Origin of the sequence: Staphylococcus sp. SB1-57 (genome assembly GCF_017086425.1) — a bacterium.
GTDB lineage: Bacteria > Bacillota > Bacilli > Staphylococcales > Staphylococcaceae > Staphylococcus > Staphylococcus warneri_A.
In genome coordinates this window covers 230,686-288,356 of sequence record NZ_CP070964.1, presented here as the reverse complement: position 1 = coordinate 288,356, position 57,671 = coordinate 230,686, and the positions used below count along the sequence as shown (strand labels likewise).

47 protein-coding genes and 2 pseudogenes (1 of these 49 running past the window's edge) are annotated in these 57,671 nt (G+C 34.0%); 9 read left to right on the top strand and 40 right to left on the bottom strand.

Translation table 11 applies throughout. The features are described from left to right. The 3 genes in view from panD to panB are tightly spaced (at most 1 nt apart) and all read right to left on the bottom strand, a layout consistent with a single transcriptional unit that may run on beyond the window. Positions 1-288, bottom strand: the 5' portion of a protein-coding gene (gene panD, locus JX000_RS01305) for an aspartate 1-decarboxylase (RefSeq protein ID WP_206140793.1). Its footprint begins 96 nt before the window's first position; only the first 288 of its 384 coding nucleotides appear in the window; its start codon is at positions 286-288; the stop codon falls past the left edge of the window. A 1-nt stretch (position 289) separates the two neighbouring features. After that, positions 290-1,141 (bottom strand): pantoate--beta-alanine ligase, encoded by an 852-nt coding sequence (panC, locus tag JX000_RS01300; protein WP_124228143.1) that lies wholly within the window; start codon positions 1,139-1,141, stop codon positions 290-292. Then, on the bottom strand, positions 1,134-1,952 hold the full coding sequence (gene panB / locus JX000_RS01295) for a 3-methyl-2-oxobutanoate hydroxymethyltransferase (protein WP_124228142.1): 819 nt from the start codon (positions 1,950-1,952) through the stop codon (positions 1,134-1,136). The genes panC and panB overlap by 8 nt, the downstream gene beginning before the upstream one ends. 76 nt (positions 1,953-2,028) lie before the next feature. Here panB and JX000_RS01290 point away from each other — a divergent pair, with 76 nt between their 5' ends. Further along, positions 2,029-2,886: an oxidoreductase gene (locus JX000_RS01290; protein WP_124228141.1), complete on the top strand. Its 858-nt coding sequence runs from the start codon at positions 2,029-2,031 to the stop codon at positions 2,884-2,886. 65 nt (positions 2,887-2,951) lie between these two features. Here JX000_RS01290 and budA read toward each other — a convergent pair whose 3' ends face one another. From budA to JX000_RS01265, 5 genes are all read right to left on the bottom strand, one after another. Then, entirely contained in the window at positions 2,952-3,656 is a 705-nt protein-coding gene (gene budA / locus JX000_RS01285) for an acetolactate decarboxylase (RefSeq protein WP_021335310.1), read from the bottom strand. Positions 3,657-3,688: 32 nt separating this feature from the next. Beyond that, on the bottom strand, positions 3,689-5,353 hold the full coding sequence (gene alsS / locus JX000_RS01280) for an acetolactate synthase AlsS (RefSeq protein ID WP_124228139.1): 1,665 nt from the start codon (positions 5,351-5,353) through the stop codon (positions 3,689-3,691). Between the two features lie 110 nt (positions 5,354-5,463). After that, complete coding sequence (locus JX000_RS01275) at positions 5,464-6,420, bottom strand: L-lactate dehydrogenase (protein WP_049423292.1); 957 nt, start codon at positions 6,418-6,420, stop codon at positions 5,464-5,466. Between the two features lie 356 nt (positions 6,421-6,776). Continuing rightward, complete coding sequence (gene cidR, locus JX000_RS01270) at positions 6,777-7,658, bottom strand: cidABC operon transcriptional activator CidR (protein WP_002450462.1); 882 nt, start codon at positions 7,656-7,658, stop codon at positions 6,777-6,779. Positions 7,659-7,689: 31 nt separating this feature from the next. After that, positions 7,690-8,376, bottom strand: coding sequence for a YoaK family protein (locus JX000_RS01265; protein WP_002450461.1), 687 nt, complete (start codon positions 8,374-8,376; stop codon positions 7,690-7,692). Between the two features lie 447 nt (positions 8,377-8,823). Here JX000_RS01265 and JX000_RS01260 point away from each other — a divergent pair, with 447 nt between their 5' ends. Further along, a complete protein-coding gene (locus tag JX000_RS01260; RefSeq protein ID WP_124228138.1) occupies positions 8,824-10,278 on the top strand; it encodes an APC family permease in 1,455 nt (484 codons plus the stop codon). Between the two features lie 76 nt (positions 10,279-10,354). Here the strand turns inward: JX000_RS01260 and JX000_RS01255 are convergent, their stop codons facing one another. Then, positions 10,355-11,692 (bottom strand): aspartate aminotransferase family protein, encoded by a 1,338-nt coding sequence (locus JX000_RS01255; RefSeq protein WP_049423295.1) that lies wholly within the window; start codon positions 11,690-11,692, stop codon positions 10,355-10,357. 238 nt (positions 11,693-11,930) lie between these two features. Here JX000_RS01255 and JX000_RS12265 point away from each other — a divergent pair, with 238 nt between their 5' ends. Then, complete coding sequence (locus tag JX000_RS12265; protein WP_242244656.1) at positions 11,931-12,359, top strand: hypothetical protein; 429 nt, start codon at positions 11,931-11,933, stop codon at positions 12,357-12,359. A 237-nt stretch (positions 12,360-12,596) separates the two neighbouring features. Here JX000_RS12265 and JX000_RS01250 read toward each other — a convergent pair whose 3' ends face one another. Further along, on the bottom strand, positions 12,597-13,505 hold the full coding sequence (locus tag JX000_RS01250; RefSeq protein WP_124228135.1) for a hypothetical protein: 909 nt from the start codon (positions 13,503-13,505) through the stop codon (positions 12,597-12,599). A 306-nt stretch (positions 13,506-13,811) separates the two neighbouring features. Here JX000_RS01250 and JX000_RS01245 point away from each other — a divergent pair, with 306 nt between their 5' ends. The 3 genes from JX000_RS01245 (at position 13,812) to JX000_RS01235 (ending at position 16,184) form a co-directional block, all read left to right on the top strand. Next, positions 13,812-14,369, top strand: a complete 558-nt coding sequence (locus JX000_RS01245) for a hypothetical protein (RefSeq protein ID WP_002451242.1) — start codon at positions 13,812-13,814, stop codon at positions 14,367-14,369. Between the two features lie 21 nt (positions 14,370-14,390). Beyond that, a complete protein-coding gene (locus tag JX000_RS01240; protein ID WP_158256386.1) occupies positions 14,391-14,558 on the top strand; it encodes a hypothetical protein in 168 nt (55 codons plus the stop codon). A gap of 264 nt (positions 14,559-14,822) precedes the next feature. Further along, entirely contained in the window at positions 14,823-16,184 is a 1,362-nt protein-coding gene (locus JX000_RS01235) for an FAD-dependent oxidoreductase (RefSeq protein WP_145506324.1), read from the top strand. Between the two features lie 59 nt (positions 16,185-16,243). On the opposite strand, the gene JX000_RS01230 is transcribed toward JX000_RS01235, so the two are convergent. Continuing rightward, entirely contained in the window at positions 16,244-17,302 is a 1,059-nt protein-coding gene (locus tag JX000_RS01230) for a putative glycoside hydrolase (protein WP_408023126.1), read from the bottom strand. Positions 17,303-17,596: 294 nt separating this feature from the next. Next, positions 17,597-18,055: a P-loop NTPase family protein gene (locus tag JX000_RS01225; RefSeq protein WP_145506327.1), complete on the bottom strand. Its 459-nt coding sequence runs from the start codon at positions 18,053-18,055 to the stop codon at positions 17,597-17,599. A 154-nt stretch (positions 18,056-18,209) separates the two neighbouring features. Here JX000_RS01225 and JX000_RS01220 point away from each other — a divergent pair, with 154 nt between their 5' ends. Beyond that, positions 18,210-19,100 (top strand): fructose bisphosphate aldolase, encoded by an 891-nt coding sequence (locus JX000_RS01220; RefSeq protein ID WP_002451238.1) that lies wholly within the window; start codon positions 18,210-18,212, stop codon positions 19,098-19,100. Positions 19,101-19,165: 65 nt separating this feature from the next. On the opposite strand, the gene JX000_RS01215 is transcribed toward JX000_RS01220, so the two are convergent. The 5 genes and pseudogenes from JX000_RS01215 to JX000_RS01195 all read right to left on the bottom strand — a co-directional run bounded on the left by JX000_RS01215 (position 19,166) and on the right by JX000_RS01195 (position 24,744). After that, positions 19,166-20,302: an FAD-dependent oxidoreductase gene (locus JX000_RS01215; protein ID WP_145506330.1), complete on the bottom strand. Its 1,137-nt coding sequence runs from the start codon at positions 20,300-20,302 to the stop codon at positions 19,166-19,168. Between the two features lie 31 nt (positions 20,303-20,333). Further along, the gene (locus JX000_RS01210; protein WP_145506333.1) at positions 20,334-20,912 is read right to left on the bottom strand and encodes a PadR family transcriptional regulator; all 579 of its coding nucleotides are present in this window, start codon (positions 20,910-20,912) and stop codon (positions 20,334-20,336) included. 134 nt (positions 20,913-21,046) lie between these two features. Further along, the gene (locus JX000_RS01205) at positions 21,047-21,367 is read right to left on the bottom strand and encodes a YciI family protein (RefSeq protein WP_047211194.1); all 321 of its coding nucleotides are present in this window, start codon (positions 21,365-21,367) and stop codon (positions 21,047-21,049) included. A gap of 36 nt (positions 21,368-21,403) precedes the next feature. Then, a complete protein-coding gene (locus JX000_RS01200; protein WP_075778339.1) occupies positions 21,404-22,843 on the bottom strand; it encodes a 6-phospho-beta-glucosidase in 1,440 nt (479 codons plus the stop codon). A gap of 14 nt (positions 22,844-22,857) precedes the next feature. Next, positions 22,858-24,744, bottom strand: a pseudogene (locus JX000_RS01195) (beta-glucoside-specific PTS transporter subunit IIABC). Between the two features lie 154 nt (positions 24,745-24,898). On the opposite strand from JX000_RS01195, the gene JX000_RS01190 reads away from it, so the two are divergent. Continuing rightward, a complete protein-coding gene (locus JX000_RS01190) occupies positions 24,899-25,600 on the top strand; it encodes a GntR family transcriptional regulator (RefSeq protein ID WP_002451230.1) in 702 nt (233 codons plus the stop codon). Positions 25,601-25,654: 54 nt separating this feature from the next. Here JX000_RS01190 and lqo read toward each other — a convergent pair whose 3' ends face one another. From lqo to betB, 10 genes and pseudogenes are all read right to left on the bottom strand, one after another. Next, on the bottom strand, positions 25,655-27,154 hold the full coding sequence (lqo, locus tag JX000_RS01185) for an L-lactate dehydrogenase (quinone) (protein ID WP_015364658.1): 1,500 nt from the start codon (positions 27,152-27,154) through the stop codon (positions 25,655-25,657). A gap of 271 nt (positions 27,155-27,425) precedes the next feature. Continuing rightward, positions 27,426-28,250 carry a pyruvate, water dikinase regulatory protein gene (locus JX000_RS01180; RefSeq protein WP_145506343.1) on the bottom strand — a complete coding sequence of 275 codons (825 nt, stop codon included), beginning with the start codon at positions 28,248-28,250 and terminating at the stop codon, positions 27,426-27,428. A 1-nt stretch (position 28,251) separates the two neighbouring features. Then, a complete protein-coding gene (gene ppdK / locus JX000_RS01175) occupies positions 28,252-30,882 on the bottom strand; it encodes a pyruvate, phosphate dikinase (protein WP_145506346.1) in 2,631 nt (876 codons plus the stop codon). A 242-nt stretch (positions 30,883-31,124) separates the two neighbouring features. After that, positions 31,125-32,714: an acyl-CoA synthetase MbcS gene (gene mbcS, locus JX000_RS01170; RefSeq protein WP_145506349.1), complete on the bottom strand. Its 1,590-nt coding sequence runs from the start codon at positions 32,712-32,714 to the stop codon at positions 31,125-31,127. 160 nt (positions 32,715-32,874) lie between these two features. Further along, positions 32,875-33,348, bottom strand: coding sequence for an antibiotic biosynthesis monooxygenase family protein (locus tag JX000_RS01165; RefSeq protein ID WP_206140792.1), 474 nt, complete (start codon positions 33,346-33,348; stop codon positions 32,875-32,877). 35 nt (positions 33,349-33,383) lie between these two features. Next, the gene (locus JX000_RS01160; protein ID WP_049423144.1) at positions 33,384-33,593 is read right to left on the bottom strand and encodes a sterile alpha motif-like domain-containing protein; all 210 of its coding nucleotides are present in this window, start codon (positions 33,591-33,593) and stop codon (positions 33,384-33,386) included. 140 nt (positions 33,594-33,733) lie between these two features. Next, positions 33,734-35,122 carry an MFS transporter gene (locus tag JX000_RS01155; RefSeq protein WP_206140791.1) on the bottom strand — a complete coding sequence of 463 codons (1,389 nt, stop codon included), beginning with the start codon at positions 35,120-35,122 and terminating at the stop codon, positions 33,734-33,736. A gap of 17 nt (positions 35,123-35,139) precedes the next feature. Continuing rightward, positions 35,140-36,311: pseudogene (locus JX000_RS01150) on the bottom strand (M20 family metallopeptidase). Positions 36,312-36,457: 146 nt separating this feature from the next. Then, positions 36,458-38,167, bottom strand: coding sequence for a choline dehydrogenase (gene betA, locus JX000_RS01145; protein WP_002452084.1), 1,710 nt, complete (start codon positions 38,165-38,167; stop codon positions 36,458-36,460). A gap of 135 nt (positions 38,168-38,302) precedes the next feature. Next, on the bottom strand, positions 38,303-39,793 hold the full coding sequence (gene betB, locus JX000_RS01140; protein ID WP_145506358.1) for a betaine-aldehyde dehydrogenase: 1,491 nt from the start codon (positions 39,791-39,793) through the stop codon (positions 38,303-38,305). 462 nt (positions 39,794-40,255) lie between these two features. Here betB and cudC point away from each other — a divergent pair, with 462 nt between their 5' ends. After that, positions 40,256-40,810, top strand: a complete 555-nt coding sequence (gene cudC, locus JX000_RS01135; protein WP_206140790.1) for a choline uptake/conversion transcriptional regulator CudC — start codon at positions 40,256-40,258, stop codon at positions 40,808-40,810. Positions 40,811-40,849: 39 nt separating this feature from the next. On the opposite strand, the gene JX000_RS01130 is transcribed toward cudC, so the two are convergent. The 13 genes from JX000_RS01130 to JX000_RS01070 form a co-directional block, all read right to left on the bottom strand. After that, entirely contained in the window at positions 40,850-42,472 is a 1,623-nt protein-coding gene (locus JX000_RS01130; protein WP_206140789.1) for a BCCT family transporter, read from the bottom strand. A 370-nt stretch (positions 42,473-42,842) separates the two neighbouring features. Next, entirely contained in the window at positions 42,843-44,135 is a 1,293-nt protein-coding gene (locus JX000_RS01125) for an anaerobic C4-dicarboxylate transporter family protein (RefSeq protein ID WP_186364170.1), read from the bottom strand. A 450-nt stretch (positions 44,136-44,585) separates the two neighbouring features. Further along, positions 44,586-45,149 (bottom strand): anaerobic ribonucleoside-triphosphate reductase activating protein, encoded by a 564-nt coding sequence (gene nrdG, locus JX000_RS01120; RefSeq protein WP_002452079.1) that lies wholly within the window; start codon positions 45,147-45,149, stop codon positions 44,586-44,588. Positions 45,150-45,151: 2 nt separating this feature from the next. Next, entirely contained in the window at positions 45,152-46,996 is a 1,845-nt protein-coding gene (gene nrdD / locus JX000_RS01115) for an anaerobic ribonucleoside-triphosphate reductase (protein WP_206140788.1), read from the bottom strand. 317 nt (positions 46,997-47,313) lie between these two features. Then, positions 47,314-48,063, bottom strand: a complete 750-nt coding sequence (locus tag JX000_RS01110) for a CHAP domain-containing protein (protein ID WP_145506367.1) — start codon at positions 48,061-48,063, stop codon at positions 47,314-47,316. Positions 48,064-48,423: 360 nt separating this feature from the next. After that, positions 48,424-49,644, bottom strand: coding sequence for an ArgE/DapE family deacylase (locus tag JX000_RS01105; protein WP_206140787.1), 1,221 nt, complete (start codon positions 49,642-49,644; stop codon positions 48,424-48,426). A 176-nt stretch (positions 49,645-49,820) separates the two neighbouring features. Next, positions 49,821-50,420: an adenylyl-sulfate kinase gene (cysC, locus tag JX000_RS01100; RefSeq protein ID WP_002452075.1), complete on the bottom strand. Its 600-nt coding sequence runs from the start codon at positions 50,418-50,420 to the stop codon at positions 49,821-49,823. Positions 50,421-50,436: 16 nt separating this feature from the next. Beyond that, a complete protein-coding gene (gene sat, locus JX000_RS01095; RefSeq protein ID WP_206140786.1) occupies positions 50,437-51,615 on the bottom strand; it encodes a sulfate adenylyltransferase in 1,179 nt (392 codons plus the stop codon). 20 nt (positions 51,616-51,635) lie between these two features. Then, positions 51,636-52,535: a sulfite exporter TauE/SafE family protein gene (locus tag JX000_RS01090; RefSeq protein WP_206140785.1), complete on the bottom strand. Its 900-nt coding sequence runs from the start codon at positions 52,533-52,535 to the stop codon at positions 51,636-51,638. A gap of 15 nt (positions 52,536-52,550) precedes the next feature. Then, entirely contained in the window at positions 52,551-53,168 is a 618-nt protein-coding gene (locus JX000_RS01085) for an NAD(P)-binding protein (RefSeq protein WP_145506376.1), read from the bottom strand. A gap of 59 nt (positions 53,169-53,227) precedes the next feature. After that, on the bottom strand, positions 53,228-53,995 hold the full coding sequence (cobA, locus tag JX000_RS01080) for a uroporphyrinogen-III C-methyltransferase (protein WP_002452071.1): 768 nt from the start codon (positions 53,993-53,995) through the stop codon (positions 53,228-53,230). Between the two features lie 31 nt (positions 53,996-54,026). Next, complete coding sequence (locus JX000_RS01075) at positions 54,027-55,745, bottom strand: NADPH-dependent assimilatory sulfite reductase hemoprotein subunit (RefSeq protein WP_145506382.1); 1,719 nt, start codon at positions 55,743-55,745, stop codon at positions 54,027-54,029. A gap of 18 nt (positions 55,746-55,763) precedes the next feature. Then, positions 55,764-57,614: an assimilatory sulfite reductase (NADPH) flavoprotein subunit gene (locus tag JX000_RS01070; RefSeq protein ID WP_145506385.1), complete on the bottom strand. Its 1,851-nt coding sequence runs from the start codon at positions 57,612-57,614 to the stop codon at positions 55,764-55,766. Positions 57,615-57,671 lie beyond the last annotated feature (57 nt).

The following is a 57,671-nucleotide window of genomic DNA, read 5'->3' as shown; positions in this document are numbered from 1 at the left end:
ATCTTCATTTAATTGTGCATAAGTCATAATTATAACTATATCTTCTACTTCAACTAATCTTGCAGCGGCACCATTTAAACAAATTTTGCCACTACCTCTTTCACCAGCGATGACATATGTTTCAAAACGTGCACCATTATTATTGTTGACGATGGCTACTTTCTCATTTGGCAGTATATCAACGGCATCTAAAATGTCAGAATCAATCGTGATACTTCCAACATAATTCAAGTTGGATTCTGTCACTCTTGCTCTATGAATTTTAGAATTCATCATTGTTCTAATCAACTTATTCAGCTCCAATTATTATATTATCTATCAAACGTGCTTTAGAAAATTTAACAGCTAATGAAATAAAGATTTGGCCTTGAATTTTAGATTGCTCTTCTAATTCTGGGTAACTATAAATGGCAACTTCATCAACTTGACCACTTGTATAATCTAATAAGTACTGTGTAATTTCATCTATAATAACAGAACTATTGCGTTCACCATTATTATATAAATCACGTGCTAATTTCAAACTTTTACTTAAATGAACGGCTTCCTGACGTTCTTCTTCTGTTAAATATACATTTCGTGAGCTTTTAGCTAATCCATCTTTTTCACGAACGATGTCAACGCCAATGATTTCAATTGGGTGATTGAAGTCTTTAACCATTTTTTCAACGATGGCCAATTGTTGTGCATCCTTTTTACCAAAGTAAGCATAGTCTGGACTAATAATATTAAATAATTTATTTACTACTGTTACGACACCTTCAAAATGTCCTGATCGTTGTGCACCTTCTAATACATGAGCTAATTTACCCACCTTCAATGTTACACCTAGTTCATCAGGGTACATTTCTTCTACACTTGGATAAAATACATAATCTACATCAATTTCTTCCATCATTTCAACATCTTTATTAATTTGACGTGGATATGCATCGAAGTCTTCATTTGGACCGAATTGTAAAGGATTAACAAATATACTAACTACAGTGATATCGTTAAATTCTGATGATAATTCCATCATTTTTAAATGCCCTTCATGTAATGCACCCATCGTTGGTACAAAACCAATCGTTTGACCATGTCTCTTGTATTCTTTAGCAATACTTTGCATTTCACTTACCGTTGTAATCACTTTAGTCATTTTTATTTACCTCGCTCATAATTTTTTTCTTATACGTGTGTGCTTCGGATGGAAATGCGCCTGATTTTACTTCTTCATTATATTGTTTTAAACCATTAATACCTATTGAAAAATCACTATATTGCTTAACAAATTTGGCATGTCGATCGACACCATAATTTAACATATCATGATAAACCAATACTTGTCCGTCAGTATCTTTACCTGCACCAATGCCTATAACTGGAATTGATAATTGTTGGCTAATTTCTTGTGCCAGATCACTAGGAATTGCTTCGAGCACAAGCGCAATTGCACCAGCTTCTTCTACATGATGCGCGTCCTCAATTAATTGTAATGCCGCTTCTTTGGTACTACCTTGCAATTTGTATCCCATAACACCAACACTTTGCGGTGTTAATCCTAAATGTGCCACAACAGGAATACCTATTTGAGTAGCTTTTCGAATAAATGCAGTTAAATGTGCACCTTCTGCTTTAATCGCGTTTGCTTCTGTTTGTTGATATAACGTTAATGCATTTTTCAAATCTAATTCATCACTAATCCCCACCGCACCAATAGGCATATCTACGACTACAAATGTATCAGATGCACCACGTCGAACCGCTTTACCATGATGAATCATATCGTCTATTGTAACTTGAACTGTACTTTCATAACCTAACACAGTCATTCCTAAGGAATCTCCTACTAAAATCATATCTATATCTGCTTGTTGTGCTTGCTTTGCACTAGGAAAATCATAAGCAGTAACCATTGAAATTTTATTGCTTTGTTCTTTCATTTCTACTAACTGAGCTATAGTTTTCAATTCAATTCATCCTCAATTTCCTATATTATTAAGCAATAGTATAATGAATCTATCCCAGAAAGGAAAGAATAATATTATGACAATTGGTGTTATTGGCCCAGGTGCCGTTGGAACAACGATTGCTATTGAATTACAGCAAGCATATCCTGACACTTTACTTATTGGAAAGCAAAAAAACACATTAAATTATTTCCCAGAAAATGGACATCAATCTAAAACAATCTCTGTAACGCCTTATCAAGATATAACACAACCACTTGATATTGTATTTATTGTGGTTAAAACATATCAATTAGAAACAGTCATTACTCAATTATCACCTATTATCCATGAAGAGACGATCATCATTCTCGCTCAAAATGGCTATGGACAATTAGAGCGCATACCTTTTCCAAATTCATATCAGGCCGTTGTGTATATCAGTGGTCAAAAAAATAACAATGACGTCACTCATTTTAGAGACTATCGCCTTCACTTGAAAGATACACCAAGGACTCGAAAATTACAAAAGTTAACCAACCAAACGAATATTGAAATCATACTCGAAGAGAATATAGAAGAAAAGATATGGTATAAACTATTAGTTAATTTGGGGATCAATTCAATTACTGCATTGGGCCGAGATACTGCTAAATTATTACGATCATCACATATTCGGAATATTTGTCGTGGCATCATTTCAGAGGGGATTTCCGTAGCTCGTGCTGAGGGACTCAATTTTGATGTAAACACACTCGACTCTATTATGACAATATATGAGGGGTATCCTGATCAGATGGGAACAAGTATGTACTATGATATCACATCTGGAAGACCTTTAGAAATGGAGTCTATACAAGGATACATTTATAAGAAGGCTCAAGAATATCATATAACGACACCTTACCTTGATACGGTATATGCATTTTTATCGGCTTATCAATCTCAATTTTAATGATATTTCTAATAACGTAACAAAGCCTGAGGCAAGACATGACTTACCTCAGGCTTCATTTATAGTTATTCGGCTTCTCTTATTTCTTCAGCAATATCTTTATAATCAATATCCGTCTTATTAAAGATTTCATCATTAATTGGGAAATGTTGTTCGAATGTTTCGAAGTTCTGAATTTCAACCTTAGCATCTTCTATTTCAAAGTCTAGCACATGGCCGCCGAAGTTACGATCATCATTCGCAAAGTGCACATGGAATCCTGCTGAACCTACACCATGGAAAAGTTCCGGTGTGAAGAAACCAACAACAGTTCCTTTAACATACGTCTCAGTTTGTTCAGGTTGTCTGCGTGCCGAATCAATTAATCGTGTGTATGGCGGCTCTTGTCCAGGCATCATGCGAACGTGCATTTTTTTGAATACTCCAGAAATTTTAACAGCTGAAAATAAGTTTTCACTCAACATGTTTTCTTTAACTTCGTCAAAAACGTCTTCAGATGATTTATCTTTAGTTTGGTATGTTGTATCTGCCTTGAATTTCGTCACTGTCGCATAAGGTGTTAATTCATCACCTTTTAATTCAATAAAATCTTTATGTTCATTAGCATGGTAAGCCTTACCATCCACAAATATCACTTCTCCATTCGATCCCGTTAAAGTCGCAATACCTAAATCTCCATGTTTTAATATTTCATTAATTGAGGCGGTACCCTTTAATAGTCCTGCCATCAATGTTCCTAATGTACCGTGTTGATATAAGATATTAGTCATAAAAGCTTCACTCCTCAATTACTATTTGATTATTAATTAAATGCATCAGGCAACATATTGGTTGAAAGTTTTACATTATCTTTATAATTTACAGGTATATCAATGACTACAGGTCCTTGAATTTCATAACCTTTTTTAATCGCATTTTCTAATTCTTCTTGATTTGTTACACGCATTCCTTTCGCACCAAAAGCTTCTGCATATTTCACGTAATCAACTGAACCAAAATCTACACCTGATGAACGTTCGTATTTCATTTCTTCTTGGAACTCAACCATATTATACTTACCATCATTCCAAATTAATTGTATGATATTTAAATTTTTTCGAACAGCTGTTTCTAAATCTTGTGCTGAAAATAGAAATCCACCATCACCAGCTACTGAGACAACTTGTGTATTTGGACGTACTAGTGCTGCTGAAATCGCCCAAGGTAATGCAACACCTAACGTTTGCATACCATTACTAAATAACAAATGTCTCGGATTATAACTTCTGAATTTACGTGCCATCCAAATATAATGACTTCCGACATCAACGGTAACCGTAGTATCATCCGTTAACATTTTTTGCATAGATTCGATAATTTCGATTGGATGTAATACACCATCTTTATGAGTTGCTTTAATACCCGTTTCTTCAACAATATGTGCTCTTAACTGCTCTAATTCATCTAAATGTTGTTGGTTAATAAATGGTTCATCTACTTTGTCAGATATCATTTCTATAGTTCCTGCAATATTACCAATTAATTCTTTAGTAGGTTGCATATAATTTGTAATTTCTGCTGGAACTTCATCAATATTGATCACTTTTGTGTCTAATTCCTTATTCCAATTACTTGCTTCGTACTCAATCGGATCATAACCAATTGTGACAACTAAATCACTTTTACGAAGCAATTCATCTCCTACTTGGTTACGGAATAATCCTACACGACCAAAGAAGTGATTTTCTAAATCGCGACTAATGACACCAGCACCTTGGAATGTTTCAACTACTGGTAAATTTGTCTTTTCAACTAATTTACGGATAGCATTTGTTTCATTCGCACTTGAACTTCTCATACCGGCGAGTAAAACAGGAAATGCTGCATTTTTAATTGCATCAATCACGTCATTTATATCTTGCTCACTAGGAACACCTAAATTAGGCTTTTGACATAGTGCTATAGCTTTTGATTCTACTGGTGCTGAAATAACATCTTGTGGAATACTAATAAAACTCGCACCATTTTTACCTGATGTTGCTGTTCTCATAGCATTAGTCATGACTTCTGATAAAGATTCAGGATCTTGTACTTCTTCACTATACTTTGTTGAATATTTTAATAATGCCGCATTATCTATACTTTGATGTGTTAAACGTAATAAATCATTACGTTTAACTTGTCCTCCTAAAGCTAATACGGGATCTCCTTCAGATGTTGCTGTTAATAGTCCGGTCGTTAAGTTACTGACACCTGGACCACTCGTTACAAGTGCGACACCTGGTTTACCAGTTAGTCGTCCTATACCTTGGGCCATCATTGCTGCGTTTTGCTCGTGACGCGTAACAATAAGTTCAGGTCCATCGTCTTCAAGTGCGTTAAATAAATAGTCAATTTTTGCACCTGGAATACCAAATACGTATTCTACTCCATTATTTTTTAATGTGTCTATGACCATATCAGCTGCAGTATATTTTTTGTCTGCCATTATATTCATTTCCTTCCAATGCTCACATTTTATTTTATCTTTACGATAACATCAGTGTGAAATCAATTCCCCGTTGCTCATTTATACATTAAAGATGGATCATTCATGTTTTATTGTTCTAAAAGATGTTTCACTGAATCATATGAAGCTTCTAATGCCTCAACAGATTGTTTAAACAATTCTTTTTCGTGATCGCTTAATGGTGTTTCATAAATTTTACTTGCACCATTTTCGTTAATTAATGTTGGTACACCAATGTATACATCTTTAAATCCATACTCTCCATTTAATTGTGAAGAAACTGTTAAAATAGTGTTTTCGTTGTTTAATAAGGCTTTTGAAATTCTTAATAAGGCTAAAGCAATACCGTAGTATGTTGAACCTTTAGCTTGAATAATTTCATATGCAGCGTCTCTAGTTTTTTCATAAATTTCTTGTGCTTTAGCTTCACTACCAGTTTGTTCTTTAAGCGTATCGAATACTGAAATACCAGCAATATTCGCTTTAGACCATACCGCTAATTCAGAGTCACCGTGTTCACCTATAATAGCAGCATGAACGCTTGCAGGCGCTACATTTAACTCGTTACTGATTAAATATCTAAGTCTTGCAGAGTCTAATACTGTACCTGAACCGATAACACGTTCCGCTGGTAAGCCAGTTAATTCTTTGACATAGCGTGTTAGAATATCCACAGGATTTGCCGCAATTAAGAAGTAACCATCAAAGCCACTATCCATAATGCTTGTCACAATGCTGTGCATAATTTTTGTGTTTTTCTCTACTAATTGTAAACGTGTTTCACCTGGTTTTTGTGGTGCTCCAGCAGTAATAACAACTAAATCAGCATCTTTACAATCGCTATATTCTCCAGCTTTAACAATAACTGGTGAATCACTGTGAAGTGCCCCGTGGTTTAAGTCTTGAACGTCCGCATTCACTTTGTCTTTAGCAATATCAATAATTACAAATTCATCTGCAATACCTTGTGTGACCATTGCAAAAGCATAACTAGAGCCTACTGAGCCATCCCCAACTAAAACAACTTTTTTACCAAATTTTTTCATAATGAAAAACTCCTTCACTTTGAAGAGATAAAGATTAAAGTTTACCTTTTTATCTCATTCATTTATAATAAATTACAATTAAATCCGACTTCATTTTAAATATACTTTGTTAAATTTTATGTGTAAACATTCAAGGGGGTGAATGATGTTAACGTCACCAATTTGTTGGTTTTATGTGCCTTACATCATTCATTATAGTCCCTCTTGAAGTATTAATAAAATACATATTTTCGATTAATAACATTCCTAAAAGGAATACATTATATATAGAAAAAAGTAATAAAAAATACTTTGATGTACAATGACTGACACCAAAGTATTTTTCAATTCACGTATTTATTTGTATTAAAGAATTACTACTTCTCTCTTAAGTCCCTTATAAATTGTATCCATTCGCGTGTCACAAAATTAAGATATGCATCTCTCCTCCAGATTAAACCTAAATGCCATGATAACTCTGCATTTTCGAGTTTCAATGCTTTCACATTATCTCCCATTAAATGTACTAAACTTTCTGGTACGACACTAATACCAATACCTTGACTAATCATATTCGCTATAAAACTAATTTGGGAGATATTAGCTACAGTTTTCGGATAAAAGCCTAATCGTTTACAGTTCTCGATAATTTGATCTTTTAAGTAATAATCATCATGAAATAGCACAAACTCTTCTTCTTTAAGTTCGGCTAAATCCACTTTTTCTTGTTGTGCCAATGCATGGTCTTTACTCACAACGAGTAGTAACTCTTCATTATATAATGGAACCGAATGAAATAAAGTTGCATCAACAGGTAAAGTCGTAATACCTATATCCACTTCATCTGTTTCTGTGAGGTTTTCTACTATTTTACCTCCACCTTCCATTACTTCATAGGTAACTTTCGGATATAGTTGGTGAAATTGATTTAAACTATCTGTAAATAATTGAACATTCATCATCGGTGATAGCGCTATTCTAATATGGCCTTTTTGAACATTCATCACATCATTCATTTCTAATGATAGTTTCTCAAACAATGCTAAAAACTCTAAGCTATTGTCGTAAAATGTCTGACCGATGTCTGTCAGTTTAATTTGCTTTTGTGAACGATCAAATAATGTAATATCATATTCATTTTCTATACTTTTGATTGCTTTACTAATTGTTGACTGTGCAATATATAAATGTTCAGATGCTTGCGTCATACCACCGCGTCGAACAGTTTCAACAAAATATTTTATCTGTTTTATTTCCATAGCACTAACCTCTTAATTTGATTTTTGAAAGTTATTCCACTGTATGCTCTCTTCTATAAATTAATATACTATAAAAGATAAATATTAATACTAGAATCATTGCTGCAACTAATATGGCATAGGTGCCTATATATTTTTGAACTTCTGCTGAAATAATAGCTCCAATAATAAAACTTAATACTATTCTAATGTAAAGTTTAGCCTTTCTCAATTGGGCGGTATCACCATTTAATATATATTCACTCAACGCTATCACACCATTTTTAAGGTTCCCAGTTGAAAAGGTATTATTATAACCTTCACCTTCTATTTTACTAAATGAAGTTGTTAGCATTGCCATACCGAATGCTAATGGTGGTAAAATATACAAATTAGGTATACTCATTGGCAAAAATCCTACAACGAGGCAACTTAATGTAATAGGTATTAATGAGACTAATCTCCAATACCGTGTTGCCAATTGATGATGAATTAAAGATACAAACATTACGCCAATCATAAAGGAGACAACCGAAGCAACCTTCAACATACCGCCTCTTAAATCTCTATGTGACAACTCTGAAGCAAGAAAAATAATGTTTCCTGTTTGACCTGCTGCTAGTGTACCTCCACGACTTAAAAAGGTGTAAGCATCAATATATCCACCAACAAAGGTTAAGAGTATAGCCATTTCTTTACTCTGATATATATTTCTTCTCATAAATTTTTCTAAAGCCATCGTTATCGCCTCAACGTTTTTATAATAGTAATATGACACATATCGTTCATTGATAAGTTTCATATACCTTTATTCTATAGAATATGTTGTAAAAAGCTAAAATATCGTTCACATTTATAAAAAAATACTTCTTATCCCGTTATTTTCTGTTATAATCAAGTTTATCCTTTTAAATTTGAGCGTGAAACAGAAATAACTAATCACTTTATTTCATTGTGTCACCTCGGCAAGGATAGCTCTAATTGTAATACATTAATATACAATTTAGATAGCTACTGCCATTTTGTAGACATATAACATAATGCGAATTGATGTCACGTATAATAGAAGTGAACAAGAAAGTTTTGATTTTTCAGAATTTTTAGACAAAATATATGTTTTTTATGCTATGATATAAATTATTAAAATGACAGTTAAATATAACTCATTGATATACGGAGGTTTATTATGTCTAGTTTTTTTAAACGATTAACACAAAAAGAAGATCCATCCATCTATCAAAGCAAAGATGGTCATTTAAAAAGAACATTACGTGTTCGTGATTTTCTTGCATTAGGTGTAGGTACTATTGTTTCTACGTCTATATTTACTTTACCTGGTGTTGTAGCAGCTGAGCATGCTGGACCAGCGGTTGCATTATCATTCTTACTTGCAGCCATTGTAGCAGGATTAGTTGCCTTTACATATGCTGAAATGGCTTCTACTATGCCATTTGCAGGTTCTGCTTATTCTTGGATTAACGTACTATTTGGTGAATTTTTTGGTTGGGTTGCCGGTTGGGCGCTCCTAGCCGAATACTTCATTGCTGTCGCCTTTGTGGCTTCTGGCTTTTCTGCTAACTTACGAGGTTTAGTCAAACCCTTAGGTATTGAATTACCAAAAGCATTATCCAATCCATTTGGTAGTGATGGTGGCGTGATTGATATTGTTGCAGCCATAGTTATTATCTTAACTGCTTTACTATTATCACGTGGTATGAGTGAAGCTGCACGTATGGAAAATATTTTAGTTATTTTAAAGGTGTTAGCAATTATCTTATTCGTCATTGTAGGACTAACTGCTATCAACTTTAGCAACTATGTACCATTTATTCCAGAACACAAGGTTACTGATGCAGGTGATTTTGGTGGCTGGCAAGGTATTTATGCTGGTGTATCTATGATTTTCTTAGCATATATTGGATTTGACTCTATCGCTGCCAACTCTGCTGAAGCGATTAACCCTCAAAAAACAATGCCAAGAGGAATTTTAGGATCATTATTAGTCGCTATTATACTATTTGTTGCAGTTGCTTTAATATTAGTAGGTATGTTCCATTACAGTCAATATGCGGACAACGCTGAACCAGTAGGTTGGGCATTACGTGAAAGTGGTCACGGTATTGTTGCCGCAGTTGTGCAAGCTATCTCAGTCATTGGTATGTTTACTGCTTTAATTGGTATGATACTTGCTGGATCAAGACTATTATACTCATTTGGTCGTGACGGTTTATTACCTTCTTGGCTAGGTAAATTAAATAACAAACATTTACCAAATAGAGCATTAGTTATTTTAACAGTAATTGGAGTCTTAATCGGATCAATGTTCCCATTTGCTTTCTTAGCTCAATTAATTTCAGCAGGAACATTAGTTGCATTTATGTTTGTTTCATTAGCAATGTATCAACTTAGAAAGCGTGAAGGTAAAGACTTACCAATACCATCTTTCAAATTGCCTTTATACCCAGTATTACCCGCAATCACTTTCATACTAGTTCTATTAGTATTCTGGGGGTTAAGTTTTGAAGCAAAATTATATACACTGATTTGGTTTATTATAGGTATATTTATCTATTTACTTTATGGCATGAGACATTCTAAAAAAGATCGTGATGATGCCTACAAATCTCCTAAAAAATCTTAATCAAAACATTAAAAGAGCGATTCCACAATGATTATCATGTGTGGAATCGCTCTTTTATTTATAGCCTAAACTCCTTTTACCAACCTTGACCTTCTATTTCATATTGGTCTAAATCTCCTCGATTTAACGCTTGTATCGCTTTCTCAAGTGTCGATAATGCATAATCTAACTGGTCGTATGAGATAACTAGTGGCGGTTGAAATCTTAACACATTCCCTGCTACTGCTATGATAACTACACCTTTATCAAAACAATAATTACAAATTTTTAATGCCGCTTCAGGGTCACGCGTCTTTTGAATTGGATCAGATACTATATCGATACCAATTGATAATCCTTTACCACGGACATCTCCAATACATTCATAATCAGTAATCCATCTATCCATTGTTTGACGTACATAGTCACCTTTTTCTAGACTTGCTTCAAGTAACTGTTCTTCCTCAATCATCTCAAGTGTAGCTAAGGCCGCTTCACAACTAACTGGATTCGCACCAGTAGTAAATAGATGTGCCGGTGCTTCTAACGTCTCCATGATTTCTTTACGACCAACTATGGCTGACATAGGCAATCCTCCGGCAAGTGACTTACCAAACGTAATTAAATCTGGTGTAAAGTTGAAGTGCTCTACTGAACTCCATTTCCCAGTACGTCCTAATCCTTGTTGAATATCATCAACCGCAATTAGAATGCCATGTTCTCTACAAATACTTTGTAAAGCTTCAAAGTAGCCTGGCACAGGTTCTAATAGACCACCATCCCCTTGTATCGTTTCTAATACAATACATGCTACTTCGTCAGCCGGAACATATTTATTAAACATTTCTTTAAGTGGCGCTAAATATTCATCTACAGTATTCGGAGTAGGTTGTTCAAATAAACCTCTATAATTGTCAGGAAAAGGTATGTGATAAAAGCCATTCAAAAGCGGACCATATTTCTTTCTCATATTCAAGCTAATTGCCGACATAGAAAGCGAACCAAATGTTGAACCATGATACGCATTTGTAAAACTGATGATATAAGGTCGTCCTGTATATGCACGAGCAAACTTGATAATACCATCATTGGCATCTGAACCACTCAAACCATATGTCACTCTTTTTTCATAATCCCCGGGTGATATATCGCATAACTTTTTAGACAAACGAATTAGCGGCTCATGGTACATATACGCTGGCGTATAGTGGACAAACTTATCAACTTGCTTTTTAATCGCTTCGGTGACTTTTTTAGGCGCATGGCCCACGTTTTGTGAACTTGCACTGGCTAATAAGTCGATGTACTCTTTTCCATCAACATCTACTAGCGTTGCACCGTACCCATGATCGATGGCTAAAGGATAATATTTGATTCTGCCAGATTTAGCAAAATATTGCTCATCTTCTTTTATTAAGTCTTGTGCTTTACTCATGATCAAATCATCCTTCCTTAATTAAACTTCACTTCATTACTGACGATTAAAAAGATGATTCAAATGCTTCAGTTATAAAATGATTTCGATTTGATGATAGTACTCAATATACTAATAATTTTCAGATTTGTAAATATTTTCCGAAAATTCTAACTAAATAAAATAGATATCTTTTTTGTATGTATATGTTATCCGTATTAGGGAATAAAATATACATCAAACGTGGACTAGGAGGGGTATTATTCTAAGACTGACTTACCACTTTTTAAGTGCCGTTGCTTCATCCTTTGTATTATTACTCAGTACTATGATTTTAGATGTTCTCATACAGCATACTCATCTAACACAGCTATTATTAAATATAGATTTTTTAGTTAACCCTAAACTTGTACCAACATGGATGGAAGTCATCATACATCTGTCTATAGGTTTGATGATTTATCTCATCTTCATGGTACTTTACAATATATCAAAACTACTCTATCACTTAGCCTATCTACCTTTACTAGTGATATTTATTGGTATGTATCCTTTCCTCATTGCCATCGCTCAAAGATCATTCTTTGTATTTAATGCGACGGAATGGATTTGGTGGCTCATTGCACATATGATCTTTGTAGTATTCATGTATTTCTGTAACTTTGCTATTTCAAAATTACATTTATAAAACAATGGAGTGGGACAGAAATAATAAAGAACCACTAATCATTGATTATGTAGTGGTTCTTACGCATTAGCCACAGCTAATGTGTACTTTAAATATAGAAATACATGAGTGAAACTCATGCATAAGAGATACTAATTTCTAAAGAAAAAGAATGACTTTACAGTCAACTACGGCCTAAATATCAATGTAACTTGAGGTATATATTTATGTCCTAGCCTATCGCTAATTGAATGATGATTATTCTTCGTCACCATTTTCATCGTATTTCGTTACATTTCCATCTTCATCAATAATATAAGAACCTGCTAAGTTACCGTCTTTATCTGTGAATGAGAATCCCCATTCTCCATCGCTATTTTTCTCAGGTTCTTTATACGTATATGTTGATGTATCCAATTGATGACCTTCATAGTCTTCAACTTTATCAATAACATTATCACGAGTCACTGTTGTATCACTAGAATCTGAAGACGTGTCATCATCTGAATCGTCAGATGAATCGCTTGATACATCATCATCAGTCGCGGCTACGGTATCTGATTCATTAAAGTAACCTTTAACTTTATCAATTTCATCTTGACTCGCATCATATAACTTAATCGTATTAGCATTATCTAAAATACGTTTTGTTTCAGATTTTGTATAATCATCTTCCATCCAACGACGGTCTTGGAAATGAGATGGCGTACCATAAGTCGTTATTGTGCCATCCCCATTATTTTTATATATAACGTGCCCAGCAGCAGTTGGTGTACCATTTATAATTTGAACGCCATCTGGATATTTTTCTGATGCCTCTTTATTGTATGGGTTAATTGCTTCACCACTAACATCAGTATGAGACATATTTGATATATGGTTCTCTACTTCACCGCTTCCACGGTAGTCTTTAAATACAGTAAGCCAAACTTTAGCATAATAATCTTGCGTATTGGTATTTTCTTGTTGTGTTTTTGAACTTTTTGAAGATGATTGACTTGAACTTTGATTCGATTGTGATGATTGATCACCTTTATTATCACTGCTTTGATGACTCTTACTTGTTGAATCATCAGAGACTTTAGAACTTCCTTTGTCATTATTCCCAAACCCACAACCTGCTAATACTATAGATGCTGTTAGTATTGTCCCAGCTAATTTTTTCATTAAAGAATCCCCTTTATTTATTTTTTGTATATACATTACATTATAAATTTATTATAAACTACCTTATTTCAAAAACATATATCTAATTACACATTAATTGTAAATAAATAAATTGTGGACCTTCTAAACTATTTGGTTTGTTTATAACTTTTGATACCCATTTCTAAATCATTTATTAATTTCTTTAAATTAGCTTTAAGTTTGAGTATTGATTCTTTTAAAAAGGCTTATTCAGAAAAAAATGGTGGTACACTATTAATGTAAACGAAATTAAATCATTCTCTAATTGGAAATGGGGTTTTCATTGTGAAGAAACGCTCTATAATAGCAACAACTGTTTTAGCTAGCACTGTTTTATTTTCAGTATCTTTCGCAAGTGAGGCAAAAGCTGAAGAAGTCACTGCAGACAATGCCATCAATGTTGCACAACAAGCTATGAAAAATAGCGGCGGTAATCCCGACTTACAAAATTTCAACGACGTCAAAGATAAAGGTTCCTATTTTATCATTAATATTAATAATAAATCTGGTGCCGGTGTTGGTGCGTATAAAGTATATAAAAATGGAGAAGTTCAATATAAAAGTGGTAATTTCGGAGATTTTAGTTCTTTGAATTCATCAGATAACTATACAGGCCAAGGTATCAGCGCCAAAAACTATGAAGAAAATCACGAAAGCCAACAAGAAAATGCCTCAGTAGATAGCACTAAAGAGTTAAATGCGTATTATGTTGGTAAAGTGAAATCTAACGAATTACCAGAGTCAGGTAAGGATGACACAATACCTACCGATGCATTAGCAGTGCTATCTCTAGTAGCAGGCACAGCTTTCATTAGCCAAAGACCATTAAGAAAAATTTCATAATTCATATATTTAAAAAAGAGGTTGAGATATAAAGCTTTGTACTTTGGGAAACCGATTAACGGCGTTCCAAAAGTAGGATTATCGGCAGAAGGGACCCAACATAGAGAAATTGGTATTCCAATTTCTGCAAATAATGCAAGTTGGGCAAATGTTCACGATTCGACAAAATTTGGAAAACAATTCAAATGAACAAACTCAACTATTGAGTTTGTAAGAACTACTAACCTATGAATAAGGAAGTAGTTCTTTATCATTGTTCGGTTCTGCTCAAATCCTAAACGCTTTTGTCACGACCTCTTTTTATGTTTTCAAAACTGTTAATCATGACAAATTTTTGAACATTGCTCAAAACAGTCCTTTCTCTGAATAAAAAATAAATATAGTGGTAAATATAATTTGTGAACGAAAATAAATTGTTTTCATATGTATAAAATTCTAATAGGAGGTAATAAAATGAAATACATCATTGTTGGTACATCTCATGCTGGATATGAGGTCATCCAAACATTACTTAAAGAAGACAAAGGTGCCGATATACATGTATATGAAAGTGGTGACAAACCTTCTTTCCTATCTTGTGGTATACAAAGTTACTTAGAAGATGTATCACCATCTCTCGATTCATTACACTATGCGAATGAACAATCATATAAAGATCAAGGCGTTAATATTCATGTTAATAGCACCGTTACTGATATAGATACTGAACAAAAAGTCATAACAGTTAATCAAAATGGTAATACTGAACAAGTAAATTACGACAAACTCTTCTTAAGTCCAGGAGGCAAACCAGTCACTCCTCCAGTTGAAGGTATTGATCAATATAACCATGTTTTATTCATGCGTGGCAGAGATTGGGCTGATCAAGTAAAATCACGTATGTCAAACGCCAAAAAAGCAGTTGTCGTGGGTGGTGGCTATATCGGTATTGAAGCCGCAGAAGCCTTCGCTAAAGCCGGTATTCAAACGAAAGTGATTGATGTAGCGGATCGTATTTTAAGTACGTATTTAGATCAAGAATTTACTGATATTCTTGAGGATAATGCTAAAGAACATGGATTAGAATTTATTGGTGACGAAACCGTTCAATCCTTAAATGGTGATGAACAAGGTAATGTAACTAAAGTTATCACAGACAAAAATGAGTATGAAGCAGATACAGTACTATTTGCCGTAGGTGTCCAACCAGCAACAGATTGGTTAGAAGGTAAAATAGATTTAGGTAAAAAAGGTGTCATTACTATTAATCATCATCAACAAACATCTGCTAAAGATGTCTATGCTGGTGGCGATGCAACACTTGTCCCATTTGCACCAGTTGAAGAAGATCGCTATATTGCTTTAGCAACCAATTCACGTCGACAAGGTGTCACAGCAGCTAAAAATATGTTAGGCCATGATAAGACAATGCCACGTGTTTCTGGTACCTCTGGATTACAATTGTTTGATTATAAATTTGGTCAAACAGGCATTCATGGTACTGAACAAGATAATTATGATGGAAACTTAGGACAAAAATATGTCAAAGAACTTATTCGTCCAAAATTCATGCAAGATGAAATCCCTGTACACATGAAAATAATTTATGATGAAGATAGTCATAAAATTTTAGGCGCACAGCTAATGTCTAAAGAGAATATCACTGAATCAATCAACACAATGTCCATTGCGATTTCAGCTGGTTATACTTTAGAACAACTTGCAGTACAAGACTTCTTCTTCCAACCTTACTACGACAGACCTTGGAATTACTTAAACGTACTTGCTCAACAAGCATTAAATGACACATTCGGTAGTGACCAAATGTTATTTTAATTGATATTGAAAGAAACACCTCTAGTGCATTGCATGCATTAGAGGTGTTTTTTGATTAACTATTCATCTTTTTTATCTTTTTGGTAATCTTTATCTTGATTCTTTCCTTTTTCAGGATTGAAGTTGGCACCTTCTGTATAGTCATTGCCAGCATTCCATAATAAGAATTCGTTAACGCCATTATCTTTTAACGCTTGTACTTGATCAGATAATGCTTTTGCATCATATTCTTTATACTTTCCTTCTCCAAGATATGAAGCGGTAAAGTCTTGAATCCATGGACGAGAAATTGGTTTTTGTTTACCTAATGAATCTAAAATACTATTTTCTTTTTGGATATATCGATTAATCGTTTTATATGGTTCAGTATCTGGTGCTTCTAATCCAAAATCTCCTGGACTCCAATGTGATGGATAAATCATAGAAGAAATTGCATCCACGTTTTTAGAAATTTTAGGGAAACTTTGACCGATTCCTGGTGCATTTTTCACTAATGCAGAATATCCAAAGACATCCGCTGATATTTTCACATTGTATGGTTTTAATTCTTTACGTGCATATTCTAAATAACTTGTAACAGCATCTACACGCTGATCACCTTTACTTAATTTACTATTTCTATAATCGCCTTTATCATAATCCAATTGATCAGCTTCATTTTCAAATCCTTCTGGGAATCTAACATAGTCATATTGAATGTCTTGGAAACCAGCTTTAGCTGCTTCTTTAGAAATACTTACATTATATTTCCAAACATCTTTCACAAATGGGTTTACAAAACTATCCCCTTTACCATTCTGCCATACAGAACCATCTTTCTCTTTATATGACCATTCTGGATGTTCTTTAGCTAGTTTAGTATCTTTAAATGTAACGATTCTTGCGACAGGATAAATGTCATTATCTTTTAACTTTTTCAATAATGGTTTAGCATCTGCAATATCCATAGAATTTTTGTCGATCAATTTATTTCCAGTATTAAATTTCATAGTGACATTACCTTCGTCATCTTTGACATCGATAACCATTGCATTTAATTTGGCATCTTTCACATATTTGATTAATTGATCAATTTTATCACCTTGTGTTGAATTACTTGTAACGTAGATACCTTTCACACCATCTTTAGGATAAGCGACTTTATTTCTTTGATTAGCCGTTTGTTCTGCTTTATTATCTTTTGATTCATCTTTCTCATGCCAGAACTACACCCCGTAATTATTAATGCACTTGCTGCTAATGTAATCCAGATTTTCTTTTGCTTCATCCTTAATCCCCTTTTATGTATTGAAAAATGATTCTTACAAATAATTTAAGTAGTGATACAAATTTTTAAAAATCATAAATCTTTTCTTATATTATATATTATCATATTTCATACATAGCATGTACATTACATATATTTAATTTCTTTATTTGATAATCCATAATTTCTCAGGGTACTTACGTTGTAACTTCTTTATTTGTTCGTCATTAATCTTTGGAAAATCCCAGATAAATTTTAAAAATGCTAGACTCATTGTTTTAGGATTCTTTCCAATCGTTTGCTTACAAATGACATGTAGGAAATACCGTTTTAGTACTCTCCATATACACGTCACTCTTTTTTCTTGTAACCAAATAACAACTTCAGCATGACTTACTCTCAGTTCTAATGTGTCTATATAATTACCATCAATAATCCAATATTGTTGTATCAAGATATCTTTGATTTCGTTAATCAATTCATCTTGTTCTATCGTCTGATTATCATCTTTCCAATTGATTTGATCCAAATGATAAAGAGGCAAGCTCATATATTTAGACAAATGAGTACTTAAAGCAGATTTACCGCTCCCTGGACTACCTATAACTAGAACTTTGTTATACATTGTTATCCTCCTTCAAATCATCACATTATAAGGCGATTTTTTGACTTTATACTATTATAGTGTAATTTTCTAGGTAATTATAAGTTGAATCGCTTGAGAATAACAATATTTTTTATCATACTGTAGATGAAAGTTAAGTTAAGGAGTGGAAAGTATGAATAAAGAACAATTAGAAAAAATGAAGAATGGTAAAGGATTTATTGCTGCATTAGACCAAAGTGGCGGTAGTACCCCTAAAGCACTTAAAGAATATGGTGTTAACGAAGATGAATATAGCAATGACGATGAAATGTTCAAACTTGTTCATGACATGCGTACTCGCGTGGTGACTTCACCATCATTCTCAGCTGATAAAATCCTAGGTGCAATTCTTTTCGAACAAACAATGGATCGTGAAGTTGAAGGTAAATATACTGGAGACTATTTAGCTGATAAAGGCGTTGTTCCTTTCTTAAAAGTTGATAAAGGTTTAGCTGAGGAACAAAACGGTGTTCAATTAATGAAACCAATTGACGATTTAGACGAAACATTAGATCGTGCTAATGAACGTCATATTTTTGGTACTAAAATGCGTTCAAACATTTTAGAATTAAACGAACAAGGTATCAAAGATGTTGTTGAACAACAATTTGAATTCGCTAAAAAAATTATTGCTAAAGGTTTAGTACCAATTATTGAACCTGAAGTAAATATCAATGCTAAAGATAAAGCTGAAATTGAAAATGTCTTAAAAGATGAACTTAAAAAAGGTTTAGATAGCTTAGACAGTGATCAATTAGTAATGCTTAAATTAACTATCCCAACTCAACCTAACTTATATAAAGAATTAGCTCAACATCCAAATGTTGTACGTGTTGTAGTACTTTCTGGTGGTTACAGCAGAGATGAAGCTAACAAATTATTAAAAGATAACGATGAACTTATCGCAAGCTTCTCACGTGCATTAGCTAGTGACTTAAGAGCTAGTCAATCTCAAGAAGAATTCGATAAAGCATTAGGTGACGCTGTAGATTCAATCTACGATGCATCAGTTAATAAAAACTAATTTCCACATTTAAAAAAGGTCGTGCAGTTTTCCTGCACGACCTTTCTTTATGTCATTTTTATTTTTTATGCTTCATCAAAAGCTTGGTTGAAAAAATCACCAAATTTTTGTGCACTATTTTCACTAAACATTAATTCTAAGTTATCTTGTGACTCTTGTGCTCTTGGTGCCGAACTTTCATACATTGCTTCTTCATACTGTTTCAATGCCGTTTGTAAATCTTCATTGCGTTCTATAGATTTAGCTAGTAAATAAGCATCATATAGCGCCATATTAACACCTTCACCTGCAAATGGGCTCATGACATGCGCTGCATCACCAATTAAAGTAATATGTGGATGATTGTCCCATTTGAAACCAATAGGCAATTTATAAATTCTTCTACACATCACGTCATCGCTAGCATATTTGATATATTTTTTTAGATCTTCATCCCAATCAGAGAAATCTTCAAGTAATTGTTCTTTCAACTCACCTACTGATAACACTTTGTAATCATCAAGCTTTTCACTTGGCATGCGGAAGGCAACATATACTTTTATACGCCCATTACCAGTAAACTGACCTAATATACCTTTATAATCTCCTAATGCGACTAAGCTACCATTACTATTGATTTGAACTAAGTCTGGATGTTTATTGACAACATCGTCAATATTCAATTCAATCATTGAAATATCGTTATAAGTTACATCTACATGTGCAACATCATTTCTAACTTTCGAGAACGCACCATCAGCACCGACAACCACGTCGAACTGTTGCACTTCATCTTCTAAAAATTGTAAAGTTACTTTACCATTATCTAATTCTGTTAAAGATTGATACGTATAGCCATATTGAATCGTATCTTCTTTAAGCTTTTCAATAATAATATCACATAGTTTACCTCGATCAATTTCAGGACGATCGCCTGTTCCTTGACCAATTTCTTCAAAATAAACAGTGCCATCTTTACCTAGCACACGTGTATCTTCCCCTTCTACACGGGCTAATGCTTGGAATCGTTCGAATATATCTGCTTCTTTCAATGCTAATTGGCCACTTTCTTCATGTATATCAAGAGAGCCCCCTCTTTTTTGATTTGAATCTGGACTCGCTTTTTCATATATTGAAACGTCATGTCCTTGTTGTTGAAGTAGCAAACCTAACATTAATCCTCCTGGACCTGCACCTATAATTCCAATTCTTTGTTTTTTCATTGAAAAGACCTCCTACACGACAACTATATCTCTATTTAGATAATTGTTCTAATTTCTCTTTTGTTTCTTTTATAATCTTATCTAACTGTTCTTTTTTATCATTGTCTTGCATAGATTCTTTTGAAGCTTTCATAAATAAATGGAATAAATCATGTAATTTTTCGCGTGATTGTTTCATTTCTTCAAAGTCTACATTTTCAAATTGTGCCATACGTTCTGAAAAATCACTATTTTCTTTGTTTTTTTCAACAAATTGTTGACCTTCTTCTGTAATTGAATACACTTTTTTATTGCCATCTTTAGTGATTGTGACAAAATCTCTGTCTTCTAACATTTGTAAAATAGGATACACTGAACCTGGACTTGGAGAATAAAAACCTTTAAATTTTTCTTCTAAATCTTTAATAATTTGATAACCATGTCTTGGTTCCTCTTTTAACATTTCTAAAATTACAAATTGTAAGTTTCCTTTTTTGAAGAATCTATCTCTACCATTCATTTGTCTAAAGTCTCCAAACTGACCTGGCCCTCTACCTTGGCCTCTATTCATGTCAAATCCTTCAAAATGTCTCATACCTCTATTTAAACGATTATTATTTCTATTAAACATGTTAATCACCTTTCTTTTTTCGATATATCGATATACTAAACGATATATCGAAATCAGTCAACGATATATCGTTTAGTATTTTAAATAAAAAAATGGTACTATGATTTTTCCTTTCATAGCACCATTTATATTAATTAATCTTCTTCTATAGGACTAGTTATCTCGATATTTTCTGGCTTACCAAACATAGGTGTCCATTGTTCTATCGTATAATCTGCCACTAATCCTTCTTTCCAAAACGGATCAGCTTTGAGTAATGACATTAATTGGTCTTCATTATTTGCTTTGAGTACTAAATACGCTTCCAATTTGCTTTTATCTTCATTTTCGACTGGACCTGATACTAATAAGTCACCAGATTCAACGAGCTGATATAAATAAATAGCATGATCACGTATGTGCTGTTGCCAGCCTTTCATATCTGTATGAACAAATTTCACTAAATAATAAGACATAGTATACTCCATTTTAATAATGCGTTATTTATATTCTTATAACCGTTCTCCATTAGATTCAATCACATTTCTATACCATTCAAAAGAATCTTTTTTCGTGCGTTCGAGTGTACCTTGTCCTTTATTATCTCTATCAACATGGATTAAACCATATCGTTTTTTCATTTCTCCAGTAGTGAAAGATACAATATCTATAATACCCCAAGGTGTATAACCCATTAAGTCAACACCATCCTGGTCGACTGCATCAATTGCGGCTTCAATATGTTCTTTTAAATATTGAATACGGTAGTCATCATGTATATTTCCTTTTTCATCCATTTCATCAACTGCACCAAAGCCATTTTCGACTATAAACAATGGAATTTGATAACGATTATATAATACATTCAATGTGAATCTTAAACCTACCGGATCAATTGCCCAACCCCAATCACTAGTTTGAATATAAGGATTTTCAACTGAATTAGGTAAGCCACCGTTCACAACGTTATCTTCTACACTACTATTACTATCATGTTTAACTACTGTAGACATATAATAGCTAAATCCAATGTAATCGACTGTACCTTCTTGTAAAATTTGGTCGTCTCCTTCAAGCCAACCTATGTTAATATTTTCTCTTTCAAACATTTTCGTAGCATAACCTGGGTAATACCCTCTAACTTGCACATCTGGGAAGAAGAAACGCATTCTACCTGCAATTTCCGCTTCCAACATATCTTTAGGATTACAACTATATGGATAAATAGGTACATGTGAAATCATTGCGCCTATTTCAAATTCAGGATTAATGTCTTTACCAATTTTGACAGCTTTGGCACTTGCGATGAGTTCATTATGTGCGACTTGATATAATACCTCTTCTTTATTATCTTCTTCGGATAATAACACACCAGAGTTTGTCCATAAAAAGAGAGGATTATTCAAATCCATCTGGTTATTAATTTCATTGAATGTCATCCAATATTTCACTTTATCTTTATAACGTTGAAATACTGTTTCTGCAAAGTGAGCGAAGAAATCTGCTACTTTTCTATTTTTAAATCCACCATATTCTCTAGCAAGGTGTAATGGCATTTCAAAATGCGATAGCGTAATGACTGGTTGAATATCATATTTTAATAATTCATCAAATAAGTCATCATAAAATTTTAGTCCTTCTTCGTTAGGTTCTTCTTCATCCCCATTAGGGAAAATACGTGTCCAAGCAATAGACGTACGTAAACATTTTAATCCCATTTCACTAAATAATTTCACATCTTCTTTATAACGATGATAAAAGTCAATACCTTCGTGGTTAGGATAATACTTGTTTGCTTCTACTTCTTGTGTGATTTCACGTGCTTTTCCGTGTTCACCTGCTGTCATCACATCAATCACACTAAGCCCTTTTCCGCCTTGATCATAGCCACCTTCAAATTGGTTAGCCGCTAATGCGCCACCCCATAAAAAATCATTAGGTAATTTAGACATTGTCATTCTCTCCTTTATTTTTTAATAATTGTCATTATATTATCTTTATCTGTAACTTCATTTCTATCTTCGATTAGTATTTCTTCAAAATCATCACTATTAGTTACAATAATTGGTGTAATAGTGTTATATCCTTGCTTTTCAATATCACTCTGATTAAATCTAAGTAATGTTTGACCAATTTCTACATTGTCATTTTCACTTATTAATACTTCGAATCCATTGCCCTTTAAATTCACTGTATCTAAACCAACATGGATTAATATTTCTATACCATTATTAGAAGTAATACCTATAGCATGTTTACTCGGGGCAATCATACTTACTTTACCGATAACAGGCGATTTTATTTCACCCTCAATCGGTTGAATTGCTACCCCTTTACCCATCATTCCTTCAGAGAAGATTGGATCTTCGACATCTTTCAAAGGTACTATTGAACCAGTTGCTGGTGATAAAATATATTCTTCTAATAAATCATTATTAACGTCTGTTACATTGTTATTTATATCTGCATCTTGAACTTTATCTGTTGTGTCTTCGCCATAACCAAAAATTTGTATTAAAATGATTGGTAAAACAATGGCTATAATAGAACCAATTACTATCCCCCATATTGACGTTGGATTATCGCCGCTATATCCATTAACAATAGTTATTGGCCCAGGCAACCCTGCATAAGCATAGTATTTAGGATTAAAGAAACTCGCAACTAAAGCACCAATACCACCACTAATACATGCAATAATAAATGGCTTTTTAAATCTTAAGTTAATTCCATACATAGCAGGTTCTGTTATTCCAAATATACCTGTTATACCAGCAGATAAGGAGACTTTTTTAATTTCTGCATTTTTTGATTTGAAAAAGACACCCAATACTGCTCCAAATTGTGCGATAACTGCGATAGTTTGGAAGGCTTGAAATGCATCACTTTTATATTCTTCAAAGTTTGCAAGAACCATTGGTGTAACACCCCAATGCACACCAAAAATAACAAATACTTGCCAAAATGCTCCAATTAAAATACCTGCTAACCACGGCGCTACCTCTACCAATGTATTAAAACCATTTGCAATACCATGTGCTGCACCTGAAGCTAATGGACCTATTACCATTAGTGTTAACGGTACCATGATGACAATACTGAAAAATGGTACAAATAATTGTCGAACCACTTCAGGTATATATTTATTCAAATACTTTTCAACATATGATAAAGCCCAAACTAATAATAGTGGTGGCAAAACAGATGAAACATAACTCGTTTCCGATAAGGGTAAACCTAAGAAATGAAAACTTTCACCTTTACCTATTCTTTCTATTATTCCCGCTAAATCTGGACTAACCAGAGCTGCACAACATGCAACTGCAATATAAGTATTAACATTAAAATGTTTTGACGCAGTTAAAGCTATGAAAATAGGTAAAAAGGTAAACGGTGCCTATGAAATAAAGTTGAAAACTTCAAAAGTCCCCGTTTCTTTAAAGCTAGGCATTATCAAATTGATGATAATTAATAATCCCTGCAATATTCCTGCCGCTGCAAGAACATAAATAAAAGGGGCGAACACAGCAGACATCGTAGCAATAACTCTATTCAATATAGACCCTTTTTGCTCTTGGCTATCATTATTAGAGTCCTCATTTTGGTCAATTAATTTTTCAAACTCTTGGAATACAGAACCTACTGCGTTACCAATGACAACTTGGAATTGACCATTGTTTTCAACTACAGTTACAACGCCATCTAAATTCGATACTTGTTTCTTAGCATTAGGTATAGATCTTTTTAATACAATTCTTAGCCTTGTAGCACAATGTGATGCTTTAACAACATTTTCATTCCCACCGATAATATCTAAAATATCCTTAGCTAATTCTTTATTTTTGACGCTCAATGTCATTACCTCCCAATGGCATATATTTTGTAAGCCTTTTCACTATCATTATAATTATACCGGTACAATTTGTAAATGAAATTACCACTATTATACCGGTACAATTCTATTTTGTTATAATATATGTATGTTTATAGATTGGAGAATTAAAATCATGTTGAAATACGAACATATCGCTAATAATATTGAAAAGTTTATTGAGAATGGACAATATCAAGCCGGTGATAAATTGCCTAGCGTAGAAGAATTAAAAACAAATTATGCGGTAAGTAAAAGTACTATCATAAAAGCGCTCGAAGTTTTGGAAAAAGAAGGAACTATATTTCAAGCTCGTGGTAGTGGTATCTATGTTAGAAATAAAAGAATTGATGGTTACGTTAATTTATTAAAAACAAAAGGATTTTCTGATAATCTACAAGATCATGATATAAGTAGTTTAGTCGTTGAATTTGATGAATTTATCCCAGATGAAGCAGTAAGAGCACATCTAAAATTAAATCAAAATGAAAAAGTGATTTATATTAAAAGATTACGCTTTTTAGATAATCAATTACTATGTATAGAAACATCGTACTTTAATAAACGAATTGTTCCTACACTTGATACACAAATAGCTACGCAATCCATTTTCAATCATATACAAGAACAATTAGATATCAACATAGGATTTTCTGACATATATTTTTATGTGGATTTTCTTAACAAAAATGAGTCACAGCTATTAGAATTAAATGAAGGTGATCCTTGCATGAGACATGAACTCATATTCCACACTAATAAAGGTATGCCTTTTGACTATTCTAATATTGTGTATCACTTTAAAAACGCTAAATTTTTCGTACCAATTCAAAGTTAATAAAACAAAAAACTCAACCAAAGTTTTTGACGCTTTGGTTGAGTTAATTTTTAATTATTTTTCTCCATAGAAACCTAATTTAAGGTCTTTAGAAGTTTGTTTACGGATTTTTCTCATTAATTGTTCATCTTCAATTAATGATTCTCCATATGATGGAATCATTTTCTTAATTAATGGTTTCCATTCATCAGCATATTCAGCGAAGTTTTTCTCAAGTACTTCTAATGCTACAGATACTGAAGTTGAAGCACCTGGTGATTCACCTAATAATGCAATCACTGAGTGGTCTTGTGAGTTTACTACTTCAGTACCAAACTGAATGTAACCTTTACCATGTTCTTCTGTATCTTTAATGACTTGTACACGTTTACCCGCTGTATAAACTTGCCAATCTTCATCACGTGCTTCTGGATAGAATGTACGTAAATGATTCATACAACCTTCTTTAGTCATAATCACTTGGTCAAATGAATATTTGATTAATGGTAAGTTTTTAACTGCAGATGCAAGTAGAGTTGTAATATTGTATGGTTTTACAGATTTGAATAAATCTAAGTTTGAACCATTTTTAAGGAATTTAGGACCTACGTTCGCAAATGGTCCGAATAATAATGTTCTTTCACCATCAATATAACGTGTATCTAAATGAGGTACAGTCATTGGTGGTGTGCCTGGTGGTTCTTTACCATATACTTTGGCATCGTGTTGTTTGATTACTTCTGGGTTGGTACATGCAATGAATTGTCCACTGATTGGGAATCCACCTAAATGTTTACTTTCAGGGATACCTGTTTTTTGTAATAGTGGAATTGCGCCACCACCAGCACCAATAAATACATAATCCGTTTCTTGTTCAAACACGTCACCTGTGTTACGGTTTTTAATTTTTACTGACCATTTACCATTTGATAAACGTGTAAAATCAACCACTTCATGATTATATTTTACTTCTACATTATCAGTTTCTTGAAGGTGTTGTGCCATCTTACGTGTTAATTCACCGTAGTTTACATCTGTACCTTCATCAATTTTACTTGCTGCCATGTAGCCACCATCATTTTGGCGACCTTTCATCATTAACGGAATCCACTTTCTCATTACTTCGATATCTTCAGTGTATTCGATATTATCGAACATTGGGAAAGCTTTCATTTTTTCATAACGATCTTTTAAGAATTTAACGTTATTTTTACCTCTTACAAAACTAATATGAGGTAATGGATTAATAAATGCGCGTGGGTCTTCAATATTTCCTGATTTAACTAAATGACCCCAAAATTGTTTAGAAATCTCAAACTGTTCGTTGATTTCTTTCGCTTTTTCGATATCAATTGAACCATCAGGTTGTTGAACAGTATAGTTCAATTCACAAAGCGCAGCATGACCTGTACCTGCATTGTTACGTTCGTTAGAACTTTCAATACCAGGACGGTCTAAGCGTTCATACAAATGAATATTCCAGTCTGGCGCAATTTCTTTTAACATTGATCCGAAAGTTGTACTAAGTACACCGGCACCAATTAAAATTACGTCTTTTTTGTCAGACTTTGCCATGTTGTTCACCTCTCCAAAATAAATACTTACACCAGTCCACTAAAATTGCATTTTATTGACTAAATCAGGATTTAATACAATTTTTCTAACATTTCATCTCGTAAACTAGTCTTCTATTCTTATGTTAAATCAACCATTGATAAAAGTAAATTATTATTCTTTATAATAATAGAAATTGATTTAGAAGGTGATTATATTTTTCCACAAATACATGAAATTATATATATGTCACATTAATTCACTGCGGAATAATATTTAATTTGATTATACTTTAATCATTTTGTTGTAAAAATTTCTCGATATAAAATGCTGATTCTTCTATAGATTTATATTCTGTATTAATAACGGTAGCATTTAATTTATTGAATATTTCTTCAGCATAGGATAATTCTTTCTTAATTCTATCTAAACTATTGTATGTTGACGATTTTGAAATACCTAACGCTTCGGCACGATTTTTTCTAATATTAGCGATATAATTAGGACTTGCTGTTAAACCGAATACCTTTAACCCTTTATGTTGGAAAACACTTTCGGGAATCGTCACTTCTGGCACTAATGGTATATTCGCTATTTTATAGCCTTTATTGGCTAAGTACATACTCAATGGTGTTTTAGACGTTCGAGATACGCCAACGATTAGGGCGTCTGCTTCTCCAATATCAGTGAAGTGTTTACCATCATCGTATTTCACCGAATATTCTATGGCTTCTATACGTTTGAAATATTCTGTGTTCATTTTTCGTAATGCGCCACTTTCCATCAACGGTGTAGATTGCGTATGTTGCTCGATCATCGTAATTAATTCCGACATATAATCTATATATGATATTTGATGTTCCTTTGCATATTGATGACCAAGTGCATTGAAGGATTCACTAACCAGTGTTGTAACCACTATCGCATTTTTTTCATGTGCTAATTCTAATACATTAAGAAATTCATTTTCATCTTTAATATATGGGAACTTCTTAATTTCTATTTGGGTTAAGTCTGGAAATTGAGTTAATGTCGCATGTATCATCCGTTGTGCTGTTTCCCCTATAGAGTCAGAAACGATGTAAATCGTTAATTGTTGTGCTTGTTGTTCTTTCACATTATCTCTCACTTTCTTCAGCTTGACTCTGAGCTGTAGCTAGGATTGCTCCAGGTACACGGAATGGTGAACATGAAACATAATCAATGTCCAATTGGTTAAATCTACGTATTGATTTAGCATCTCCACCTAATTCTCCACAAACACCTATTTTAATAGACGAATTAACGCGTTTAGCATTTGTGACCGCTATGTCTATCAGTTGACCTACGCCATCATGATCTAACGTTTGGAAAGGGTCAAGCTGTAATATATTACTTTCAGTATACACATTTATAAATTTGCCTGCATCATCTCTTGAGAACCCATATGTTAATTGCGTCAAATCGTTCGTTCCAAAGCTAAAGAAGTCACAATGTTGTGCCAATTGGTCTGCAATCAAACATGCTCTTGGCGTTTCTATCATAGTGCCAATCAAATAATGTACTTTATCTTCCATAGCATTCTCTAAATCCTGAATAGTTGATACTAATTGTGCTTTTAATGTTGTGAATTCTTCAACTGTAGACACAAGCGGAATCATAATTTCTGGTTGAGATGTCATACCTTCTTTTTTAAGGTTAAACACGCTAGTCATGATTGCCTCAACTTGCATTTCATAAAGTTCAGGGTAAGTAATAGCTAAGCGACATCCTCTATGTCCTAACATTGGGTTAACTTCATTCAAATCATTGATTCTTCGTTTTAGATGTGCTGTAGAAACATTTAATTGGTCTGCAACCATAGCAATATCTTCTTCTGTTGATGGTAAGAACTCATGTAACGGTGGATCTAATAGGCGGACAATTGTTGGTCGCCCAGATGACAATTTAAATATGGCTTCAAAGTCTTCGATTTGATATGTCTTGATTTTATTTAATGCTTCTACACGTTCATCATAATTAGAAGCTAATATAAATCGACGCATTTCCACAAGGCGCTCCGCACCGAAAAACATATGCTCTGTACGCACTAAGCCAATGCCTTTAGCATTAAACTGATAACCTGCTTGTATATCTTGTGGTGTTTCTGCATTCATGCGTACTTGTAATCGTGCAATCTCTTCTGACCATTCCATAAATTGTTCGAACTCATCACTATGTTCAGCGCTAACTGTTTCAATTTCTCCAAGATATAAATCTCCAGCGCTACCATCAACTGAAATGATATCCCCTTCATGTAACATATCACCATTAGGGTAATATACTGTTTTGTTTACTGTATCAATTTCGACATCAGAACAACCTGTCACACAACATTTCCCCATCCCTCTAGCGACAACTGCAGCATGTGATGTCATTCCTCCATGTGTAGTGACGATAGCTTCACTAGCCACCATGCCTTCGATATCTTCCGGAGATGTTTCAGGTCTCATTAAAATAACACTGTCACCATTCTCTGCTTGAACTTTAGCTTCTTCAGCTGAAAATACAACTTTTCCAGTCGCTGCACCTGGACTTGCAGGTAGCCCCATTTTCGAAATAACCGTCGCTTGTTTTAATGCTTCTTCTTTAAAATTAGGATGTAGTAATGTCTCAATTGATTTTACATCAACTTGTGTGACAGCTTCTTCTTTAGTGATGAGTCCTTCGTTAACTAAATCAACGGCTACTTTAATAGCTGCTCGTGCTGTACGCTTACCATTACGCGTTTGTAATAAATACAGTTTTCCATTTTCAATTGTAAATTCAATGTCTTGTAAATCTTTATAATGCGTTTCTAATTGTTTCGTCACATTGACAAATTGTTGATGCACGTCTGGCATTTGTTCCTTCAATGTATCGATATCCTTTGGTGTACGAATACCTGCTACGACATCTTCACCTTGAGCATTTAATAGATATTCTCCAAACAATTGATTCTCTCCTGTCACAGGGTTTCTAGTAAATGCCACGCCTGTACCACTTCGTTCACCACTATTACCAAACACCATTTCCTGAATGTTCACAGCTGTACCAATATCATGTGGAATCTCATTTAAATCTCTATAGACACGAGCACGATCATTATCCCAAGACTTAAATACAGCTTCAATTGATTCTTCTAATTGTTGAAGCGGATCTTGAGGAAAGGGTTGGTGACCATGTTCTAAATAAATATCTTTATATTGTTCACAAATTTCTTTTAACCCTTCAGCAGTAATATCAGCATCAGAGTCATATTGATGTTCTTTTTTATATTGTTCAAAATATGTATCAAAATGAGTCATTGCTACGCCATAAACAACATCGCCAAACATTTGTAATAGACGACGATAGCAATCATACGCAAATCGAGCATCATTTGTTTTAGTAGCAAGTTTTTCTACATTCTCATCATTTAATCCTAAATTTAATATAGTATCCATCATACCTGGCATGGATATTTTCGCACCACTACGTACTGATACAAGTAATAAGTGATCCTGTGATGAAAAAGATTTACCTGTTCTATTTGAAAAGGCTGTTAAATGCTTATGTAATTGTGCCTTTACATCGTCAGATAAACGTTCACCTTGTTTTAAATAATCTATACAAGCTTCTGTAGTAATTGTAAAACCGTCCGGAACAGGTAACCCCAATCGTTTCATTTCTGATAAATTGGCACCTTTTCCGCCTAGTAAGTCTTTCATCGATTTTTGTCCTTCATCAAATGCATAAATCAATTTTGTCATAAGTAAGCACCTCTTTTTATTATGTCATACTAATTAATTTTGAGTATGTCATAATAAAAAGAAAAATACAAGTATGATATGAAAACGATTACGTATAGTTTTTATTTTTGACACAAATTATCTAAATATTTGTGCTAAAAACCTATAGTTATTTTAGCCATATAATCACAAACAATGTGTCATACTAATTAAAAAAGAACCTGAGCATAGATTCAATGCTCAGGTTCTTTATACTTTATATTTTATTCATGTTCTTGATTATATTTTTCTACTTCTGCGTCTCTTAATTTCACACGTCTAATTTTACCTGAATTTGTTTTTGGCAAATCTTCTACAAATTCTATAGCACGTGGATATTTGTAAGGTGCTACTTCATTTTTTGTGAATGTTTGAAGCTCTTTAATTAGCTCGTCATCACCTGTGTATCCATTTTGAAGAATGATAAATGCTTTAACAATATTACCTCTTAATTCATGTGGACTTGCAACAACCGCACATTCTTTAACAGCAGGGTGATTAGTTAGTGCATCTTCAACTTCAAAAGGTCCAATCGTATAACCTGAACTAATAATGATGTCATCTTTACGACCTTCAAACCAGAAATAACCATCTTCATCTTGATGAGCTAAATCACCTGTCACATAGTAGTCGCCTAATCTTGCAGCTGCAGTGCGTTCTGGTTCTTTGAAATAACCTTTAAATAGTGCTGGTAAGTCTAATGGCACAGCAATATTACCTTTGACGTTTGGTTCTACTTCATTTCCATCATCATCAATAATGGTTGTGTAACTACCTGGAATGGATTTACCCATTGCACCTGGACGAGATGCTGTGTCTTTTAAGAAGCCAATTAATAATGTGCTTTCTGTTTGACCATACCCATCTCTCACCGTGATATTAAAATACTTCTTAAATTGTTCAACGACTTCTCTGTTTAATGGTTCACCCGCTGACACCGCACTATGCAGATGTTCTAAATGATAATCATCTAGATTTTGTAATTTGGCCATCATACGATATTCAGTTGGGGTGCAACATAAAACATTGATTTGATATTCTTGTAATAATTCTAAATATGTTTCTGGTTTAAAACGACCGTTATATACAAACGCTGTTGCCCCTGAACCTAAACTTGATAAGAATGGACTCCATACCCATTTTTGCCAACCTGGTGCTGCAGTAGCCCAAACAAGATCATCTTCTTTAATACATAGCCAATGTTTAGGCGCCATTTGTAAATGAGCATAACCCCAGCCATGTGTATGGGTAACGGCTTTGGGATTACCAGTAGTACCAGACGTGTATGATAAAATAGCAACATCTTCTCGAGAAGTATCAGCCGCTTCTAATTCATCACTTGCATTGGCTTTTTCTTCTTCAATTGAAATCCAATCTGGATGTGTATCACCAACAATAAATTTAGTAAGGTTTTGATATTCTTTTAAACCTTCAAATTCCTTAATAAATTTCCCAAATGAAATTACTGCATCAATTTCACCATGGCTTACTCGATATTGTAAGTCTTTGGTACGTAACATTTCAGAACTTGGAATGATGGCAATACCTAATTTTAATGCTGCAATATATAATTCATATGTAGCTATAGCTCTAGGCATCATGATTAATACTTTATCACCATATTTCAAGCCATGCTTTTTGAAAACATTACCTACTTTATTCGCATTTTTTATCAATTCTTGATAAGTCACTTCAATATGATCATGTTCTGAATCTCTGTAAATAATTGCTTTTTTAGTTGCATCTGTAGCATATTGTTCTATTGCTGATGTAATATTATACTTTTCAGGTGCAAGTAAATCTGTTTTTTGCATATTTTTACTCCCTTTCCATGTCATTCATTTTAATTTTATCAAATGTATTATCACATTGGTATATTTTACTCTTTATTGACGGATGACCAAACTATTATGACTTTCATAGTTATCAAAAAAACGATACAGAATTAATTTCTGTATCGTTTCTTTATATATGTTAAAAAATATCTTCGTAATTTAGAAATTGATTGGTCATATCTTCAAGTTCTATTCTAATATTATATGATAAATCACGATTTACGATTAGGTTATCTACCCCACGTTTTGTTCCACGCTTACGATGTGTTTGCGCGTATGCTGATGACTTTTGCCAATCGTAAAAAGCTTGTTTCGATTGCCATAAAGTCACTATAATATAATGTTTATGTTTCGCTTGAGGTCTAAGAAAACGTAACGCTTTAAATCCCGGTACATCTTGCAAATGCTTTTGACGTCCTAAAAATTTATCTTCAAATTGAGATTCTTTATCTTCATTGACATATAAATGATTGAGCACACAAAATGTATCATTTGATAGCTCATTGATCGATTCTAAGATGTCATAATACTGAGCATCATTATTTTTTTCAATCATAAATGTATCTTCTGATTCGTTCATTTTATATGTTTTATAGTAATCATTTAATAACATGTTATACCTTCATCCTAGTTCATTTTTACATTTATTTATACAGCTTGTTCGTATAATGAGAGTGATCTTTTAACTATTTCTAATTTTTCATCATCTAAATTAGATACTTGATTAAAATATAATAATATATTGTCAGCTAACTTTTCTTCTTTGGGAAACTGTATATCTTTATCTACCCATGCTGCAAGTTCACCTAGAGGTGTTTGGTCCCCTGTAAACCCTTGTATAAATTCATAAAACGTCACGTTATCACCTCATCTTACTTATTGCTACTATACTATCACGAAATGCGTCATAAAACATCACTATCAATCAAATAGTATTAAATTTTTTAGTTTTTCAAAATTATACCAACTCATATGTAAGCCTATAAACATAAGTGATATTATTTTGAACGATGTGTTAATTTTGGCAAAGCTAAACAAACAACTAAAAATGAGCTTAATGCCATTAAAGCATTAAACCAGAAGCTTATCATAGCACCAGTAGCAATAGAAGATGTACTTGCTGTTACACTATAAATGGTACCAGCTAAAGTAATACCAAATGCGCCACCTAATGATGATGACATTTTATATATACCTGCTGCCACACCGACTTCAGATTCTGCACAATTGGAAATAGCCGTATCTGTAGATGGCGTTGCAAACAAACCTAATCCCAATCCAAATAACAGATATCCTAATATACAGGCTACAATGTAACTTGTAACTGAGAGCATAGTCATCGACATGAGTAACACGCCTAACATGGTTGTAAACGTACCAAGCAACATGGGTTGTCTTGGCCCTACTTTTCTTAATAGCATTTCGCCAACTCTTATCATTGAAAGCACAGCAACTAAATATGTGATTGATAACATACCTGCCTTAAAAGCAGAAAAGCCTAATCCTTGTTGTACAAACGTATTTGCAACAATGTGTGTACCTGCCACTGTATTTAATAAAAAGTTAGCTAACGTCGCAACCGAATATAATCTATTATTAAAAAGATTAAAGTCTATTAATGGATGCGTGTATTTTCTTTCAAAATAATAAAATACAATGGCCATCATAATGCAAAAACATATCAAGCATATGATAAATATAGACAACCATCCCATCTTCGAACCTTGCGTAATGATGATATTAATACTTAGCATAATTAAAACAAGTAATCCTACACCTATAACATCAAAGCGTTTCTTCTCATTCCCTTGATGTGCAGTTGTTTCAGGCGTGCCTTTAATAAGAAACAACGCTGTGAGTGCTACGATAATGGAAAATATAAAAATATATTTCCATCCTAAAAATGTGGTCACTACACCACCAAATATGGAAGCTAATCCTGAACCGCCCCAAGACCCTATGGACCAAAAACTCAATGCACGTTGTCTATCTTTACCGTGATAATATGTTTTAACTATTGCCAAAGTCGCCGGCATAATAGCTGCTGCTGACAAACCTTGAATCGCTCTTCCTATTAATAGCAACGGAACAAAAGATGTTGCAATAACAAGTAATGACCCTACGATATGAAGCCATAAACCGATATTCGTTAATTTAACGCGTCCATATGTATCAGCAAGACCGCCAGCACCTACAACAAACATTCCACAAAAGAGTGCTGTTAGGCTGACGGCTATACTGATTGTCTCCAATCGACTATGAAAGGTTTGTGTCAATGTCGGGATCACGTTAACTAATGATGTCGCAAATAACCAAAATGTTAATACCGATAATACGATACCAATTAATAATCTATTATTACCTTTAAATTCTTGTTGTTGATTCATAGTTGTATTAAACTCCTTTAATTCAAGTAATCGAGCACGACAGTTCCTACTGCTTCAGCTGCAACTAACATAGAAGATTCACTAATATTAAATTTAGGATGATGATGTGGATAAATTTCACCATCTTCAGGTGCTGCCCCTGAATAAATAAATGTACTTGGCAATTCTACTGCATAAAATGCAAAGTCTTCAGAAGGGGGTTGTGGTTCACATTCTTCAACACCTTTAATATCATTGTCTTCTGCATTATTAATTGTGTCTGCAACGTAAGATGTAAATTCCGGATCATTATATAAGGCAGGATAGTCCTTATTAAATTCAAAATCGCATGTCACACCGAATGTACTTTCTAATCCTTTAACAAGACGCGTTAATTCTTTTTCAATTGTATCTCTAGTATCATCTGTTAACGCACGTCACCTTCAATTTCAATACTATCTTTAATAACATTAAATTGACCCTTACCATCAAATGAACCAATTGTAACAACACCTGTTTCAAACGGACTTAAGCGTCTAGACACCACAGTTTGTGCTGTTGTCACAAAGTTAGCACCCGCAACAATCGCATCATTTGCCATGTGAGGTGATGAACCATGACCACCTTTACCGTGTACAGTAAGTTTGAAATACGCACGTCCTGTTTGAACAAATCCTTCTTTATAAAAGACTTTTCCAGCTTCCATTGTACTCATCACGTGTGCGCCTAATACATGATCAACGCCGTCTAAGACACCATCTTTAATCATACCTTGTGCACCACCTGGAGGCATTTCTTCAGCTGGTTGGTGAATAACAACAACTTTACCTTTAAATTGGTCTTTCATTTCGATAAGCGTTTCAGCCAAAATTAACATATATGCAGTATGTGCGTCGTGACCACACGCATGCATAACGCCTTCGTTCTTAGAGGCGAATGGTAACCCAGTTTCTTCTTTAATTGGTAACGCATCAAAATCAGCACGAATCGCAAGTGTTTTACCAGGCTTACCACTATCAATCGTTACTTTCACACCATTTTGTCCTATATTCGTTTCTACTTTACAATCTTTGTCTTTGTAAAAGTCTGCGATATATTTAGGCGTTTCTACTTCTTTAAATGATAATTCAGGATGTTGATGAAGATATCTTCTAATCTCAATCATTCTATCTTCTTTTTCACGTAGACGTTCAACTAAAGTATTACTCATAAAATCCTCTCCTTTTATTTATATTATAATACGATATGCCACTTTATTGTTGTGTCACACTTTACATTGTTAAAGATATGATTATGACAATATAAAAAATCACTTCGATATGAATCATGTCATACCGAAGTGATTGATTGAAAAAATTAATGTTTATAAAATGGGTCGTTTTCTTTAGCGCCAGCCATTTCATCATGAACACCATGTTTATAATAATCTACATACTGAGGTTCTAATGGTTTTCTACCGCGAATAATGTCAGCAGCTTTTTCAGCTAACATTAAAACTGGTGCATGAATATTTCCGTTTGTTGTTCTAGGCATTGCTGATGCATCAACAACGCGTAAATTTTCCATACCATGTACTTTCATTGTTAGTGGGTCTACAACTGCCATTGGATCTGATGCAGGTCCCATTTTCGCACTGCATGAAGGATGTAACGCTGTTTCACCGTCTTTACGTACCCAATCTAAAATTTCTTCATCTGTTTGAACAGATGGTCCTGGAGAAATTTCTCCAGCATTAAATGGATCCATCGCTTTTTGAGATAAGATGTTTCTTGCAACTCGAATAGCTTCTACCCATTCACGTTCATCTTCTTTTGTTGATAAATAGTTAAAGATGATACTTGGTTTTTCAAATGGATCTTTAGATTTAATTTTCAAGCTACCGCGTGAATTAGAGTACATTGGACCTACGTGCACTTGGTAACCATGTGCGACAGGTGCTTTTTGACCATCGTAACGTACTGCAATTGGTAAGAAGTGGAACATTAAATTAGGATAATCCACTTCATTATTTGAACGTACGAAACCACCACCCTCAAAGTGGTTAGAAGCTGCAGCACCTTTACGTGCGAAAATCCATTGTAAGCCGATAAATGGCATACGTTTAATATCTAAACTAGGTTGTAATGATACAGGCTCTTTACATTCATGTTGAATATAAACTTCTAAGTGGTCTTCAAAGTTTTCCCCAACACCAGGTAAATGAACACGAGGTTCAATACCTTTAGATTTCAAGAATTCTGAATCACCAATACCTGATAATTGTAATAATTGTGGCGTATTGAAAGCACCGCCAGATAAAATAACTTCTTTGGCATTAATTGTTCTTTCTTTACCATTTTTCTTGTAAGTGACACCCGTTGCTCTTCTACCATCGAAATTAATTTTAGTTACAAATGCTCTTGTTTCCACATCTAAATTTTTACGTTTCATAGCTGGACGTAAATAAGCTCTTGATGCTGACATACGGCGTCCATGATGTACTTGACTATCAAATGGACCGAATCCTTCTTGACGGAAACCATTCACGTCAGGTGTTTTATGATATCCTGCTTCAACACCTGCATCAAAGAATGATTTGAACAATGGATTAGTTGCTGGACCACGTTTCAATTTGATTGGGCCATCATGTCCTCTATATTTATCATATGGCGCTGAACCATATGTTGTTTCTAATTTTTTAAAGTATGGTAAGCAATGTGCAAAGTCCCAAGTTTCCATACCTTCAGGTTCTGCCCAACCTTCATAGTCCATTGGGTTACCTCTTTGATAAATCATACCGTTAATTGAACTTGAACCACCTAATACTTTACCTCTTGCATGGTCTACTTTACGTCCCATATGTGGTTCTTCTTCAGTTTGATAAATCCAATCATATAATGGATTACCAGAAGGGAACATTAACGCAGCTGGCATTTGAATAAATAGATCCCAGAAATAGTCACTACGTCCCGCTTCTAATACTAATACATTTTTATCTTTATCTTCACTTAGTCTTGCACCTAATACTGATCCTGCACTACCGCCACCAATAATGATGTAATCGTATGAATCGTGTTTTCTACTCATCACGTATAACCTCCGAAATCAATTTTTGTTTGTATACATCTCTTTCATTGTTATCTTGAATGGTACTGATATATGTAAGAGGTCGAGCAACCCATATAACATACGTCACTCTAACCTCTGTTTCATTATTATGTTTTATTTACTGAAAAAGTTAACTGGTTCTGGATTAGTGTTTGTTAGAATGTGTTTAGATGTTAAATACTCTTCTAAACCTTCTTTACCAAGTTCTCTGCCGATACCTGATTGTTTATATCCACCCCATGGTGCTTGTGCGAAATATGGATGGAAATCATTAATCCATACAGTGCCTAGCTTTAATTTGTTAGCAACACGTTGTGCTTTACCGATATCTTTACTAAATACAGCACCAGCTAATCCATAAATAGAATCATTAGCTAAGTGAATGGCTTCTGCTTCATCAGAAAATCCTTCTACTGTAACAACTGGTCCAAATACCTCTTCTTGTACAATACGCATAGATGTATCGCAATCCGTAATTACAGTTGGTTCAAAGAATAAGCCTGCTTGTAAATCTTCTCTTTCAGGATGTTTACCACCAATAGCGATTGTAGCGCCATCTTCTTTGGCAACTTCCATATATTTCTCAATTTTATCTCTATGTTCTTTTGAAATCACTGGACCCATTTCTGTTTCATCATCAAAACCATTACCAAGTTTAATTTTGCTAACACGATCGATGAGTGCCTTTTCAAAGTCCTCTTTAATGTCGTTATGCACTAATATTCTTGAACCTGCTGAGCATACTTGTCCTGCGTGGAAATAACCACCATTCAATGCTTGGTCAACTGCTAATTCAAAATCTGCATCATCAAAAATGATATTTGGATTCTTACCACCAAGTTCTAATGCTATGTTCGTTACATGGTCTGCTGCTTGTTTCATGATATGTTTACCAGTCTTAATACCACCTGTAAATGATACAAGATCCACTTCTTCGTGACCTGACATCACATCACCAATTTCTGAACCAGCACCTAAAACTAAGTTAATTGTACCTTTAGGGAAACCTACTTCTTCCATCAATTCGAATACTCGAATCGTTGTTAGTGGTGTAATTTCACTTGGTTTCATAACAAGTGAACATCCAGTTGCTAATGCTGGCGCGATTTTCCATGATGCTTGTAATAAAGGATAGTTCCAAGGTGTAATTTGTGTCACCACGCCTACTGGTTCTTTAACGACTTTACTTTCTGAATTAGGAATTGGCGTATTAATTATTTCGCCACCGTCTTTATCAGCTAATCCCGCAAAATACATAAATACATTATGAATATCATCCATATCTGCATAAGATTCTTCTAACGTTTTACCTGTATCTAATGTTTCTAATTTTGCTAATTCTTCACGATGTTCTTTGATTTTATCTGCAATGGCTCTTACTTTTTGACCTCTGACTTCACTTGTTTCTGAGGACAACTCACCATCTTCAAATGATTGTCTTGCCGCTAAAATAGCGCGTTCTACATCTTCTTTTGTTCCTTCAGCTACCGTGAAAATAACTTCTTGATTATAAGGATTTATTATATCTCTCGTGTTTTTATTTGAGCTATCTACCCATTCACCATCAATGAATTGACGATTTGACAAGCGCTTTACAAGTTCCATCAAAATACCTCCGTTAAGTTTGTTAAATTTTTATTTAACGAATTTTACAGAAATATGTTAGCATATAAAACGAAAACATGTCAAAAGGTCTGAAGAAAAGCGTTTAGGATTTGAGCTGATTCGAACGATAAATAAAATTACTTTTCAAATTTTATGCGTCGTGAGTATTTCAGCCGAAAATCCTGCTTTTTGGAAGCCGTCAAAAGGTCTGGAGAATAAAGAATCACTCTTAATTTTATTAAGTTAGATATTCTTACGCACTAGCTTTAGCTAGAGTGTTCCTTTTTGAGCTGATTCAAACAGCGCTCTTACAACGAGATAAAACAAAATAATTTTTCTAAAACCTTGCTTTTCATTTTTTTAAATAAAATTATATAATTGATTAGCATATAAAAGATGAAATCATGTTAACTTTATGTTGAGACGTGGTAAAATGAAATAATTCTTTTTGGAGGTACAGTCATGACACGTTCGGAAAACTACACATCTCAAGTCGAAGAAGCCAAAGACTTGGTAATTAATTCCATTGGCGAAACAATGGACTTGTATGGCATTAATCGTAGTGTTGGTAACTTATACGGTATCATTGTGTTTGAAGGAAGTATGACACTAGATGAAATGAGACAACAACTGCAAATGAGTAAACCTAGCATGAGTGCAGGTGTAAAGAAACTACAAGAATATGACATCGTTAAACAACAATTTACAAGAGGTAGCAGAAAGCAACATTTCATTGCTGAAAAAGACTTCTTTACTTTCTTCCGCAATTTCTTCACAAAAAAATGGGAACGAGAAATCGATACAAACATGGAAGCAGTTAAAGATGCTGAAGCTATTTTAAATCCTCTCTTAAACAACAGTGATTTAACTGATGAAGAAAGACAAGATATTGATAAAGTGAAAGCACAACTCGATCATTCAAAGGTGTATTACGAATGGTTAGCACAACTTAGCGAAGCTTTAGAAACAGGAGAAATCTTTAAATACTTCCCTATTCCAGAACACGAAGATAAGTAAAAGGCTAAAGGATATCAATCCTTTAGCCTTTTTAATATGTTATAAATTATCGTCTTGTTCTTCTTCTTTCACTTGAACAATTCGTAGTGAACGTCTTTCAACCTCTTTTAATTTCTCAGCACGTGTTTCTAATTTGATTCGATCTCGTCCTAAAGTAATCAAGAATGAGACCATCATAAATATAAATATGACGATTAATGGTACACTCGCAAGTATCGATGCAGTCTTAAGTACATCTAGTGCACGTTCCCCACTCACTAACATTAGTGAGAATGGCAATAAACATAACGCAAATGCCCAGAATAATCTGTTCGCTCTTAATGGCTCCCCAATCACTTTCTTTTGAGAAGCAGCTGCTAAAATATAAGAACCAGAATCAAATGTTGTCGCTAAGAATAAGAATGCTGAAATTAAGAATAAGACAATCGTTATAGTTGGGAATGGTAAATGATGCATTACCTCAATGATAGTCGCTTCTGTACTGTGATGATTTAAGAAATCAACCACATTAAATTGACCAGAAATTTGTAAATAAACGGCATAGTTACCAAATATACCAAAGAATAATGCACAACCTAACGTACCATATATCATTGTACCAAGAACGACTTCTTTTAGAGTTCTACCTTTTGAAATTCGAGCAATAAATAAACCAATAAATGGTGCATACACTAGCCACCATGACCAATAGAATATCGTCCAATCTTGAGGGAAATGTGTCTCTTTACGATGACCGATACCACCAAATGGCTCAACCCAAGTGGCCATATGGAAGAAATCTCGCATCATGTTCCCTAAACCAGTCACTGTAGTTTCCATAATAAATACAGTTGGTCCAATAATGAAGACAAAGGCTAATAAGATAAATGATAACCATACATTGACGTCACTCAGCTTTTGAATCCCTTTTTTCAATCCTGTATATGAACTAATGGCAAATATAACTGTGATAGTTAATAAAATAATTGAACGCATTATCATATTCTCGCCATTCAGACCAGTAAGTCTTTCAATACCTGCTGATATTAAAGGTACACCTAAGGCAAGTGAGGTCGCTGCACCGCCTAATAATCCGAAGATAAATAAGATATCAACAAGTTTACCTACAAACTTATCTGTTTGTCCTTTTAATATAGGTCTACACGCTTGGCTAATTTTATATATAGGTTGTTTTTTAACGAACACTAAATAACCAATTGGTAATGCTGGCAATACATAAATCGCCCATGCAATCGGACCCCAGTGGAACATTCCGTATTGCGTCGCATACTGTAGTGCTTCATCGGACATACTTTTAGCGCCATTAGGTGGCACTTGATAATAGAATGCCCACTCAATTACACCCCAATATAGAATATCTGAACCAATACCTGCACAGAATAACATGGCTGCCCAAGTAAATGTGTTAAATTCCGGCTTGTCACTCGCTCTACCTAGAGTAACATTACCGTATTTACCAAATGCTATGTATAAAACGAAACAAAAAATAGCTAATCCTAAGAATAAATAAACAGAACCAATCGAGTTAGAAATTGCACTATTGATATCTGTAATAATTGTCTCACTTGCTTTCGGGAAAACCATCATAGGTATAACAGCTAAAAGTAACACTATGACTACACCTATAAAGGTCGTCCAGTCCATAACTTTTTCTTTTCTCAATCGTGATCCCCCTAATACTAAATGATTTATGAATCTTGATGTTCTTAAGTTCCACGTTCAAATATAATTGATTCACAAAATTGACAATAACGAACATTTAATAATAATGCAAATTACATACAAAGAAATACAATCCCAATATTGAATAATTATATAATTTCTGACGATTATTCTTTCACAATCAATTGTTGTGACAACAGTGTTAAATTTAGATTTAACGAATTGAACAAACTTAACTTCTTTAAAACTATGAATTTTTATGCATACAAATAGAATTTTTATTTATTTCAGTTTCTTTTAATAAATGTGCTTTATTACAAAAAAACTATCTCTCACTTAATTCGTGAAAGATAGTTTAAATCATCAATGGTTAGTATCCTAATAATAATTTCAATGTAAAACCAATCACAACTGATACGATAATGACAAAGAATCCTGGAATAATAAAACTTGTAGGTCTTGTTCTGCCTGTTTCGTCCAATTCAACTGCAAATAATATAGTGGGTTGTGCTGGGATCACAAAGTTAACGTTAAGTGTTTGAACCATGGCGACAAAATAAATGGGTGGAATACCTAGACTCATTACAATTGGCACCATAATGGATGCAGTCGCTGTTTGAGAAATCACGATCATCGCTACTACTGATACGAGAATGATGACTAGCCAAGGTACACTGCTAATGGCTTGGCCAATATCATTTTTTAATATTTTCAAATTATTAGGTGCATTAAATATAGTAGCGCCTAACCAACCAGGACCTAATACTGCAAACAATGCGCCAAATGCTGATTGAGAAATATGTGATGTTAGAATATCTGACGTATTAATTTTTGATAATAATAGATTAATTGCGGCACTTAAATACATAAAGAATTGTACAATATCTGTCATTTCAACATTGACCGTTTTACCATTTACATTAAAAGATGGCATTAAATGAGGGAATATCCCAAATGTTAGTATACCTAACACACATATCAAGAATGCTAATACACCGAATTTCACATTTTTAGAAAATTCACTAGGTAAAGTCTCTTCTGGCAGTTCAACTAACTTTTGTGATGATATTGAATTATTTTTGCCAACAAATGTGCAGAATACGCTTAATAAAAGCATACTCAAAATCGCAGTTGGTAATACGATACTTAAATATTTACCCATAGAAATATCGTAACCAGCTAATACAGAAATAATATAAGCTGTTGCTGATGCAGCCGGACTACATAAAAGTGCTAAATTCGCAGTGAGTACTGATGCAGTAAGTGCTTTTTTAGGTTGTATGTTTGCTTTTTGAGCTGTCTTAGCAATAATAGGTTCTAATGATAAAGCAATATTGGCAGTACCAATACCAAAGACAAAGACAAACACAATCATTGGTGCAATAAAAATAATTGATTTTGGGAATCTCTCGATAATTTTAGATGCAATATATACAAGGTAGTCTATACCGCCAGTAGCTTGCAACGTGCCACCTGCAATACCTATTGAAAGAATAATTAACACAGCTGTGACAGGTGCCGAACCAGGTGGTAATTGAAAGCCAAAAATCATAATCAGTTGCGCTACAATGGCAAATATGCCACAACCAAGTGCTCCGGCTGTTCTTAAACCTAGTAACACCGCTAAAATCATAATCATAATTTCTATTATAAACAGTAGCAATTTAGGAACTCCTAACTCTCTTATGATGTTAATTTTTAGTAACATTGATATTTTATCACTTAAACATGTGATAAGTATATATTTTCATATTTGATTACAAAATCAAAAGTATTATTTCATCAATCAAAACGAGTCTTTAAGACTGATATATCTAGTATTTCAACATCGTCAAAAATTGTTAACAATTATAAATTAGATTTACATCAAAAAAATATATGAGCAACACTACACATTGTAGTTATTGCCCATATGATTCATTGTCTTATTATTGTTGTGTTTTACGTGCTTGTCGACGTTTTTTATAAATCGTTTCTTCAATAATGGAACCTACGATAAGACCAATGGCAATCATCCATTTACCTATTAATAACCACATACTGTCTCACCTTCTCTATATTGAATCTTTACTCTTATAATTACATTTCCCTTTTATATCGATTTATAACATGATTAAAAACTGTGACTCGTCGATGGACCACTGTAAATGTATTCACACAATTGGTGTCGTTGCAATGATGTATTGACATCAATCACTCTTTGATTTAAAGAACCTTTGTAAGGTAGATTAGGACGATATAACTGAGTGATAAACATGCCATCAACTAACACATCTACATATTCTAATAATTCAAAACGTAGCCCCTTATCTTGTGAAAGATATTCATATTGAAACCCAGTCCAAATCCATATTGTTTTGGTCTGTCCAAATCTTTGTCGAAATGCTTGCACGAGTCTCAATGTCACATCTAAATTACAAAAGGGTTCGCCTCCTAAAATACTTAAGCCACTAATATAACCCGGTTCACAATATGAGAGAATCTCTTGTAATATTTTTTCTGTAAATGGTTCACCATATTTAAAATGTTGTGCCGCTTTGTTATAGCAATCTAGACATTGGAATGGACATCCCGAAACATACACACTACACCGTACACCCTCACCGTCTACAAAGCTATGTGTTTCAATTTTGGCTATATATCCCTGTCCATGTTCTATTCCTAATATAGGTGTCATGATTAAGATTCCTTCATATGTTTCACACGAGCACACATTTCTTTATGACGTCCTTCAATCACAGGTCGTTGTACTGGATTACCTAAATAACCGCATGTCCGTTTAACAACATCGACCGTTTCAGGGTTATCATTACCACATTCTGGACATTGATAGCCTTGTGGTGTTGATTTAAAATCTCCATCAAATCCACATTCATAACAGTGATCTATTGGAATATTAGTACCTAAATATCCTACCTTATCATAAGCATAATCCCATACCGCTTCTAGTGCTTTAATATTATGATTTAATTTAGGATACTCACAATAATGGATAAAGCCACCACTCGCATAATAGGGATAATCTTTTTCAAAATCTAATTTTTCAAATGGCGTAATATCTTTTCTTACATCATAATGAAATGAATTTTGATAATAACCTTTACTTGTAATATCTGGAATATCTCCAAATCGTTCTTGATCTAAACGGCAAAAGCGATCAGTCAATGACTCACTAGGTGTACTGTATATACTGAACCAAATGTCATATTGTTTTGTCCATTGCTTTTGAAGACGTTGCATTTCTTTTAATATTTCAATTGTAAATGCTTTGGCTTCATCATTATGTTCCCAATTAGGACCATAAAAGACTGTAGCAGTTTCATATAATCCGATGTATCCCATGGAAATCGTAGCTCTTTTATTCTTAAATAGCGCCATTACATCTTCATGATCATCGAGTTTATATTTAAACGCACCGCTTTTATATAAGATAGGTGCATTATTAACTGTCGCTTCTTTTAATCGCTCTATTCTATATACTAAAGCATCGTGCATCAACGTCATTTTGTGATAAAAAATTTTCCAAAACGTTGTCATGTCACCTTGTGATTCAAGCGCGATTCTTGGTAAATTGAGAGTGACAACACCTAAATTGCAACGGCCATTATTTTCATTTTTACCTTGTTCATTACGCCAACTTGGTAAAAAAGATCGACATCCCATCGGCGCTTTAAAATCGCCTAATAGTTCAACGATTTTGTCGTAATTTAATATATCAGGATACATACGTTTTGTTGAACATTCTAACGCAAGTTGTTTGATGTCATAATTAGGATCAGCTTTTTTCAAATTAATACCATCTTTAATTGAAAATACTAATTTAGGGAAAATGGCAGTGACACGATCTTTACCTAACCCTTTAATTCTCGTGTTCAATATCGCCTGTTGTATTTTACGGCTTAATGTATCTGTTCCTAAACCAAAGCCTAATGTAACAAATGGTGTTTGACCATTCGAGGTATATAATGTATTTATCTCATACTCCAAACTTTCAATGGCGTCATTAATATCTTTAGTAACTTGTTGCTCTACATATGTTTCTAGCTGCTCAGCTTTAACATAGGCCTGTGCTACTTCACGATGATGTCGTTCATTATGTTGTGCATACTCACTCAACAATTCATCTACACGATCCACTGTACATCCGCCGTATTGACTACTAGAGACATTAGCAATGATTTGCACAAGTTGTGCTGACGCTGTCTGAATAGATTTTGGGGAGGTTACATTGGCATTACCTATTTCAAAGCCATTTTTCAACATACTTTTTGCATCAATTAAGCAACAATTTGTTAATGGTTGGAATGGATGATAATCTAAATCATGAAAGTGAATGTCACCATTTTGATGCGCCTCAGCAATATGTTTAGGCAATAAATAATTTAAAGCATATGATTTTGAAACAATACCTGCCGTTAAATCGCGCATAGTCGAAAAGGTATTGCTATCTTTATTAGCATTCTCATTTACGATAGTTGGATCCTTCTCAATCAAACCAGTTAATGATTGTTCTAGTTGATTCATCTTACCACTCTTTTCTATATATAGTGCTTATTTAAAATTTAAAACACAATATATAGTATTACAATGTATAATCGATGACTTAACTAAACTGTCATAAGTTTATTACTAATTCATGAACAACTATAAAAATAATCATTCAATTTTTGAAATCATTGTTTTGAAAATTGAAGTATGTCAAATAATAATAAAACCCCATGGATGCACGAATTTAATAGCATGACAAATATGTCATACACATTAAAAATTTAATCCAAAACAAAAAAAGAACTCGAAATAATATTAAATATTATTTCGAGTTCGCATTTAAACATATATCATTATGAAATGTAGTTGTATGAACCAGCTTGGCTAGCTGAAATTGTACGAGTTGAAACGTTACCTGGTCCACCATTATAGTTCATTTCTGAAACTTTGATTGAACCATCACTATTTACATTTTCAACATAGGCAACGTGACCAAATGCACCTTGTGATGTTTGCATAATTGCACCTTGTTTAGGTGAATTACTTACATTATAACCATCTTGTGCTGCTGCGTTTGTCCAGTTACTTGCGTTACCCCAATTAGAACCAATTTTACCGCCAACTTTGTCATATACATAATAAGTACATTGACCAGCAGTATACGCATTTGAACCAGAACCTGATTGTCCAGAAAATGCAGTTGAGTTATTTGAAGATGGCGCATTTTGTGTAGTCACTTTGATGTTTTTATCTGATGTTGAATAATCAGCACCTAATCCGCCACCTTGATTATTGGTATTGTCAGTTGTGTAAGATTGTGTATTTTGATTATTGTTTGTAGCGTTATTTGAATTGTAGTTTTGAGTAGCTTGGTTACCATATGAATAACTATTGTTATTGCCTTGTTGTTGGCTAGGACTCCAATTACCTTTCCAATCATAGTGGTAGTTACCTTGTTGATCAATCGTATATGTGTATTCATATGAATAAGGGTCATTAGGATTATATCCGTTATTGTTTTCTGCTGCATCTGCATCATGTTGCATTAAACCAAATGTTGCGAAACCTGCTGTTGCAATTGTAGCTGTAGCGATTTTTTTCATTTTAAATATCCTCCTAAGAATGATAAAGCTTTTTTGTTTATTATCTCGTGGCTACCTTCAATTTTCTATAAACATATAAGTTTTTTCTTCGTTAAATAACGACAAGACACACTCTAACAAACAAACAAGCTTTTGTGGGCAATGTTAAGATTTTGTAAATGAATCATAATAATCCAACATTTTTTGTAAAATTGTTGGGTTATCATTGTAATGGGTTTCAAAAGGGTAGCTACGCAACTTAATCATTTTGTTCATATTAATTATTACTACGTATGTAATTTATCTGACAATTTCCAGCATAAAAAAACTAAGATTATTGCATTTCATTCCCGCAATAATCTTAGTTCATCTCACTTTCCTTTATTTGGTTTTGTTTAAATAATTCAACATTACTTGTTGATACATATCTGTATAGTCTAAATATCTTGATTTATAAACATATTCATCTGTTTTGTGTGCCATAGTCATATGACCTGGGCCAATAATAGCTAAATCAAAGTCTTCATCTTTATCTACTAATAATTCTGCTGCATCAGTCGCCCCAACTAAACCAGATACTTTAAATTCATTATTATAATCTAAAAAGCTTTGTACTAACGTGTTATCTTTTTGAGAATATACGGTTTGATGATCGACAGTCACTTCTAAAGAAAGTCTGTCACTATCAACCTCTTCTATCGTATCTTTAAATAATTTTTCAATGGCTCGATTATCATATTCAGGTACAGTTCTCACATTAAATTCAGCATAGGCTTCTTCAGGAACTGTATTAAATTGTTCTCCACCTCGTATAATCGAATTAACAATAACCAGTCCTGCTGCTACGTCTTCAACTTTTTCTTCCGTCTTATCGTCAACTTGGTCTCCAAAAAATTCATCTATAAATGGGTGAACATCAAGTGCATGTGTTCCTTCGTTTTTCTTGATATCATCATACTTTTCTTTAATTTTTTGAATAAATTCAATGAGGGTATTAATCGCATTATGTCCCAGTGATGGTAATGAGCTATGTGCGGGCACGCCTTTAGATGTTACTTTTAATCCCATGGACCCTTTTGAGGCGTAAAATACGAAGCCATCTGACGGTTCGGCAATAATTAAACCATCTAAATCATCAACATAGCCTTGTTCTTTAAGTTTCTCTGCCCCTGACATTTCTCTTTCTTCTGCTGTAGTAGCCATTAATCTAATTGAACCTTGTTGTAGATGACCTGACGCTTTAATTTCAATCATAGCAATAACTAATGCTGCTAAACCGCCCTTCATATCAGTCGTACCTCGACCGTACAATTTACTATCTTCTTCTGTTAATTTAAATGGATCATGCTTCCATTCATTATGATCCCCAGCATCAACAACATCCATATGCCCTGAGATACCAAGCTTCGGCGACCCATCACCAATTTCAGCTATTAAATTAGCACGATTATCATCCACTTCTAGAATTTTTGAATCTATGTCATATTTGCTCAATAATGATTTAAGATATTTACATACTTCAAGTTCATTATCATTTTCAGTATTGATCTCAATCATATCTGACAATATTTGAATTTTATCCTCTTTAGAAAAGACACTCATGTTATCACCTTCATTTTATGTGTATAATTACTTATTTCTTATTTATTATTTCACAATCAGTAGATGTTCAAACATTAATTTAATTTTCGATTCATATTGATAACTATCTTATTCCATAAAAAATAAAGCGTGTATGAAAATTGAATCAGTTTCAATACACGCTTTACCTCGTATATTTAAATATAACGATGTTCTTTCAAATAGTTTAATATTTGGTTAACTGAAGCCTCGACACTATTATCTTCAGTATCAATGATAATCTCTGGATTTTCAGGTGGTTCATATGGTGCACTAATACCTGTAAATTCAGGTATTTCACCTGTACGTGCCTTCTTATATAAGCCTTTAGGATCACGTTGCTCACAAGTCTCAATACTGCATTGTGTATAAACTTCGATAAATTCTTGTTCCTCAAATAATTGTCTAACATTATCCCTATCTTGTTTGTACGGTGATATAAAAGCTGTAACTGTAATTGCACCTGAATCTACCATTAGCTTACCTACTTCACCGATGCGTCGAATATTCTCTTGTCTATCTTCAGGAGAAAATCCCAAATTTTTATTTAAACCGTGTCTGACATTATCTCCATCTAAACGATACGTTTGTTTGCCATCTTCAAATAATGCCTTTTCTAAAGCAACCGATACCGTAGATTTACCTGATCCTGATAAACCAGTAAACCAAATTAATACACTTTGATGACCATTACGCGTTTGTCGTTGTGCTTTTGTGACTTCAGATTCGTGCCATGTAATATGTTTTGTTTCACTCATTTAACATCACCCTTTGTCATTTCTCTTTTAATCCTTTGATCAGCACATTTGCCACTTCTGGTCTTGAAAATTTTTCTGGTAATGATTCTCCGTTGCGTAATTTCTCTCTCACTTTCGTACCACTTAAATGTAAATGATTCGAAGCATCGTGTGGACAAGTTTTAGCTGTAGCCATATTGCCACATGCTTCACAGTAAAAGGCATGCTCAAATTTTAAAATTTGTATATCTAATTCATTTTCAAATTGAGAAATAAATTCCTGTGCTTCATAAGTGCCATAATAGTCACCAACACCTGCATGGTCTCTACCAACAATAAAGTGTGTGCAACCATAGTTTTGTCTTACTAGCGCATGTAAAATGGCTTCTCTTGGACCTGCATATCTCATCGCAGCTGGATAAATGACTAAACGTGCTTGATTTTCTGGGAAATAGTTTTTAAGTATGGCTTGATAACTTTCCATTCTTACCTCTGCTGGAATATCATCAGATTTAGTTTCACCTACTAATGGATTTAATAGTAATCCATCTACAATTTCTAATGCTGATTTCTGAATATATTCATGGGCACGATGAACTGGGTTTCTAGTTTGAAATCCTACAACAGTCTTCCAATTCAATTCATTAAATAGCTGTCTCGTTTCTAATGGGTCAAGATGGTAATCTACAAATGCATCATGTTGTGGACGATTAATCAATTGTATTGGCCCCGCTAAGTAATACTCACCTTTTTCGTAAACCTTTTTCACCCCTGGATGTGCATTATCTGTTGTACCATAAACATGTTGTGCTTCCTTTTCTTTATCATAAGTATATTTTTCTTCTAAATCTAACACACCATACAATGTACCATCTTCTCCATATAGTGCTACCTGTTCGCCAATCTCTAAATTGTTAGCCTCTGTTTGACTTACTGGCAATGTAATTGGCACACTCCAAACATGACCATTTTTTAGATGAACATGTTCTACGACACTTTCATAATCAGCTTGATTCATAAAACCAGTTAATGGACTGAACCCACCAATGCCTATTAATTCTAGATCCGATAAGCTCCATTGATTTAATATAATTGAATGTAAAGACTTCGCATTTTCAATCAGTTGTTCTCTTTCTGTACCTTTTACAATACGATTGACCAATGTTCCACCATGTGGGCGAATAGTATCATTTGTATACGTTTTATGCTCTGACATATTTAAATCTCCTTTTCCAATTAATTATATTTGTTTACTCGGCTTTTATTGTAAGAAAAACTCAGTATTCTATTTCTAATGACCTGGATAACAAGTAGACTTAACACAACTACGATAATGATGACTCTCACAATGTTAGATAACACCTCGTCCTCAACAAAGTAACTAAGTAATGCATTACTATTAGTGAAAATAATTAATCCTCCAACACATATTGCTAAAATATTAATCGGTAGGATTTTAACTAGATATGCGGAAATAGGTGCTGCAATCAGTCCACCTACACTCAGCGCTATCACTGCCAACCAATTGATATGCGTCATACCTAAGAAGACGATAAAACTTAAAGATGCTGACAGTGTGACGAAAAACTCGCTTGCTGAGACTGTACCAATCACATAACGTGGTTCCATCTTTTTACTAGATAAAAGTAACGGTGTATTGACAGGTCCCCATCCGCCTCCACCTATAGCATCTAAAAAGCCTGCGATAGCACCTTGTAACACCATTCTAATTCGGCCAAATTGACCTGAATAATGATGTTCCTCGTTCGTATGCTTAAATATAAATTGATATAATATATAAACGCCCATCGAAAATAGAAATAAAGCAATCAGTGGTTTAATTGCATTAGCATTAATTCTTGTTAATACTGCTGCACCTAGAAATGCACTAATTGCACCTGGAATAGCTAATTTCAACATCGTTGGATAATGGACATTTTCAAACTTCCAATGTGAGGTTCCTGATGCTGCGGTAGTCGCTATTTCTGAAAAATGAACTGTAGCTGAGACAATCGCAGGTGCCACACCAAAGGTTAATAGAATAGAGGATGATGACGCACCAAATCCCATTCCAAGTGATCCATCTACTAATTGTGCTAAAAAGCCTGCTAACGCAAAAACAAGTAATTTCCGCATATATGATCTTGCCCCCTATCTGGATGAATCTAGCGTTTTCAACCAGCTTATAAAAGATTGTTGTGCATTCGGATGTTTATATTCCTCAGTCAAAATATCTTGGAGTAACCTTTGCCTTTCTGTTGATGTGAGTGCTTTTTCTTTAATGAGTTGTCTAGACTCATATAAAAAGTCAATATAATCTTCATATGAAGCATCATACGTTTGTGCCAAATCCTGTATGATTTGCTTAGCTAGTTTAGGACTTGCGCCATCTGTTGATACACTTAAAGTGAGCTTGCCTCTTCTAAGTTGATTAGGAAATGTGATATTACCCTCTTTTGCATTACCTACATGATTAAATAATGTGCGAGACCCTAGATGTTGTTTAACCTCGTCATTCACTAGGTCGTCATTAGTAGCAGCGATGACTAAGTCTGCATTTTCAACATCTGAGGCTTCAAATTCCTTTTGATGCCATGTTACCTGTTGTTGTTGGATAAGCTCATTTAAATGTTCCGTTATTTGAGGGCTTACTATGTGAATCTGTTTGGCATACTCAAGTAGCAATTCCACACGTCGTGTCGCTATTCGACCACCTCCAATAACCACAACATTCATTTGTGATAAATTAATCATGATTGGCATTTGCATGCGCTCGTCACCTTTCCTATTAAAATAATTATTTTAATATTCTAAAAATTAAGTGTATCTTACTTAGCCAAATTGACATCTTCTTTAAAGATTTGCTCTTTAAACCAACTGATTTTGTCTCTCATATTCACTACATCTCCAACTACAATCATCGCTGGATTAGTAATGTTACTCGCCTTATTTGTGATATCTTGCAATGTGCCAGTCACTGTATGTTGTGATGTGGATGTACCCATATGTACAAGTGCGACTGGCGTTTGTGGATCCTTTCCAAATTTAACTAGTAACTCACAAATCTCCGGTAATCGTTTGACGCCCATATAAATACATAAGGTTTCAGGACCATGCGCTAAATGTTGCCAATATTCTTCCTTATCCATTCCCGGTCTATTAACAGCAGTGATAAACGCCACAGATGAGCTATAATCTCGATGGGTTACTGGGATGCCTGCGTATGCTGGTGCAGCTATCCCTGATGTAATACCTGGGACAATTTCAAATGGAATATGTTGTGTCGCCAATTGCTCCGCTTCTTCTCCGCCACGACCAAATACAAATGGATCGCCGCCTTTTAACCGTGTAACTGTATGTCCTTTTTTGGCTAACTGAATCATCATACGATTCGTTTCTTCTTGAGGTAACGAATGTCTATATGGGTCCTTTCCACAATAGAAAAACTTGGTGTTGGGCTTAGCATAATCTAATATGTCTTTATTAATTAGTCTGTCATACAAAATAACATCTGCTTCTTTAATTGCTCTAAGCCCTTTGATCGTTAATAATTCAGGATCTCCTGGTCCTGCACCTACTAAATAAACTTTGCCCATAGAAACTCAACCCCTAACGCCTTTTTATCTTTTAACTATGGAAATCTCTTCCATCGTTAACTTTTGACACCACACCAGTGCGTATCACAAAATCACCAAAATGTTCATTCGGTAATTTTTCTTTTCCATACTGAATGAGTAATGGTCTTAACGTTTGTAAAATTTCGTTTTCATCAATATTTTCTTTATATAATTTATTGAGTCTTTCCCCTTTAAATCCACCGCCTAAATACATATTGTATTTTCCTGGTGCTTTACCGATAAATGCAATTTCTGCTAAAGCTGGTCGAGCACAACCGTTTGGACAGCCTGTCATTCGAATCGTAATGTCTTCTTCTTGAACACCCGCTTCATCAAGTAAATTTTCAATTTTAGAAATGAGTGAAGGTAAATAACGTTCTGATTCTGCCATAGCAAGACCACATGTAGGAAATGCTACACAAGCCATTGAATTACGTCTTAATCCAGTATAATAAGTACCATCTGTAAGTTGATATTTATCTATAATTTGTTGTATGTCGTTTTTCTTTTCTGGAGAAATGTTAGCAATGACCAAATTTTGATTAGGTGACAATCTGAAATCTCCAGTATGTGTCTCTGCAATTTCACGAAGTGCTGTTTTAAGTTGATAATCTTCAGTATCTTTTACACGTCCGTTTTGAATAAATAGCGTATAGTTCCAATTATTCTCACCCTCTATCCATCCAAGACGATCGCCATTATGGTCAAACTCATAATCTTTTTCAGGCTCAATCTCCCAACCTAAGCGTCGATTTAGCTCTTCAGTCACCCAGGCTTCACCTAAACGATCAACAGTATATTTAAAACGTGCATTTTTTCGATTTTCTCTATTACCATAATCTCGTTGAATCGTTAATAGTTTTTCACACACATCAACCGCTTGGTCTTTAGGAATGAAACCAATTAATCGACCTAACTGAGGGTATGTCTCTTTATTACCATGCGTCATACCCATACCACCACCGATAGTAATGTTAAAGCCTATTAATTCACCTTGCTCAATAATGGCAATCAAACCAATGTCTTGGGAGTAAACATCAATATCATTAGACGGGGGTACTGCAATACCAATTTTAAACTTTCGAGGTAAATAGGTACTTCCATAAATGGGTTCTGATTCTTCACTTGAATCTAATACTTTCTCACCGTCTAACCATATTTCATGATATGCACCTGTACTAGGAAGTAAATGATTGCTAATAGCTGTAGCATAATCATTTACTTCAGCATGTACTTTAGATTGATATGGATTGGGATTACACATTGTATTTCGGTTAACGTCACCACAGGCCGCAATCGAATCGAGTACAGATTGATTAATATCTTTCATAGATTGTTTTAAATTTCGTTTTAAAATACCATGAAATTGGAATGCTTGACGCGTTGTCAATTTGATGGTGTGGTTAGCATATTGATTGGAAATATCATCCATGGCAATCCATTGTTCTGGCGTAGCTTTGCCACCTGGAACACGAACACGAATCATAAAACTATAAGCAGGTTCTAATTTCTGCTTACGTCGTTCATCTCTTAGATCTCTATCATCTTGCATATAACTACCATGAAACTTTAATAACTTCGCATCATCTTGAGAAATCGCACCAGTAATAGGATTAGCTAACCCTTGTTCGATGGTTCCTCTCAAATACTGGCTATCTGCCTTCAAATATTCCATTTGATCTAGATGATCATCTAATTCATCTGACAGTTTTTGATTTGATTTAACCATGTTTGACACCCTTTCTTGTTAATAGACGTCTCTTTGATATCTTTTCTCTCTCTTCATTTGCTTAAGATACGCTTCAGCATCTTCGTCGGATAAGTTTTGTTCTTTCATCAATACTTCCTTAATTGTTTGGTGTACATCTTTAGCCATTTGCTTTTCGTCACCACATACGAAAATCGCGGCACCATTTTGTATCCATTCATTAAACTGCTTACTATTTTCTAATATACGGTGTTGCACATACACTTTATGCTCAGTATCTCTAGAAAATGCAACATCCAGCTTTGATAAATAACCTTTATCTAACCATTCTTGCCAATCTGTTTGATATAGAAAATCCGTTGTAAAATGTTGTTCACCAAAGAACAACCAAGTATTACCTTTAAATCCTAACTCTTCTCTTTCCTGCATATAACTTCTGAAAGGTGCGACGCCTGTACCAGGTCCAATCATGATGACTGGCACTTCACTTTCTTGTGGAAATTTAAAGTTTGGATTACGTTTTAAATAAATCGGTACCGTATCGCCGGGTTGCAAACGTTCTGCAAATTGAACTGAGCAGACACCTGTTCGATCTCGACCATGAGAATGGTATCTTACCGCACCAACTGTAATATGTACTTCATCAGGCGTTGCTTTATAACTACTTGAAATAGAATATTCTCTAGGTGGTAACTTTCTCAATAGTTGATATAGGTTATCGGGTTGAAGTTCAGTCGTATTAAAATCGTTTAATAAATCGATAAGGTCTCGTCCTTCAATATAATTTTGAACCCATGCTTTATCTTGGACTTTTCCTTTTAGTTCATCGTTATCAAATAGTGCTGATGCATTCTCTAATAATGGTTTCGTTAGTTTAGTAATTTCAAAATGCGATGTTAATGCCTCTTCAAGGTTTAATGTATCGCCATCTTCATTGATAAGTACTTGTTCTTCATAATCCCATCCTAATGTGCTGATTAATAATTCAACAATAGATGGATCATTTTGTGGTAATACTACAATACAATCGCCTGGTTCGTATTCCTCTCCAAAATTATCTAATAGTAATTCAACATGTCTTGTTTCTTTATTAGATCCTCTACCATTTAAATTTATGTTCTCTAATACTTCTGCTTCATATGGATTGGATTTAGAATATTTACGCTCCTTGGCTGATTTAATCGATTCGCTTACAACTTGCTCACTATCAGTATCTTTGGGTTTGGAGCCTATAGCATTAATGACGTTGGCCATCCATTTTTCGGCATCTTCTTCGTAATCGATATCACAATCTACACGGTCATATAATCGCTCAGCGCCTAATTCGGCTAATTTAAAGTCGAAATCTTTACCAGCTTGACAGAAATATTCGTATGATTGATCACCTAAAGCAAGTACAGAAAATCTCACACCTTCTAGTTTCGGTGCTTTACGCCCATGTAAGTATTCATGTAATTCAATAGCATTATCAGGTGGATCACCTTCGCCATGTGTCGATGTGATTATAAATAAATCTTCAACTTTTTTAATATCTTTAGGTTTAATGTCTTCCATAGATTTCAAGGTCACGTTGTTACCCATATCTACAAGACGTTCTTCAAAGATTTCTGCCAAACTTTGGGCATTTCCTGTCTCTGACCCATATAAAATTGTAATGGCACGAGTTTCTGGTGTAACTTCAGGTTCTTTATCAGCAAGCATTGTTTCAGTTTGTTGGTCTTGTTGTGCTATTTGATTCGACGTCACTGATTCATTGGTCTCAGCTTGTTGACTCGCTGTTAAATAACCACTTAACCAAAGCTTTTGTTCAGGTGTTAAAGTTGGTAGTAATTCATTAAGTTGTTTTGCTTGTTCCTCATTGAAAGGACTATTTGTGATGTTAATATTCACTATTTTCCACCTCTTGTCTTCAATCCTAAATTTGAAAGTCTGGGTATCGTATGTTGC

Excerpts from the sequence above, each read along its gene's own strand:
- panC (WP_124228143.1), bottom strand. The coding sequence starts at position 1,141 with ATGACTAAAGTGATTACAACGGTAAGTGAAATGCAAAGTATTGCTAAA.
- JX000_RS01290 (WP_124228141.1), top strand. The coding sequence starts at position 2,029 with ATGACAATTGGTGTTATTGGCCCAGGTGCCGTTGGAACAACGATTGCT.
- budA (WP_021335310.1), bottom strand. The coding sequence starts at position 3,656 with ATGACTAATATCTTATATCAACACGGTACATTAGGAACATTGATGGCA.
- alsS (WP_124228139.1), bottom strand. The coding sequence starts at position 5,353 with ATGGCAGACAAAAAATATACTGCAGCTGATATGGTCATAGACACATTA.
- JX000_RS01275 (WP_049423292.1), bottom strand. The coding sequence starts at position 6,420 with ATGAAAAAATTTGGTAAAAAAGTTGTTTTAGTTGGGGATGGCTCAGTA.
- cidR (WP_002450462.1), bottom strand. The coding sequence starts at position 7,658 with ATGGAAATAAAACAGATAAAATATTTTGTTGAAACTGTTCGACGCGGT.
- JX000_RS01265 (WP_002450461.1), bottom strand. The coding sequence starts at position 8,376 with ATGGCTTTAGAAAAATTTATGAGAAGAAATATATATCAGAGTAAAGAA.
- JX000_RS01260 (WP_124228138.1), top strand. The coding sequence starts at position 8,824 with ATGTCTAGTTTTTTTAAACGATTAACACAAAAAGAAGATCCATCCATC.
- JX000_RS01255 (WP_049423295.1), bottom strand. The coding sequence starts at position 11,692 with ATGAGTAAAGCACAAGACTTAATAAAAGAAGATGAGCAATATTTTGCT.
- JX000_RS01250 (WP_124228135.1), bottom strand. The coding sequence starts at position 13,505 with ATGAAAAAATTAGCTGGGACAATACTAACAGCATCTATAGTATTAGCA.
- JX000_RS01235 (WP_145506324.1), top strand. The coding sequence starts at position 14,823 with ATGAAATACATCATTGTTGGTACATCTCATGCTGGATATGAGGTCATC.
- JX000_RS01225 (WP_145506327.1), bottom strand. The coding sequence starts at position 18,055 with ATGTATAACAAAGTTCTAGTTATAGGTAGTCCAGGGAGCGGTAAATCT.
- JX000_RS01220 (WP_002451238.1), top strand. The coding sequence starts at position 18,210 with ATGAATAAAGAACAATTAGAAAAAATGAAGAATGGTAAAGGATTTATT.
- JX000_RS01215 (WP_145506330.1), bottom strand. The coding sequence starts at position 20,302 with ATGAAAAAACAAAGAATTGGAATTATAGGTGCAGGTCCAGGAGGATTA.
- JX000_RS01210 (WP_145506333.1), bottom strand. The coding sequence starts at position 20,912 with ATGTTTAATAGAAATAATAATCGTTTAAATAGAGGTATGAGACATTTT.
- JX000_RS01205 (WP_047211194.1), bottom strand. The coding sequence starts at position 21,367 with ATGTCTTATTATTTAGTGAAATTTGTTCATACAGATATGAAAGGCTGG.
- JX000_RS01200 (WP_075778339.1), bottom strand. The coding sequence starts at position 22,843 with ATGTCTAAATTACCTAATGATTTTTTATGGGGTGGCGCATTAGCGGCT.
- JX000_RS01190 (WP_002451230.1), top strand. The coding sequence starts at position 24,899 with ATGTTGAAATACGAACATATCGCTAATAATATTGAAAAGTTTATTGAG.
- lqo (WP_015364658.1), bottom strand. The coding sequence starts at position 27,154 with ATGGCAAAGTCTGACAAAAAAGACGTAATTTTAATTGGTGCCGGTGTA.
- ppdK (WP_145506346.1), bottom strand. The coding sequence starts at position 30,882 with ATGACAAAATTGATTTATGCATTTGATGAAGGACAAAAATCGATGAAA.
- mbcS (WP_145506349.1), bottom strand. The coding sequence starts at position 32,714 with ATGCAAAAAACAGATTTACTTGCACCTGAAAAGTATAATATTACATCA.
- JX000_RS01165 (WP_206140792.1), bottom strand. The coding sequence starts at position 33,348 with ATGTTATTAAATGATTACTATAAAACATATAAAATGAACGAATCAGAA.
- JX000_RS01155 (WP_206140791.1), bottom strand. The coding sequence starts at position 35,122 with ATGAATCAACAACAAGAATTTAAAGGTAATAATAGATTATTAATTGGT.
- betA (WP_002452084.1), bottom strand. The coding sequence starts at position 38,167 with ATGAGTAGAAAACACGATTCATACGATTACATCATTATTGGTGGCGGT.
- betB (WP_145506358.1), bottom strand. The coding sequence starts at position 39,793 with ATGGAACTTGTAAAGCGCTTGTCAAATCGTCAATTCATTGATGGTGAA.
- cudC (WP_206140790.1), top strand. The coding sequence starts at position 40,256 with ATGACACGTTCGGAAAACTACACATCTCAAGTCGAAGAAGCCAAAGAC.
- nrdG (WP_002452079.1), bottom strand. The coding sequence starts at position 45,149 with ATGACACCTATATTAGGAATAGAACATGGACAGGGATATATAGCCAAA.
- nrdD (WP_206140788.1), bottom strand. The coding sequence starts at position 46,996 with ATGAATCAACTAGAACAATCATTAACTGGTTTGATTGAGAAGGATCCA.
- JX000_RS01110 (WP_145506367.1), bottom strand. The coding sequence starts at position 48,063 with ATGAAAAAAATCGCTACAGCTACAATTGCAACAGCAGGTTTCGCAACA.
- JX000_RS01105 (WP_206140787.1), bottom strand. The coding sequence starts at position 49,644 with ATGAGTGTCTTTTCTAAAGAGGATAAAATTCAAATATTGTCAGATATG.
- cysC (WP_002452075.1), bottom strand. The coding sequence starts at position 50,420 with ATGAGTGAAACAAAACATATTACATGGCACGAATCTGAAGTCACAAAA.
- sat (WP_206140786.1), bottom strand. The coding sequence starts at position 51,615 with ATGTCAGAGCATAAAACGTATACAAATGATACTATTCGCCCACATGGT.
- JX000_RS01090 (WP_206140785.1), bottom strand. The coding sequence starts at position 52,535 with ATGCGGAAATTACTTGTTTTTGCGTTAGCAGGCTTTTTAGCACAATTA.
- JX000_RS01085 (WP_145506376.1), bottom strand. The coding sequence starts at position 53,168 with ATGCAAATGCCAATCATGATTAATTTATCACAAATGAATGTTGTGGTT.
- cobA (WP_002452071.1), bottom strand. The coding sequence starts at position 53,995 with ATGGGCAAAGTTTATTTAGTAGGTGCAGGACCAGGAGATCCTGAATTA.
- JX000_RS01075 (WP_145506382.1), bottom strand. The coding sequence starts at position 55,745 with ATGGTTAAATCAAATCAAAAACTGTCAGATGAATTAGATGATCATCTA.